This window comes from Myroides sp. WP-1 (assembly GCF_014145635.1).
Lineage (GTDB): Bacteria > Bacteroidota > Bacteroidia > Flavobacteriales > Flavobacteriaceae > Flavobacterium.
The window spans coordinates 1-57,671 of record NZ_JACHTC010000019.1; the positions used below are offsets into that span (position 1 = coordinate 1).

A 57,671-nucleotide genomic window follows, 5' to 3' on the forward strand; every position below is an offset into this window, starting at 1 on the left:
AAAATTGACTGTTTTTTGTTGTTTGTGAGATTGGATGGTTGTTTTTTTGGTGAGACGGTGAGGTGATGAGGTGATGAGATGATGAGATGATGAGATGGTGAGATGGTGAGGTGATGAGATGGTGAGGTGATGAGATGGTGAGGTGATGAGATGGTGAGGTGATGAGATGGTGAGATGGTGAGATGGTGAGATGGTGAGATGGTAAGGTGATGAGATGATGAGATGGTGAGGCGGTGAGATGGTGAGGTGAGGTGAGGTGATGGTGAGATGGTGAGATGAGCAAACCTCACGCAAATACCTCCTTCAACACTTCCAACGATTTTGGTTTTTTAAAAGCGGTAAAGTGAACTTCATAGTACTTCATCAATAGGGTTAACAGCGTTTTTCTATCGCGAGAAGAAAACACTTTTTGATCCGAGTCAAAGCCCAGTTGCAATAAGCGCTTCAGTAAAAATGTTTCTTCTGCATCAAAACAATTGGCCACGTGAATATCAGTAAAAACTCCTTCATACCAATCAAAATAATGGCAAGTTACTTCTGATACATCAGGATAAAAGCCGAGATATTTCGTCAATTCGACTAACAACAACAAATGAAAGTTAGCTGTTTCTTCATGGGTATCTAACCACAGCAAGGCAGTCTCTACAAAGGCATAAAACTGTTTGTCTCGCTCTTGTTCACTAACTATCATACTCAAGATTTCACTGACAAAAAGTGCAATGCTATTTTTGGAAAAATCATAGTAAATCGTCTGATAGACTTGATCTACTTTTATCTCCTTAAAATACTCCATTCCCCCTTTATTCTTAAAAGCAAACGTAACATCTAACAACATTAAAGGTTGAAAATACGCTATTTTCGGTGCATTTTTCCCTTTGGAAAAAGCGTTGCGAACAAAAAAAGTTTGAATCCCAACTTCTTCTGTCAAGCATTTGACAATTAAACTTTTATCTTGGTATTTGATCGCTTGTAACACGATCGCTTTGGTTTGTATAATCATTAGCGAATGATCATTAATTTTTTCACTTTTGTATTGCTGTGATCATCGGAAGATACCATAATCAAATACACTCCTGATCCAACTCTCTTCCCATTAAAGGCATGCGTATCCCAAATAACTGTACCGCCATTGGACGTGGTCTCAAAAACTAAATTACCTTCAATATCCGTAATCTTAACTACAGAGCGATCCATTAATCCAACGATGCGTACTTCACCTAAATATTCTGGTCGAACGGGATTTGGGTAAGCATAAAACGAACTATTGGTATCTTGTCCTTCAGAAGTATCTGCCATAAAAGAAACAACACCGAGATCAGTAGCGAAGAAGATTTCTCCAGCTATCGGATCAGCTGCAATATCATTGATGGTATTACTGGGTAAAGGTGAATTGTCTTTTGTAAAATGGTAGATTATTTCTTTCCCTGTTGCAGACACTAAGAATACTCCTGCATCAGCAATAGCCACCCATTTTCGATTAGCTCCATCTACTTCAATCTTCGTAATATACTGTTGATAGAACAATTCTTCTCCAATTCCATTTTCTTCAATTACAATATTTACTGGTTTGAGAGCAGAAGTCTGTAAAAACTGATTGACATTCTGAATGACGCGCAATCCTTTGTTTGTTCCAATCCATAATTGGTTATTTTTATCTAGGGCAATCGCACTTACGTTATCTGAGGGTAGTGTACCCGAATCGGTTCCTAAAGAGGTCAATCGATTGTTTTTCGTTTCGTTGAAAACAAGCAACCCATCTTCTAGTGAGGGTATCCATTTGGTGTTGTTTTTATCGACAACTAATCGCCCATAATTTCCTCTTTTATAATCAAACATAACGGCAGACGTATTGTAGGATTCCCATTTATTATTGGCGTCTTTACTCTTTAAGGCACTACGCACAAAGTTATTAGTCACCCACAGCTTTCCTTGCTTATCGAAAACCACTCCATTGACGCGAACACTGGCATAACCCGCTGGTAAATTGGAATTGTTAGGATCAATTTCTAAATTTTCTAATCCTGTTGTCCCAGTATTTTCATGGTTCCACAAGGTTACTTCGCTATCTTGAAGAGCTTGACTTTTCAATTTAATTTGCAACAATCCTGAATGATAGGACCCAACGTATAATTCATTTTCATTTTTGGGATTCAGCGTGGCATAGGTTAGTGCACGTGCTTCTTTCAATTGACTAAACGAAATAAACTCCCATCCTTTTTTCTTGTTAAAATAACTTAGTCCCCTCGCTGTCAAAGTGGGAACATAAGGGTTGTAGGTGTTTTTATCGTACCCACCACTGATAAACCAAGTTCCAGCACGTGTAGCAAGTAACGAGAAAACGCGATTGGATTCGGGGCCATCAGGTGAAAGTGACTCACGAGAGCCGTTTTTGTTCCATTGAATCAAGCCTTGGTAGTTACTCCCTAAGTAATAGCTACCATTTACCGCAACCGCATCAATAAGATCAGATTGGCTAAGCAGTTCTACTAGTTGGTTTTCGGCATATAATTCAAATAACTTAGACGAAGTAAGCACTATTAATTTTCCCTCTTCATTGACATTAAATTTTACTATCGGTTGATCCACCTGTGCTACTGCAGTGATTTGTTGTGATTGAATCAATCGATACAAAGTAGCATCTTCTTTTGCACTTAAATAAATCTTGCGACCCAAGACGTAGCCTCGTTCCCACGTTTTAGTGTTTTCCCAAGTGTCCCACTGTCTGTAGTCTACCTTATTAGTGTTCTGTAATGTAATTTGTTTCACTCCCTCAACTGTAATAGCGAATAAGTCTACATCAGTAGCTATGATATCCTTTACCGCAATATTCTTGCCATTTTGACCAATATAGTAACTATCGCCAAAAGTGTTATTGTTGAGATTAAAAAGGCTGATACCATAATTAGTGGCAATATATATTTCTCCTTTTACCTCTAAAAAAGCATTAATTCTACGCTCAATTTGTTGTAAGCTAGGTTTGTTCTTGATATCTAAAATCGTTCGAATACGATCGCTTTTCAAGTCGTAAACAAGCAAACTTCCATCTTCATTTCCAATCAATACTTTTTGATGAACTTCACTAAAATAAAGAGCCGTGATGGTATTGGTTTTTAACCCACTAATCGAATTGTAAACTTCAACACTATTGCTATTTACATTATAGCGCAACAAAGCAGATGGAGTTGCTCCAAAAACAACATCCTTCCCTTTTGTAAGTGCAACTAATTCTTTATAAGAAAAATAGCTATTCCACTTTTGATTTTCTTGTGCACAAAGACTTGTAACCACAAAAAATAACAACCCTATTAAACCTCTGATTTTCATACAGCTTATTTACAATCAAACAAATATACTATTATCGTCCAAAATAAAGTAAAAATGAGCCAATTTTGGTTCAACGCCTGCGCTAAAATCCCTTTTCTGCACCATATTGCAGATTCTTGTTGTTTTTTAATTCTTCTGTTGAAAAACAACCACCCCTTCTATTCTTCTTGTTTTTTATCAAAAAATCACAGTATATGACAAAAAAACACAAAATAAAACACATTTTTAAAACCAAAATAGTAGTATATTTCCTACTGCAAATAACAAAACGACTGCCCTTGGCAAGGTAGTTGTGAAATTAAATCGCATATTAAATAAACCCCCGCTATGAAGAACAGCGTTTTCCTCTTTTTGATAGGATTTGGCCTAGCGTGTACTAGTTGTATCAAAGACGAAGAACTAGATACAAATGCAGATATATTGGAAGCTTATATTCCGACAGAATATTTGAAGATGGATCCCATTATCACGAATACCTCTGTTGAATTTCGCGTAAAGTCTAATATTAACTTAGAAAAGCAAACTCCTTTTTTCATCATTTCTCCCAACGCGACCATGGATCCACCCAATGGGGTAACTCGTGATTTCACGACCGCACAAGAAGTAGTCGTTACTGCACAAGATAAACGTTGGAAGAAAACGTATCTAGTCAGCTTTACGAGCGATGAATTAAGTACGTTTTACAATTTCAACAACGCAGAATTGACGGATAGAGATCGCTATTATCGCTTTTATGAGATAGGTTCTAATGGAGAAAAAATTTACGATTGGGACAGTGGAAATCAAGGTTATGCTACAATTGCGGGTTCTACTCCACCAGAGGACTATCCTACCGCGGCTGTTCCGGGACGACAAGGAGGATTAGCCGTTAAAATGCAAACGGTATACACTTCAAGTTTCGCTGCAGGTACGGGAAACCCTATAGCTGCAGGAAATTTATTTTTAGGACAGTTTAAACTCAATCCTTTTAACACACTAAAATCAACGCGATTCGGATTGCCTTACACAGAAGCATTACCCTCTAAGGTAAGAGGTGTTTACAAATATACTGCTGGCGAAGTTGTTACTGATGAACACTTCAAAGAAGTCGTAGGCGCGAAGGATTCCTTTGATATTTACGCCATCATCTTTGAATTACAGAAAAAAGATAATTTTTTAACTGGAGATCACAATTTTGAGGACCCGAGAAACGTAGCCATAGCAAGAATTCCACAACAAGATCGCCTAGAAACGAACACGTGGAGTACTTTTAATTTTCCATTTGAAATGGTTGCTGGCAAGTCTTATGATCCAAACAAAAACTATATGATTGCCCTTGTTATGACTTCTAGTATTGATGGCGCGGCATTTAAAGGCGCTATTGGAAGTACCTTGTTAGTTGATGAAATAGAATTAGTTTATGAAAAAGAATAATCGCATCCTCTCTCTTACTTTACTGTTGGTTTGTCTTCTTGCACAACCAAACAGCCTTTGGGCACAATCAACTCCAATAACCGTCCAACAAGAGGAAAAGACAGCCAATTTTGTTGCCTTTTTCACGAAAAACACAACCTATCAAGCCCGTGCACAATTTAGTATTGGAGGCAGTACACCATTGGGTATACCTGCACAAATACGCGAAATAAATAGCTACAATCCAACTTTACAGTTAGGATTAGAAGTTAACGCAACCAAATGGCTTTCTGATGACCAAATCTGGGGAATACGAACGGGATTGCGCTTTGAAGGCCGAGGAATGCGAACCGATGCACGGGTAAAAAATTACTACACGCAAATCGATGGAGAAGCCGGAAAACAAACCAAAGGTTACTTTACTGGAAATGTAAAGACTAAAATGAAAAACTCCTATATAACATTTCCTGTTCTTGCGGTCTATCAAGCAAATGAGAAATGGAATGTCTACGGCGGTTTTTACTTTTCTGGTTTAATTGACAAAGACTTCACAGGCTATGTATATGAAGGTGTTTTAAGAGAAGGCAATCCTATAGGTACCCCTGTTGAGTTTAATAATGGCGGTAAAGGAGAATATGATTTTTCTGCTGATCTCAATCGCTTTCAATGGGGAACAGAAATAGGTTTTGAATACAAAATGGATGAGCACTTTCGCCTGTTTTCAGATCTGAATTGGGGACTTAATAACCTATTTAAAAAAGATTTCGAAGCTATTACGTTCAATATGTACAGTATATATGTAAACATTGGTTTTGGATATCAATTTTAAATGCCCTATCGACGAATAGTACACAAAGAAGAACTAAAACTACTGAGTAATTGCAATTATTCAATTTGTTTTAAATGATTTTGCTATAAAAACACAGTTTTATCTTAATAGGATGAAATTTATATAACAATTTCATTCATTTTAAGCACTAAAAATCACAATATAAACAACTAAAAAGCAAAAAACGATAATTCTCAACAATATAAAGTAAATTTGTAATATAGGGTTACGCTAAGAATAATAAAACGTTACCCAAACATTATAAAAACTACTTTCAATGATGAGAAACAACTATTTTTTCTTATCCCTATCGCTGTCGATAGGGCTACTTTTTTCATCTTGTATCAAAGATGAAGCCTTAAATGCAGAAGCAGATATTGAAACGGCTACTATCAATCAAGAATTTTTACTAACAGCTCCGATCGTTAGTAATGACAAAGTAACCTTTCGTGTTTCAAAATCGCTTGACTTAACTCAAATTGCTCCTGAATTTACCCTTACCCCAGGAGCTACAATTATCCCTCCAAGTGGAACTGTAAGAGATTTCAGTAATGGACCTTTAATTTATAGAGTTACTTCAGAAAGCAAAACATGGAGTAAAATTTATACGATTGACTTTACCAATGCTGAAATTTCGACAATTTACAACTTTGAACTATTCAAAGAAATAGCGGGTGGTTTCTACGGAAACGACTACTATCATGTTCTTTATGATATTCTTCTAGATGATAAGGGGGTAGAGAAAGAAGAGTTTATATGGGCAAACGGAAATCAAGGATTTGCCATGACTGATGGTAATCCCGATAATCCTAAAAAACCAAGCGATTTCCCTACTTCCGTAATTCCAGACGGTTTTGTGGGTCACGGTATGAAATTAACAACCTTATCTACAGAGCCACTAGGTCCAATGATGGGAAGTCCATTAGCCGCTGGAAATTTATTTTTGGGCGAATTTGATTTAGCAACCGCTGTTTCAAAACCTTTAAAAGGAACCAAATTTGGTCTTGATTTCAACTATGAACCAACAGTATTCAGAGGATTCTTTAAGTACACAAGAGGAAAAGATTTCCAAGTAAACAATCCAGATAAAAACAAACTAACAGAAGATCGCTGGGATGCGTACGCTATTCTATTTGAAGCAAATACAAATGAATTTCTATATGGTGATCACGACTTTGTTGATGAAAAGATTGTTTCCATTGCTCGTGTTCCTGACACATTAAAAAAAGAAACAAATACATGGACTTTGTTTGAAATTCCGTTTACCTATGTTGAAGGGAAACACTATGATCCACACAAAAAATACAAATTAGCCATTGTTTTCTCCTCAAGTGAAGAAGGCAGTCTTTTTAATGGAGCCATTGGAAGCACACTTTACATTGATGAAGTTGAGATTTTAAAAAACTAATTTAATTACACAGCAATGAACTTTAAATATCTATATACGATCTTGTTATTTCCTTTAGCATTATCGACCTATGCTCAAGAAGAAGAGGCAAAATCATCGCATTTTTTTAACGAGAACGTCACCTATCAAGTTCGTTCTCAATTTAGTATTGGAGGAGCAGCTCCTTTGGGATTACCTCGTGAGATCCGCAAAGTAAAAAGCTATAACCCCACTATGCAATTAGGGATGGAAGCCAATGTGACCAAATGGTTTTCGGATGAACAAAAATGGGGTGTTCGCCTTGGAATTCGAGTGGAAGGAAAAGGAATGAAAACAGATGCTAGAGTGAAAGATTACATCACGGAGATCAACTATAATGGTGCACATGTAAAAGGTCATTTCACAGGGGATGTTAAAACGGAAATTCGCAATACTTATTTAACTTTTCCTGTCCTTGCAACCTATAACATCAACAAGCAATGGAATGTCTATGGAGGATTATACTTCTCCACGGCAATTGATCAGTCTTTTGATGGGTATGTATACGATGGTTATCTAAGACAAACGAATCCCACAGGACAAAAATTAATCTTTGAAGATGGTAAGAAAGCTGATTATGATTTTTCCAATAATGTGAATAAATTCCAATGGGGAACTCAAATTGGAGCTGAGTGGAAGCTCAATCAAAACTTCTTTCTCTTTGGCGATGTTACCTACGGGTTCAACGGCCTTTTAGATAAAGATTTTGATGCTATTTCATTTAGTATGCACAACATCTATTTGAACTTAGGTTTTGGATACCAATTTTAAACCATAAAAAAACTCGATCTTCATCAGATCGAGTTTTTTTTTATGGATAAGCTTTATCTTATTTTACAACTTCTTTTATAACTCTTTTATCTCCATCAATTTTTTCATAATCGACCTTCAAGTCAAGAATTTTTGCAATAATTGGATAAACCAATACATTTTCGAATGAATCTACTTTATTATTTTCACGAATATTTGGTCCTGCAGCCACAAAAATAGCATGCATTTCATTTACTACATTTGGATCAAAACCATGACTACCTGCTAATGGTTTATTCGTAAAATAATAAGGAGGATTTGCAGTTAACACAATGTCACCTACTCTATCAAATCGATCATCTTTGCCAGAGAAATGGAATTCTTTTGGCAATTCACCCTTTAGATATACCTGCATCAGTTTCGGATCCATTGTCTTTTTGATCTCATCATAATACTTCTTAATATCCTTTTGTTGATGAACGAAAAGACTTACATAAGTTCCATTTGATGCTACTGAAACTTCTTTTTCTTCAATCTTGATTGGCAACTGTAATAATGTCTCTTGATCAAGCTCTAACATTCCATGATCCGAAACAACTATTAGATTAATTGGCAATGGTGTGTTTTCAACGATCATTAATAATTTTTTCATTGCTTGATCCACCTCAAAAACTGCTTTTTCCGTTTCTGGAGCATCAGGTCCGTATTGGTGACCCGCATGATCAACATCAGGCATATAGAACGTAATAAAGTGAGGGCGCTCCTCTTCTGGTAAGTTTAACCATTTTTCAACTTGGTTTAAACGACTATCGATACTACTTTTCTCAGAATACTTATAGTAATACGTTGGCAATGTTTCTTGGATAGCGGCTTCCGATCCTGGCCAATAGTAACAAGCACTTAGCATTCCTTGTTGTTCTGCTAATACCCATAGTGGAGTTCCACCATACCACTTCGCATTGGTAACTGCTTTTTCATTTCCTAATGAATATCGATCTCCTGTTGATCGATCATACATGTTATTCCCAACTAACCCGTGATGTCCAGGGTATAATCCGGTAACAATAGAGTAATGGTTTGGGAAAGTAACCGAAGGATAAGAAGGAACTAACGATTTTGCTCGTGTTCCCTTAAATCCGATTTTACCTAGTGTTTCCGCTTGATACTTATCAATATAATCATGGCGAAAACCATCTAAAGAAACGAGGATCACATAAGGTTTCTTCTGTTGTTCCAGACTATTTTTTCTGTCTTTTATAACAATTTGCTTTTCTACTTCTTGTGCTTGAGTATTAAAACTCCCGCCTATAAGAAGTAAAGTCATCATAGACAATACGAATTTTTTCATGGCTACTGAAATTTATAAATTCAAATATCAACAGATTAATCTACACACCCAAAAGAAATGTTTAATTTTAGCTTTTGATAGTAAAAAAATACAACAAATGAAAACAATTGGAATACTCGGTTGTGGTTGGTTGGGGTTACACCTGAGTCAACACCTCCTCCAAACGAACTATATCGTCAAAGGATCTACAACAAGTCCAAGTAAATTAGACGAACTAAAAGCACAGGGTATTGATCCTTATCTTGTGGATTTACAACATCCAAATGACGATGAAATCAACGCTTTCCTTTCAAATATTGAAGTTTTAGTTATTACAATTCCTCCAATTAGAGGTGAAGAGAGCACGTTGTATCAAACAAGTTTTAAGCGTCTTATTCCTTACCTAATTCAAAATAAAGTAAAGAAAGTAATGATGATGAGTTCGGTTTCTGTATATGAGCCTAGCGAAACGGTTATCACGGAATCTAGCACTGCATACAGCCAAGATCCAACAAGCAAACAGATTGTAGAAGCAGAAGAAGTATTGCAGTCTACTCGTGAATTGACTAGTTATATCTTGCGTTTAGGTGGGTTATTTGGTCCTGATCGAAAACCTGTTCGCTACATTGTAAATCGCGGTATACTTGACAATCCTGCTATGCCAATTAACATGATACACCTCAACGATATTATCCAATTTACAACCGCTCTTTTAGGAGGCAGCTTTACGACAAACGAGGTCTACAATTTAGTTTCGCCTCATTATAAAGATCGTTTCGATTATTATAGTAGAGAAGCGGAAGAACTAGGCTTAACTTTACCTCCATTGGGGGCAAATGACGATAAAACACATCGAAAAATTGAGGGCACTAAAATAGCTTTACAAACGGGAATTGCATACCAGAAAATATAAAAAAAGGAGGTTTAAAAAACCTCCTTTTTTTAATCTAAAATCATTTCAGGGATATTCCCTTCAATAATCAATTCAACTTCCGTTGCTTTGACAATATCTTCAACAGATACACCTGGTGCTCTTTCTAATAGTTTAATTCCATTAGCCGTAACTTCCATTACAGCAAGTTCGGTAACGATTTTCTTCACACAACCTACCCCTGTTAAAGGCAAGCTACATTTTTTTAAAATTTTAGATTCTCCCGCTTTGTTAACGTGCATCATGGCAACAATGATATTTTCTGCAGAAGCAACTAAATCCATTGCTCCACCCATACCTTTAACCATTTTTCCAGGGATTTTCCAATTGGCAATATCTCCACTTTCAGAAACTTCCATTGCCCCTAAAATTGTCAAGTCTACGTGTTTTCCTCTGATCATTCCAAAACTCGTTGACGAATCAAAGAACGACGCCCCTGGTAAGGTTGTTATCGTTTGTTTTCCTGCATTAATTAGGTCTGGATCTTCTTCTCCTTCGTAAGGGAAAGGTCCCATCCCTAAAACGCCGTTTTCACTTTGAAAATCAACATTCATTCCTTCTGGTACATAATTAGCAACAAGTGTTGGAATACCAATACCCAAGTTTACAAAAAATCCATCTTGTAACTCTTTTGCTATGCGTTTTGCAATACCTACTTTATCTAACATAATATTTCTTTAAACGATTGGTTGGTTGTTATCTTTGACGAACAGTACGTTGCTCAATTCTCTTCTCGTATTTTTCTCCTTGAAAGATACGTTTAACAAAAATACCGGGTACGTGGATTTCATTTGGATCTAACGTTCCAATTGGCACAAGCTCTTCTACCTCAGCCACTGTGATTTTACCAGCACCTGCCATACATTCATTAAAGTTTCTTGCAGTTCCTTTGAAAATTAAATTTCCTGCTTCATCACCTTTCCACGCTTTTACAATGGCAAAATCAGCATCAAAAGCTTCTTCTAAAATATGAGGTTTACCATTGAAAACACGCACTTCTTTTCCTTCTGCTACTTCCGTACCATATCCTGCTGGTGTAAAAAACGCAGGAATTCCCATCTTAGCAGCTCTACATTTTTCTGCTAAAGTACCTTGTGGAGTCAACTCAACATTAAGTTCTCCAGACAACATTTGACGTTCAAATTCAGCATTTTCTCCCACATAAGAAGAAATCATTTTGTCAATTTGATGTTTTTGCAACAACAAACCTAGACCAAAATCATCTACTCCTGCATTGTTAGAAATACACGTTAAGCCTTTAATATTCTTGCGAACAAGCTCTGCGATTGAGTTTTCAGGTATTCCACACAATCCAAAACCACCAAGCATTATCGTCATATTATCTTGAACATCAGCCAATGCTTCTTGAACATTAGCTACTTTTTTGTTTATCATAATCTCTGGTTTAATTAACTGCTCTAAAATATAAAAAAAACGCCTTTAAAAAAAGGCGTTTTTTACTATTAAAAATCAAATTCATTTGTGTCAAGTTCTTCATCAGAATTTTCTGCTTCTTGTACAATTCTGCTGCAATCTACCCGAATAGACAATCCTTCTGGCACTTCAAATGCGGCCTTGGAAACATGCAATGACTTATCGGCATAACATTTATTCATAAACAAGCCCCAAATTGGCAAAGCCATTGTTGCTCCTTGTCCATATAACATCGTATCGAAGTGAGCTGCACGATCGTCATTTCCAACCCAAACTCCAGTAGCTAAGTTAGGAACCATTCCAATAAACCATCCATCACTTTGATTTTGTGTTGTACCCGTTTTACCGGCAATAGGATTGGTAAATTTGTATGGGTGTCCTGTTACGCGTTTATATCCTGGTCCTTGCCATGTTGTACGCAAGCGAACCCCAGATCCACTTTCTGTAACTCCTTCTAATAATTTCACTACTGTATAAGCTACATCTTTGCTCAATACATCTTTTGTTTCTGGAATTGCATTAAATAAAACAACTCCATTTTTATCTTCAATTCTCGTAACGAAAATTGGTTTAACGTAAATTCCTTGATTGGCAAATGTACTATAAGCCGCAACCATATCGCTTACGGTAATATCTACTGCACCTAAGGCAATAGCTGGACTTTGTGGGATATCTGCAGTTATTCCTAAATCACGTGTCATATTTACAACTGCTTTCGGTCCAACTTTATCCATTAATTTAGCTGTTACTGTATTCACAGATCCCGCTAATGCTTGTTTCAAAGTCATGATGCCTTTGTAACTTCTATTCGAGTTTTGTGGAGACCAGTCTTGACCAATTCCGTAACGTCCTTTCGGCATCGTAAATGGAGAGTCAATAATAGAATCACAAGGTGAATAATGCAATTGTTCAATTGCTGTTGCATAAACAAACGGTTTAAATACCGATCCAACTTGTCTTGCTCCTTGTCCTACGTGATCATACTGGAAGTGCTTGTAATTAATACCTCCAACCCAAGCCTTAATATGCCCTGTTTGAGGTTCCATCGCCATCATTCCGGTTTGCAAGAAATGCTTGTAATACAAAATTGAATCTCGCGGAGTCATCACTGTATCAATCTCACCTTTCCATGAGAAGATGCGCATTTCTGTTTTAACTTTAAAAGATTTTAGGATTTCGTCTTCTGACTTTCCTAAATCTTTCATTTGACGCCAACGTTCAGATGCTTTCATTGCACGCATAATAATTGCTTCCGTATCTGCGTCTGAAATCTTATAAAAAGGTGCGTTTTTATTGTTTTTTTGTCGAATAAAGAACTCCTCTTGCAAGTTGCTGATATGTTCTTGAACCGCTTGTTCTGCATATTTCTGCATACGAGAATCAATAGAAACGTAAATTTTTAATCCATCTCTATAGATGTCATATGTAGTTCCGTCTTTTTTCGGGTTTTCCTTTACCCAACGACGCATATAGTCACGTAAATATTCTCTAAAATAAGTAGCGATTCCTTCTCTATGGCTTTCTGGAGTAAAATGCAATGACAAAGGAGCTTCTTGTAAACGCAGGCTCTCTTCTTTGGTAATAAACTCGTTTTTAGCCATTTGGTGTAAAACTACATTACGTCTTTTTTGCACCAATTCTGGTCTTCGCACAGGATTAAAATACGCCGGATTTTGAAGCATACCCACTAACATAGCTGCTTCATCAATAGTTAGATCTTTGGGTTCTTTTCCCAAGTATACTTTAGCAGCCGATCGGATTCCTACCGCATTATTAACAAAATCAGCTTTGTTTAAATACATGGTTAAGATCTCCTCTTTGGTATATTGGCGTTCTAATTTAACCGCAATAACCCATTCTTTTGCTTTCTGTGTAATACGTTTAGCCAAGTTACGCGACCCTTCACCGTGGAATAACAATTTAGCCAACTGCTGCGTAATTGTACTAGCTCCTCCGCTACTTCCTACAGAAGTAACAGCGCGTAATGTTCCTCTTGCATCAATTCCCGAGTGTCCATAAAAACGCTCATCCTCAGTAGCGATTAACGCTTGAACCAAATGAGAAGGCAAATCTTCGTACTTTGCAGGTACGCGATTTTCTAAATAAAATTTTCCAATTGTTTTTCCATCTTCTGAAATAATTTCAGTCGCAACATTACTCGATGGATTTTCCAATTCATCAAAAGTAGGCATTGCGCCAAAAACACCCCAAGAAGCACATAGGAAGAACAATACTAAGGCTACACCTAAGCCTAAAAATCCGAACCAAAAGATAGTTAAATATCTTTTGAAATTAGCTGTTGATTGATTCGTTTGTTTTTTATTTTTCATACAATTTTAAAAAACTTATTCTGCTTTTTCGATTCTAAGTCCTACCTCACTAATACCATTTAAAGCCGGTACTCCTTCTACATCTCCTAATGCTCGAACGGCTTGTTCAAGTGTCATTTTGTATTTCCCAGCTTGATCGAAAATGTAATTTTCTTTCAGCCATAATTTACTTTCTTTGACATCTGAAAACCCATTACCGAGTAAAGCTCCGTTGGGATCAGCCATCTGGAACTGAATTGTATCAATGACAATTTCTGCATTGGGTTTATACAGTTTAAAAATGACAAACATATTGCTGTAAGGATACTCGTTATTTACGCGTACATTCATAAACAAATTATTTGCGGTCAAGGTATCTTGTACATCGCAAACAAAGGTTTTTATGTCATTTCTTTCCCAGACTCCTTTGGTTGGCTGAAATTCATCAAAAACTACTTTGTTGTCCTGTTGACAGCTGATCAACAGGCCGAACAAAAGACTCAAAGTTAAATAAAGCTTATTTATTTTCACCGTCTTGTTTATTTGTTGGGTTATTTGAATTCGTTGGACGCGGTTTTCTTTGTTTTGGTTTATTGGAACGAGGCTTTTGGTTTTTTACTTTATCCTCACCACCAGTATCTTCAGTTCCTTTAGGCTCGCGATTCACGCGTTTCTTTTCGGGTCTGCCTTCTCCTTTATCCTCAGATTTGCGTTCAGCTCTTCCTTCTGTTTTTCGTTCTGGTTTCCCTTCCGCTCTTCCTTCCGCTTTGCGCTCTGGTCTGCCTTCTGTTTTTCTTTCAGGTCTGCCTTCTGCTCTACGATCCCCTTCTTTCGCTACAGGTTTCTCTCTTCCCTCAGCGTTTTTAGTTCTATTTTTAGGTTTGCGTTTTCTATCTTCAGCAGTCTGACTAGATTCCTTCCCTTCATTTCCTTTTCCTGGAGTTGAAACACCTTCACGATCTGCCGATTTACCTTTTGATTTGGTGTTTTTTCTTCTTCGTTTTGGTTGATCAAAACGCGTAACACTATCTTGTTCAACTGCACTTTGGAAGTGATCTTTGTCTGATGGAATATCTTCGCTGTAGCTTTCTAATTCATTTCCTTTTTCGTTTTGTGCATTTAAGTCCAAGATTTCTTTAACTTGTTCTGCAGTCAACACATACCAATTGGCAGAATTATTTGCATAAGCGAACCACATTTGTCCTTTGAAAATATCGATCTTCTGACAAAAAGCAATTCCTTTTACTGTCATTAATTTCGTATCAGAATCGGGCATATCTTTCAACGCCTCCAAATACGTATCTAATTCGAAGTTTAAGCAACATTTAAGTTTACCACATTGTCCGGCCAACTTTTGTGGATTTAATGACAATTGTTGATATCGTGCTGCTGCAGTATTTACACTTCGAAAATCAGTTAACCAAGTGGAACAACAAAGCTCCCTTCCGCAAGATCCCACTCCGCCTAAACGCGCAGCTTCCTGACGAAATCCCACTTGTTTCATCTCAATGCGAATACTAAATTCTCTCGCAAATTCTTTAATTAACTGTCTAAAATCTACACGCTCACTTGCTGTATAATAAAACGTTGCTTTTGATCCGTCTCCTTGAAATTCAACATCAGATATTTTCATTTCAAGATTTAAGTTGATGGCAATTTCCCTTGCACGCATGCGCACAGGTTCTTCTTTTTCGCGAACTTCTTGCCAGATATCAATGTCCTTTTGTGTAGCTTTTCGATAGATCTTTAAGATTTCTCCTTCTGGATCTACTTTCTTTTTCTTCATCTGAACTTTCACAAGTTCCCCTACTAAAGAAACAATTCCGACGTCGTGTCCTGGAGAAGTCTCCGTTGCAACGATATCTCCCATTGCAATAGTCATCCCACTAGGATAGCGATAAAAATCTTTTCTTCCGTTCTTGAATCGAACCTCAACTATATCAAAAATGCTGTCTGAATTTGGATAAACCATATTCGACAACCAATCAAAAACTGCTAATTTATTACAGCTGTCTGTTCCGCATGTTCCGTTACTCTGACACCCTCTAGGTACGCCATTACTATCTGTCTTCGTTGAACAATTTGTACAAGCCATTTATATATTTATGTATTTATATGATTGATCCTCCAAAATTAGGAGGAATAATATTCTCACTTTTCGTTGTAAAGATACTATTTTTTTATAGGCCACTTCAAGATTTTTTTAGTTGTAATAATTCGCGCTTTTACGCTAAAAAAACCAAATACAACTCGTATCCATATTTTATTCGCCAAAAAAAGCAAGTATTACTAACACATTGAAGAGAACGCCGTTGATCATTCAGTCCTGACAGTTGAGACGCGGTCTGTATATTAAACAATTATTTCTACTTTTGGTCTACTAACATACGAGTTAAAATGGAGGAACAAATTATTGGTATCATGGGGGCAATTCCCCAAGAAGTAGACGGAATCATCGCAATTTTAGAAAACAAAACAGCCACTACAATTGGTAATCGCACGTATTATGAAGGTCAATTGGGCAAGCAAAAAGTTGTTGTTGTTTTTTCGCGTATTGGAAAAGTAGCGGCCTCAGCAACAGCTTCAGCTTTATTATTGCGCTTCAACGTGAGTGAAATTATCTTTATTGGTGTTGCAGGCGGAATTGCACCGCACATTGAGGTAGGAGATGTTGTAGTTGCAAAAGATTTGATTCAGTACGATATGGATGTTTCTCCTTTGCGACCAAAATACGAAATACCTTTACTTCAAAAGACCTATTTTGAAACAGATTCAACGCGATCAAATCAAGTGATGAAACACATTGAAAATTTTATTGCACCCGCAATACTGACCACTAAAATCGCGCCAGAAGAATTGAAAAAATTTGCCATTAATCAACCCAAAGTATACTTCGGTACAATTGCTAGTGGAGATCAATTTTTTTCTACAGATCACCAAAAAGAGCAATTACAACAAGCCTTACCTGAAGTACTTTGCGTAGAAATGGAAGGAGCTGCAGTTGCACAGATTTGTTACGAATACAACATTCCTTGCAGTGTAATTCGCACTATTTCGGACAAGGCTAATCAAGAAGCTAGTTTTAGCTTTGAGTCGTTTGTTCAGAAAATCTCCCAAGTGTATGGACAAGAAATCATAGAACAACTTTTTCAATAATAGAAAGGTAGTACGTTGTACTACCTTTTTTTTACCAAGTTCGAATGACATACAAAAAGACGGGGAAGTGATCACTAAATCCTGGTTCATTGGTTGTATTGCGCAAGGGATAACCTCGATATTGCCCTGAAGATTGTACCATAAAGGGTTTTTGAAAAATTTGAGCTTTCCAATAGCGCCAAGATGCATAATCATTCCCTAAAAAAGCTTCTGTTAAAATAAGTTGATCAAAAATATCCCACTGGTCTTGATAGGCTAAAGTTCCATATCCCTGTTTAGCCATTTTGTCCATCGGATTAAACAGCCCCAGTGGTTGTACTTTACTTTGATCTCCTTCCGTTTGCATGATGCTCTTTACACTCGTATTGAACGGTCCGTCATTCAAATCTCCCATCGTGATAATTTTAGCCTGTGGATTAATCTTTTGCAAAGAATCTATGATCTTTCTATTTAATGCCGCTGCCGCTTCTCTATTAACACTACTTAATTTTTCACCTCCTACTCTTGAAGGCCAGTGATTGACAATAAAATGCATCTCTTCTCCCTCCAATAAACCGGATACTAATAGCTGATCTCGGGTATAAATTCTCCTTTTAGACGTCTTGTTTTTTGACTTTTGCCGTTGATCGTAAATGTAAAGGGTATGTTTAGAGCTTTGGAGGAGGACAAAATGTTTTTTTGCATACAATAATCCAACATCAATTCCCCTTCTATCCGGAGAGTCGAAGTGAACAATACCGTAGTTGCCGCGTTGTAAGCTAGGCTGTTGGACTAAATCTTCTAATACCTGGCGATTTTCAACTTCAGCCACACCTATAATTGATGGCATCAGGGGATTCTCTTCCCTACCTACCTGCGACAAAACACGAGCTAAATTACGTAGTTTTTGTTGGTATTTCTTTTGCGTCCAAACTCTTGCCCCTTGTGGCGTCCATTCTTCATCTCTATTCTTGGGGTCTTTAAGCGTATCAAACAAATTTTCGCAATTGTAAAAGGCTATCGTCCGCACTTGATATTGTTTATCCTGTGCAAAAACAGTTCCTTTCCCTACCAACCCTACAAGTAAAATTAATAATTTCAAACAATAATTTATCATTTCATTCATTTTTATAATTTTTCTTCATCAAATACAATTAAAAATAAATAATAATTCAATAAAAAATTAACTTTATAAGAAATAAATCATTTTTAACATCCATTTAATAATCTATTTTGTTTATGAAGAATTTTTTACTTGTCTTATTTGTAACCTTTCCGTTTTCCTGGATCTATTCACAGGAGGAAGAAAAAATTACGGGGAAGGTACTCGACGCCAAAACGCGTCAGCCGCTACAGGCCGTAGTAGCCCGTATAACGGGCACTCATCAATTCACCACAACAGACCAAGAAGGGGTCTTTACTCTACAATTTTCAGCACCAGGATCTTGGGAGATTGAATTGTCTTCTCCCGCCCATACAACCAAGCGATTCGCTGTTGAAATTGCCTTTCAAGAATCGTTGGATTTCGGCCATTTATTTCTCGAAGAAGATTGGGTTTCTACCGAACAATTGGGGTTAATTACTTTAGCAGAGGATGATTTAGACCATGACGCCTCTTCTACAATGGGCAGCGCTCAGTTACTACAGGCAACGAAAGACCCTTTTCAGCAAGCGGCTGCATACGCATGGGGGCAAAGTTTTTTTCGCATTCGAGGGTTAGACAATGCATATGGAAAACTACTAATCAACGGATTAGTTATGAACAAAATGCAAAATCTTCGTCCTCAATGGAGCAATTGGGGCGGGTTAAATGAGGCGACGAGAAATCAGGTGTTTTATACGGGATCTTCTGTAGCTCCAGAATCCTTTGGCGGTATTGTAGGCACTCAGTCAATCAATACGCAAGCCTCAAACTTGAGAAAAGGAACGCGCCTTGGCTTTGCCGGTTCAACTACTACTTACCAATGGAAGCCTTTTTTTAGCTATGCATCTGGTTTAACTCCTAGCAATTGGGCTTATTCGCTTTCAGGTTCTTATCGCGGAGCTAAAGAGGGCTACTGGCGAGGTACAAACTACGATACTTTATCCTTTTTTGTGGGCATTGAAAAAAAAATCACCGATAAACACAACCTAAGTTTTTCGGGTATTTACGCCAAAAATAAACGCGCTAAAAACAATGCTAATACGTTAGAGCAAATGCAGCTTAAAGGAGTGAACTACAATTCGTATTGGGGTTGGCAAAATGGAAAAAAGCGAAATGCCCGTTATCAAATCACTGAGGAACCGTTAGTTACACTTACACATACGTGGACATTAAATGAACAAACAAAGCTAACTACAACTCTGGGGTATCAATGGGGGTATCAAGGACAAAGCCGATTGGACTACCAAGACAATTTAAATCCAGATCCTGCCTACTACAAAAACTTGCCTAGTTATTATTTTACTCAAATTGACGATGCTTACTGGCAAATGTCATCAGAAGAGTTTGCTTCTCTTTCGGAAGATGACACCTTTAAACAGGCAACTTTAGCCAATTTACAACAAGCGGAACAAGTTGGATCGGCATTTCAACAAAAGGGACAGCTCAATTGGCAAGAACTATACAGAGTCAATAGCCTTTTTAATGGACAGAGTAAAATTGTATTATATGAAGATCGACAACAAGATCAAACACGCTCATTTAACACCAACTTTCAAACTGTTTTTTCAGATAACATAACCTTTTATGCAGGATTAAATTATCGCCATTTACAGTCTTCAAACTTTAAAAAGCTCGTTGACTTATTAGGGGGGACACACTATATGGATATTGATTCTTTTCAAGCAAAAGAATTACAAGACAGCGATGTAAACCATCCCAATCGCACTCTTGTTACTGGAGATCACTACGGATATAACTACAAAATTTTCGCAACAACTGCCGATGTTTTTAGTCAATTTGTCTTTCGCTATCGTCGATTGGAGTTTTATTTGGCGGAAAATATTTCCTTTAGCACTTATCAACGAGAAGGACAATACAAAAATCCGCACTACCCTACTCAATCCTACGGAACTAGTGAACAAGTGCATTTCAATACATTGGGGATTAAAGGAGGTTTAACGTATTACTTATCAGGTAAACACCTGTTTCAAGTCCAAGCAATTTACAACAATCAAGCGCCATCTATTCAAACTTCATTTGCTAACATTCGAATTAGCAACGAGTTAACGCCTCAGTTAAAAGCGGCAAATATTTTTAGTGTAGAGGGTAGCTATCGCTTTCGATCACCTACTTTTCAAGCCAGATTAACAGGTTATCTAACAGAAGTACACAATGATACACAGCTCAACTTTTTTTATACAGAGGGTATTGCTATTTCGGAGGGCAAGGGAGATTTAGTTTCTGAACGCATCACCAACAGCAACAGACGTCATATTGGTATGGAACTAGGTGCTTCCTATGCGTTAACTTCTACAATTAACCTCTCTGCCGCTGCAGCGTTGGGCCAGTCTTATTACACAAACAATCCCAATTTACATTACAATGCAACCAATGCATCTCAACCGGTAGATTTAGGTCAAACTCGTTTAGTAAACTACAATGTTGCCAATGGCCCACAAACAGCACTATCCCTGAGCATAACTTATCGCGCTCCTACTTTTTGGTTTATTGGAACAACAGTCAATTACCTTGCTGATGCTTTTGTTCACGTTGCTCCTCTTAGGAGAACCCAACACTTTATTCGCGATCCAGAACAAATGGGTCTTCCTTTTGAAGGGTTAACCTCCGCACACTTACGTCAACTTCTTAAACAAGAGCGACTACCCACATATAGTTTAGTCTCTCTTACTGCAGGCAAATCTTGGCGACTATTTAATCGCTCGACACTTGGTTTTTTCGCCACCGTACAAAATCTATTCAATACTACCTATCGCACGGGTGGATTTGAACAAGCAAGAAATGCCACTTATGCACAAGAGCTAAAACGCACCAAAGGAGGACATGCTGTATTTGGCACCAAATATTGGTCTGGTTATGGCCGAAACTTCTTCATTCAAATTTACTATAACATTTAACTCCCCCATCCAATGAAAACAAGATATACACCCTTAATCCATTTTTTTATACTTCTCCTTTTTGCCAACTGTGCTAAAAACGACAATTTTTCTGTTCCCTCACTTACATGTGCCGACCCCGTCCTGCAAGTCAACACAACGTTAGAGGAGGTATCTAAACGCATAGACGATAAAATTAGACCCTATCCTGGCTCAAAAACTGACATCTTAACGGCACTTGTCATTTCAAGTGACCAAGGCGGAAATTTTTACAACAAACTCTACATAGTAGATGAACAAACACAAACCCCAGCCATTATCAATTTAGAAATGACAGCATCATTTACAACTTTTCCTCCAGGCACCAAAATTCAACTCCACTTAGCCAATCTATATTGCATCAATAGTTATGGAAAGTTAAACTTTGGCGGCGGTATATACACTGCCACTAGTGGTAAACAATACATTGGAAGTATTGCGAAGAACGCTATTGTTCAATGCATCAAATCGTATTGTGATCCAGTACCTGATCTAACGATATACAACCATCATCTAACGATAGAAAAGCTCAAACAAAACACGGAACAATACGTTGGTAAATTACTTACTCTAGAAAAGGTTCAATTTGATCCAAGTCACATAGGAAAAAAACTATACGATCCTCTCGATGTAGATACACAAGGTTATACGTTGAGAAAGGTAAAAGATGCCAAGGGAAATACTTGCTATATCCGAACAGGAAAAATGAGCAAAGACTTTGTTGATTATGTCATTACAGCCAACAGTGGTACAATTACGGGAATTGCAGATGTATTCGGTAAACAAATTCAATTTTATCCCCGTGTCTTAGAAGACCTACAACTCGACCAACCGTCTTTGGATGAGCTTTCTTCAGAAACAGAAGGTGAAACAGATCCGGATCAAGGAGAAATTGAACAAGAAACAATTCCTGTTCAACCTGGCACTCTATTGGCTTTTCCTGGTTCTGACTTTGAACAATGGGATGATTTTACCGCTTCCATTGGTACAACTGGATTAAAATTTGCCACTCAGGCTGTAGGATTAGGATGGGAGCAGTCTACAGGATTGGCTTTTCAAGGTTCGCCTACTAAAACGGATTACGCCTTTATCGTTTCATCCGTGCAAGTTCCCCCAACTGCCACTTCCCTTTCTTTCCTTCTAAAAGGAACAGCAAGTAAGCGATCGCTCTCCGTCAATGTGTATAATGCAATGGGGTATTTTATTGCCTATAATCTTGAAGATGTTCAACAGAGTAAAATCATACTTCCCTCTTCTCATACCAATGAACAGGGCAACGTTAATCAATACAAAGGCACAATCAACACCCAAGGTGAATGGATTAAAATTATCCTTCCTTTAGGCGATTTTGCCTACAATCAGTCGGGACAAGGCCCTTTACTTTCTATTCGATTTAGAGGTAAAACCGCCACAATAGCCAGTGATTACGATTTGATACTCGATGAGATTCGGTTTGAAGAGGAACAAGTGGATTAAAAAAATCGTATACAAGTTTATAATTTCAAAAAAGAGTGCACTTGCACTCTTTTTTTATCGTTGTTCGCGAATCAGATAAATGTAAACGGGAAAGTGATCACTAAAACCAGGTTCACTATTACTATTTCGCAGAGGATATCCTTTATACTGTCCTGTAGCTTGTATCATAAATGGTTTTTTAAATATTCTTGCCTTCCAATATTTCCAAGAGTCATACCCTTCTTGTAGGTATGCCTCTGTCAATATCATTTGATCAAAAATATCCCAAGCATCGCGATACGCTAACGTTCCTAAACCATCTTTCGCCATCTTTTCCATAGGATTAAACAATCCTTGTGGTTTTACATCCTCCTTTTTGCTTTTGGCATTTAATACTTTCTTGATACTTTTATTATATGGACCATCATTCATATCTCCCATGGTGATGATTTTCGCTTGTGGATTAATTCCTTGAAGAGAATCGATGATTTTCATATTTAGCGCAGCTGCAGCTTCTCTGTTTGGGCTACTTGCCTTTTCTCCACCTACTCTTGACGGCCAGTGATTGACAATAAAGTGAACTTCTTCTCCGTCCAACAACCCTGTAACTAGCAGTTGATCTCGTGTATAAATGCGCTTATTATTTTTGAGTTGATCATAGATGTAAAGTGTATGTTTAGATGTATGTGTTGGTGAAAAATGTTTTTTACTATAGAGTAATCCCACATCAATACCTCGACGATCTGGTGAATCATAATGTACAATTCCATAATCGCCCGATTTCATGCTTGCTGCTTGAATCAAATCTTCTAATACACCTCTATTCTCCACTTCGGCAACTCCGATAACAACCGGCATATTGGGATTTTCATCAGTGCCAATTTGCGACATTACGCGTGTGAGATTTTCTATTTTTTTCTCGTATTTCTTTTTTGTCCACGCTTGTGCTCCATCAGGTGTCCATTCTTCATCATAAATCTTGGGATCGCGAATCGTGTCGAACAAATTTTCACAATTGTAAAATGCGATTGTGTGAATTTGATACTTTTTTTCTTGGGCGTGAAGAGTTATACCTAGTCCTACTAGAATTAACCCTAAAGTCAATATTTTTACTATTTTCTTCATAAGTTAACGTAATTTAGAAAAATACTTATGACAAAAATAGCAGTTTTTATCTTAAAAACTTAACTTTACTAGGAAAAGTATACTACTTTTCAGGTTAGCACTTTAATATTAAATAGCACTATGAGGAAACTTTTATTTGTTTTGTTGTGTGCAACATCGACATTTTCGTTTGCACAAGACTATCACGAAATTAGAGGAAAAGTACTCGATGCCAAATCTCGAATCCCGATTAATGCGGTACATGCGAGAATCGTTGGCACTAATATTTCGACTCTAACAAACGGTGAGGGAATCTTTGTTTTAGAACTCATTTCATCTGAGGAACAAACGGTAGAATTATCTTATCCTGGGTACGTCAATTTACAGTTGTATGTAACTAGAGAAGATAATAGCACCTTAGATTTAGGTGAAATTATTCTGGAAGAAGATTTAATGGCTCAAGCTCAAATTGGCTTTATTACTTTAACTGAAAATGATCTCAGCGATGACAATTCTGGTTCGGATACTTCGTCGGGATTATTACAGGCAACTAAAGACCCTTTTCAACAAGTAGCAGCCTTCAACTGGGGGCAATCTTTTTTTAAGGTTCGTGGACTAAACAACGAATACGGAAAAACACTTATCAATGGAGTTGTGATGAATCGCATTTTAGATGGTCGTCCGCAATTTAGCAACTGGGGAGGCTTAAACGATGTGATGCGCAATCAGGAGTTTTCATCTGGTTCTAAACCCTCCGATTATACATACGGAAGTATTTTGGGAACGCAAGCCATTTCAACGCGAGCCTCTCATATTCGAAAAGGATCACGAGCTGTTTTTTCAGGTTCTAACACCAATTATAACTGGAGACCAACCTTCATGCATTCCTCTGGTTTGAATAAAAAAGGATGGGCCTATGTAGTAGCAGGATCTTATAGAGGAGCTAAAGAAGGTTACTGGGAAGGTACAAATTACGATGCTTTATCTTTTTTTACTGCAGTTGAGAAAAAATTTAATGAGGAACACAGCTTAAATTTTTCTGCCATCTATGCCAAAAATAAAAGAGGGAAAAATGCTCCCTTAACCCAGGAACAAGCGGATCTAAAAGGTTTTAAATACAATTCCTATTGGGGATGGCAAGAGGGAGATAAACGAAATTCTCGTTATCGCGACATTGAACAGCCCATTTTCATGCTGACTCATTATTGGAATATGAATGAAAAAACATCCTTAACTACTACCGCCTCTTACCAATTTGGGTATATTGCAGATAGTCGATTTAGTTATCAAAATAATCTTAATCCAGACCCTGCCTACTATAAATACTTACCTAGTTACTATACCACGCAAATTGACCCTTCCTTTTGGACGATGACGCCCGAACAGTTCAATAGCCTTTCTCCTAACAACCCGATGAAAGTCAATACCATCTCTGCTCTAAAAAATGCAGAAGAAAACAGAATCTCTTTCATTGAAGGAGGACAAGTGGATTGGAATAACATCTATGCGACTAATAACAGTTTTGATGGAAGAAGTAAAATTGTATTATACGAAGATCGCCAACAAGAAAAAATCTTCGCGCTGAATTCTTCTTTAAAACGAAAAATAGATGACAATATCACTTTTGATGCAGGGATAAATTACAGAAAATTAACGTCAAACAACTACCAAAAACTAACGGATTTATTAGGTGGTTGGTATTATTTAGACATCGATACTTATCAAAAACCCGAACTACAAGATAAAGACAACAACAACCCTAATCGACAAGTCAAAGAAGGTGATAAATTTGGTTATAACTATAAACTTTATGCAGATGTTGTTGATGTATTTGCTCAGCTTGTTTTTGATTACGGGCCACTTGATTTTTATTTTGCATCAAATCTCGGATATACCAATTACCAACGAGAGGGATTGTATAAAAACCCCGTATATATGGATAATTCCTATGGAAAAAGTGGTCACACAGACTTTACAACCGTTGGTTTAAAAGGAGGAGCTACATATCAAATAACGGGCAAACACGCCTTGGATGTCAATATTTCTTATCATGAACAAGCACCTACGATTAAAAATACCTTTGCGAATGTACGTGTAAACAATGCTTTAGTTCCCTCGCCCAAAAATGAAGACATTTTTAGTGTAGATGGTAGCTACATCTTGCGTACACCAAAGCTAAAAGCAAGAGTAACCGGTTACTTTTCTGAAATTCACAACAGTACTAAAATTAATTTTTACTTCGCTGATGGTGCAGGTCTAAGAGATGAGAATGGAGAACTATACAACAATGGCAATAGCTTTGTATCTGAAGTATTAACAGGTATTAATAAAAGGCATCTTGGTTTAGAAATTGGGGCAGAATATCAACTTACTCCAACCGTAAAGGCTACTGCTGCAGCTGCACTTGGACAAGCTTTTTACACGAGTAATCCCAATGTGTATTTATCATCAGATAACCTATCGCGTACCTTTGACTATGGAGAAGCAGCTCTCAAGAAATACAAGCTCTCAAATGGTCCTCAAACGGCTTTATCCCTTGGTTTGGAATATAGAGATCCAGCCTTTTGGTTTGTGGGTGCAAACGTAAACTATATGGCTGATGCTTATACTGATGTATCGGCTCTAAGAAGGACGCGAAACTTCGTTTTAGACCCTACAACTCCAGGTCAACCATTCACTGATATTACAGACGGAAAATTGCGTCAAATTTTAAAACAGGAGAAACTAAACGACTTTACTATCGTCAATATTACTGGTGGTAAATCGTGGCGATTACCCAACAGAACAATTGTAGGCTTCTTCGCTTCAATCAACAATGTATTCAACAAAGTTTATAAAACAGGTGGATTCGAACAAGCGAGAAATGCAAACTACAAGCAAGAGATAGAGCGCAACAGTGGTCCTTATAATCGATTTGGCAACAAATACTTTTATGGATATGGCCGTAATTTCTTTGTAAATGTTTACTACAACTTCTAATTTCTTAACTATGAAAACGATATTTAAATCTATATTTTTTGTCGCACTAGCCGGAATTTTATTTTCTAGTTGTGCTAAGAACGATGACTTTTCCGTTCCTTCCATAAATTGTGAGGAACCGAACGTAGCCATCAACAAAACCATCGACGATCTATATTCCTTAGCCGAAATAACGGTAAAACCCTATAGTGGAGATCCACAAGACATTCTGAAGGGAGTGGTTGTTTCTAGTGATAAAGGCGGAAACTTTCACAACAAAATTCACCTCGTTGATGAAAGAACACAAAAACCATTAATTGTAAATTTAGAAAACGGCACTTCTTTTGTACAATATCCTCCGGGAACAATTATTTATATTCGTCTTGGTGGTTTGTATTTCAATACCAATTACGGTGTAGTCAATGTTGGTGGAGGTACTAATGGCAAGTATACGACACCGATTCCCAAAGGATCCATTGACAAATACATTGGCAAATATTGCAAACCTGTTTCAAACTTTAACGACTATAACCCAGTCATTACACTAGCGGAACTCAATGAGAAGAAAGAGGAATACAAAGGAAGGTTGGTAACAATAAAAGACGTACAATTCAACCGAAAAGTAGTTGGAAAAACGCTGTATGACAAAACAGATGTTGACAGTCAAGGGCAGACCTTGAGAGAAATGGTAGACAAAGACAACCGCACATTCTTCGTGAGAACAAGCCAATACTCTACTGATTTTACAACATATGAAATTCCAAAATACAGCGGATCAATTACAGGTATCGTTGATATATTCAATAATATAGTTCAATTCTACCCCCGAGTATTAGATGATATTAACTTAAAAGATCAACCTTTTGGTGATGACGAAGGCCCAATAGATCCGGGAGATAACGTTGAATTAGGTAAGTTCTTGGCTTTTCCAGGAGCAGATTTTGAAAACTGGGATGCGTTTTTAGGTGTAATTTTTAAAAATCAATTGAGTGATGCTACAGCACAAAAAGCAGAAGGTCAAGGATGGGAGAATTCAACAGGATTAGCCGTAAAAGGCACTCGTGTGAAGAATGGTTATCTATTTTCAGTAGAGAAAGTAAAAATGCCAACAGACGCTACCAAGTTATCATTTGTTATGAAAGGGAAAGCAGCTAAATCCCTATCAATCAACGTACACAAAGCCAATGGAGTAAACTACTATGCTTACAACCTCGAAAGTGTAACGACAAGCAAAGTACTCCAACCCAATATGACAGAAACAGAGTACAATGGAGTTCCATCAGGCAACACAACAAATATTTATGGAGGTACCATAGATACCAACGACAAATGGGTGAAGATAACACTTGATTTAAGCGCTTTAAACGGCGATTACCACAAAACTGGAACAGGAACATTCATTAGCTTTAGAAATGGAAATGAGGCCGAATATGACCTTGTAATAGACGAGATTCGATTTGAAGACGGAACACCAGTAGAAGATGATGGCGGACCAGTTGACCCAGAACCAGGAGATCCATTCGTCGTGGCTGATTTCAATGCATGGGATGGATTTGTAAGTACTTTAAACAATTTTGGACTAAAACCCTATGCAACACATGCACCCGGTCAAGGAAGAAATGGAAAAGATGCTATGAAACTCTCAGGAACTACAACAGGGAACGACTACGTATTTACCATTACAAACAAAGAAGTAATTGCAGGCAAAACAAAACTTGTAGTTTGGATCAAAGGAACATCAACATCCAAATCTCTTTCATTCAATGTCAACAAATCAGCTGGAGGATATGATCCGTTTAACGCGGGTACTGTCGCTACAGAGAATCTCGAACTTTCGAAATTTACAACAAACCAATATAATGGGTCAATTGACACTAACAATCAATGGGTCAAACTAACATTGGATTTAACCGATACAGCATACAATACAACTGGAGGTGGAGATGTTTTCTCCTTAAAAACAGGTAGCGGATCTACCTATGAGTTACTTATTGATAGTATATACTTTGAATAAACGAATAGTAATAAAACAAAAAAGGCTGTCTCTAAGAGACAGCCTTTTTTTAAAAGTATAATCTATTTTCGATTAGTTGTTTAATGCTTCTGCACCACCAACAATCTCTAAAATTTCATTTGTAATTGCAGCCTGACGAGCTTTGTTGTAACTCAACTTCAACTCGTTTCTCAATTCTTGTGCGTTATCTGTCGCTTTGTGCATCGCTGTCATACGCGCTCCGTGTTCTGAAGCTACAGAGTCTGCGATTGCTTTAAACAATTGCGTTTTTAACGACAACGGAATTAAAGTTTCAATGATCTCTTCTTTTGAAGGTTCATAGATATAATCAGATGCTGCTGCACTTGCTTCTGTTTCTATTGGCAATAATGGCAAAAATTGCTCTGTAACTACAATTTGAGTAGCGGCATTTTTAAACTGGTTATATACAATTTGGATTGAGTCGTATTTCTCATTCACAAATGCTTCCATTACATGCTCAGCAATAACAGCAGTATGATCGAAATCGAAATGATCGTATAGTGAACTTTGATTATCAACAACTGTAAATGATTTTTTAAGGATATCAAATCCTTTTTTTCCAATTGTCAATAAATCGATGTTAGCACCTTTAAATTCAGAATTCGCTAATACATTGATCTGTTTAATGATGTTGGCATTGAAACCACCACATAACCCTCTATTAGAAGTTACTGTAATGAACAATACATTTTTTACCTCTCTAACTTGCGAATATACACCTGAATTCTCTCCTTCTAAAGTAGAACTAACATTTTGGATAATCTCAGTTAGCTTCTCAGAATAAGGACGCATAGCTGTAATCGTATCAGTTGCTTTTTTCAATTTAGCTGCTGATACCATTTTCATCGCAGATGTAATCTGCATTGTAGATCCAATAGAAGAAATCCTATTGCGTATTTCTTTAAGATTTGCCATTTGAAAACGTATATAATTCAGAAAGAGAATAAGCTTTTAGCAAGCTTAAACTCTTTCAAAAAATTCTTAATATTTTGAAGCTAATTCTTTAGCTACTTTCTCTAAAACACTAGTTTGCTCGTCTCCGAATTTACCAGCTTTTAATTGATCTAAAACATCTCTGTGACGTGTGTTAAGAGCTTCTAAGAAATCTTTTTCAAACTCTTTCACTTTGTTTACAGGCACATTTCTCAATAAGTTTTTAGAACCAGCATAGATGATAGCAACTTGATCTTCTACTGTATAAGGATCGTTCACTGCTTGTTTCAAGATTTCAACGTTGCGTTGACCTTTTGAAATAACGTTCATAGTAGCTGCATCTAAATCAGAACCAAATTTCGCGAAAGCTTCTAATTCACGGAATTGCGCTTGGTCTAATTTTAAAGTACCTGCTACTTTCTTCATTGATTTAATTTGAGCTGAACCTCCAACACGAGATACAGAGATACCTACGTTAATTGCAGGACGTACCCCTGAGTTGAATAAGTCAGACTCTAAGAAGATCTGTCCATCCGTAATAGAAATTACGTTTGTTGGAATATAAGCAGAAACGTCACCCGCTTGAGTTTCAATAATAGGTAAAGCTGTTAAAGATCCACCACCTTTTACGAAAGGTTTGATTGACTCAGGTAAGTCGTTCATGTTTTTAGCGATTTCATCATCACCAATAACACGAGCAGCTCTTTCTAATAATCTTGAGTGAAGATAGAAAACGTCTCCAGGGTAAGCCTCACGTCCCGGTGGTCTTCTTAAGATCAAAGACATCTCACGGTAAGCAACAGCTTGTTTAGATAAATCATCATAAATAATCAAAGCTGGACGACCAGTATCACGGAAATACTCTCCGATAGCAGCACCTGCCATAGCAGAATAAACTTGCATTGGAGCAGGATCCGAAGCGTTAGCCGCAACGATGATTGTATAATCCATTGCACCTTTTTCTTCTAATGTTTTAGCGATAGCTGCAACAGTTGAAGCTTTTTGTCCAATAGCAACATAGATACAGTAAACAGGTTGACCTGCATCAAAAAATTCTTTTTGGTTTAGAATTGTATCGATACAAACTGTAGTTTTTCCTGTTTGACGGTCACCAATAACCAACTCACGTTGTCCACGTCCAACTGGGATCATCGCGTCAATCGCTTTAATACCTGTTTGTAATGGTTCAGTTACTGGTTGACGGTAGATAACACCTGGTGCTTTACGCTCCAATGGCATTTCATATAAATCACCTTCGATAGGACCTTTACCATCGATTGGTTGTCCTAACGTATTAACAACACGTCCTACCATTTTCTCTCCTACGCGTAGAGAAGCGATACGACCTGTTCTTTTTACTGTAGCACCTTCGCTTACACCAACAGAAGAACCTAACAATACAATACCTACGTTATCTTCTTCTAAGTTTTGTACCATTGCCTCTAAACCGTTGTCAAATACAACAAGCTCTCCGTACTCTGCATTAGTTAACCCGTAAACACGAGCAACTCCATCTCCTACTTCTAGTACTGTACCTACTTCTTCTAAAGAAGCCTCAGAGCTAAATCCAGATAATTGTTTCTTTAAAATCGCTGAAATCTCAGCTGGTTTAATGTCCGCCATTTTTATCTATGTTTATACACGAAAAATTCGTGCGGTGATTTTTTACTTAATTAATTCTCTTTTTAATACTTGTAATTGATTTGCTAAAGAAGCATTGTATTGTAAATCTCCAATTTTCAAGATAAAACCTCCTAAAATTGATTCATCTACAACGTTTGTAATAACAGCTTCTTTACCTGGAGCTAAAGTCTTGATTTTTGCTAATACTTTAGCTTCAAGGTTAGCATCGATTGGCATTGCTGTAGTAACAGTTACTTTCTCAATACCTTTATACAAATCGTATTGTTTTTGAAACTCTAAAGCAGTTGCTTCTAAAATTCCGAATCTACTATTTGCTTTTAATAGTTTGAAGAGTTCTTTTACTCCATCGTTTACTGTTGCGAATACTTCTAATAAAGCATTTAACTTCAACTGATCTTTAACGATAGGGTTTGCTAAAAACGCCTTCAACTCACTGCTTTGAGCTATTGATTGAGAAATAAGGATCATATCCCCATTGATAGCATCAACATTTCCTTTTTCCAAAGAAACCTCAAGCATTGCTTTTGCATAACGTGCCGCAGCTCTTGTGCTTACCATAGTGATATTAGTTTAATTTTACATCATCTAACATTTTCTCAACCAATTGTGTTTGAGCTTCTTTGTTAGATAATTGATCTTTCAATAATTTTTCAGCGATTTCAATTGAAATTGATGAAACTTGAGTTTTTAAATCAAGAATAGCCGCAGCTTTCTCGCTTTCAATTGTAGCTTTTGCTTGAGCGATTAATTTTTCACCCTGAGCTTCAGCTTCTGTCTTAGCATCAGCGATCAATTTTTCTTTGATCTCACGAGCTTCTTTTAGTAAAGTATCGCGCTCAGCACGAGCTTCAGCTAATAACTTTTCGTTATCTGCTTTTAAATTAGCCATTTCTCTTTTTGCGTTTTCCGCAGCTGCTAATGCATCAGTGATTCCCTCTTCACGAGCTTCTAAAGCATTTACAATTGGTTTCCACGCGAATTTTCCTAAGATAACAACAATTACTATCATAATAATTAGTTGCCAGAAAAATAGTCCAAAACTGAAATCGTTAATTAACTTATCCATTATCTAAAATTATACTTTTTAATACCTGATTTTGTTTAATTAAAATAAGAAGTTTACCTGTAACCAACCGTTACAGATAAACTCTTTGTACTGACTTGGATTATTTACCTAAGATTAAAGCACCGAATGCTAAACCTTCCAATAAAGCTCCAATGATGATCATTGCAGTTTGGATTTTTCCAGCAGCTTCTGGTTGACGAGCAATAGCGTCCATTGCAGAAGAACCAATTTTACCTAAACCGTAACCAGCTCCGATTACGATTAAACCTGCACCAATGATAGTTGGAATTGTCATAGTATTGAATTTAATATTAATTAAACAAATTTATTTATACTCTAATTTTTATTTCTCTTTTATTAATGTGCTTCTTCGTGATCGTGATCTGCTACAGCCATTCCAATAAATAATGACGATAACATTGTAAAGATAAACGCCTGTAAGAAAGCAACTAAAATTTCTAATACAACTAAGAACGTAGATAAGAAGAATCCGATTCCGATTGCTCCACCTGTTCCTAACGCTTCTTTCATTACGAAGATGATTGCGATTAATCCGAATACTACCGAGTGACCTGCTGTAATATTAGCGAACAAACGCACCATTAAAGAGAATGGTTTAATAATTGCACCTAAAATCTCAATTGGCATTAACATAAGTTTCATTGGCACAGGCACACCTGGCATCCAAAACATGTGTTTCCAGTAGTCTTTATTTGCTGAAAAATGCACAATAATAAATGTACAGATTGCCAAACAAACCGTTACTGAAATATTTCCGGTTACGTTAAATCCTAGTGGAGTTAATCCCAAGATATTCAAAATGAAAATCAAGAAGAACACAGACAACAAGTACGGCATAAATTTTTTGTACTTTGCTTTACCGATGTTTGGCACAGCCATTTCATCGCGCACATAAAGCACCAAAGGTTCTAAACCTCTAGCAATACCTTTTGGTAAGTTGTTTGGTCCGTTTTTGTATGTTTTTGCTAATCCTAAGAAAAGGATAAACATTAAAATTGTAGTGAAGATTAAAGAAGCTACGTTCTTTGTGATAGAGAAATCAAGTGGTTTCTCATTGATTGGGTGATGCGCCTCATCGTACTCAATTGTACCTTCTGCATCCGTTTTGTATATCTTACTGTGATATAACTTGTAGAATTGTCCGTCTTTCTCTACTACGTTCTTCCCGTAGTCAAATTCCGAAGACATAAAGATTTTAAGACCGTTATCGATCAAGATAACTGGTAATGGAAAACCGTAGTTTTTACCTGTTTCTTCATCAGAAAAGAAAACAAATGAATAATCATCTGCTAAGTGATGGGTAATATGAGCTTGAACTTTCTCAGCTTGAGTCATTTCAGCAGGGTTTTCTACTTTTTCCCCCTCAACTACTTCAAGGGTTTCTTCAACAGATTGCTCAGCTTCTTGAATTGAGTTTTCAAGCTTTTGAGTAGTAGTTTGCGCGTACGAAAATACCGACGAGGCTGTAAATAAAACAGCTGCTAATAAATTCAGTGATTTCTTGAGAGTCACCATATCTTAACTTCTTGAATATTTTGGTTCCTAAAATTTTGTGCAAAAGTACAATAATTCTTGTATTATCATATCTTTATATCAAACTTTTTTTACTTAGTTTCGTCTGACGTAGTATTCTTATTTAAAATGCTATAGGCTACAAATGCATCCCCGCCGAGGAAAACCAATACAATTACTAAGAAATTGTATTTAAATCCTTCATCAGCCATTTCGTGATCTAATCCATTTTTTGCGAATAAATAACTCGCAATTAATCGCACAGTAATGAAACCTAGAAAAACAAATCCCAAATTATTGGGTAAGCTATTTTTGATTCCAAACATCGCAAAAAAGATGATAATAGAGAAGATGAATTCAAATCCATAAAATTGTTCTAAACTATATCCGAGCTCAATTAAAGAGTTTCCGGCATTGGTAAATGCCACAACGGCATAATGTAGGGCAAAAACTACGACTAAACCAATAAAAAGTTTCAATCCGATTTGTAGTGTTTCTTTGTCCATTCTTTTATTTATTTAACTGATTGACTTGTTTAATTACTTGGTACAAAGCTAAACCTACTCCCATTAACGTACAAATTTTATTTGCAATTGCGTTTTCAAATCCGTATCTATCGTCCAACCAAGTACCTAACAAGTGTGATAAATAAATAATTATCCCCATCTGAATGGGGATATTAATTAAAGACAACCACTTATTGGGTGATTTCTTTTCTGTCATTAAGATACTTGTTCATTGCCAACCATTTGACACTTAACATCAATCTTTGCACCTGGTTCAACCGCTAAGCGTCCTACCTTGATATCGCCTCTAATTCGGGCAGCAGATTTTACAGTAAGTAGGTCATTCACTAGGATATTCCCTACTATTTCACCTTCAATCTCACTGTTTTCACAACTGATATTCCCTACAATTCTCGCTATAGGTCCCAGCACTAGTCGTCCCTTCACTACGACATTCCCCTCAATAACCCCGTCAATTCGGATGTCTGCTATCGCTTCAATATCCCCTTTGATCGTTGTTCCTTCTACAATACGATTTGTTTGTCCCAACAAATCTAATCCTGTTCCTTTTGCTTTCTTCTTCGATTTATCAAACATTGTCAACACAATTTAATTAGGGCCCCACTTGTGCTGGGGCTTTATATTCCTGTAAATTCTTTTTAATTTGGATTACGGTATAATCTTCGTGCATAATGGAGATATAAGCTGGATCATCACCTAAACGACCTATCATTTGCTCCGCTTCTACTTTAGATTTGAAACCGTGTAATACATACATCTTCGTCGATTTAGTATAATAATCTTCGGTAAATTTCAATCCTGTTCCTGCCTCTACCCCTGCTAATCGTTGCATATTGGTTTTTATTGTTGCAAAATCAGCCATTTGATCTATAGGTACTGCTACTATAATTTTCCAATTATTGGCATCTGTTCGAGCGAAACTTTTTGCTTCTAGTGCAGGAATTACATTTTCCAACAACTGTGCAGCTTCTCTTCCTTCTGCTGTAGAACTATAGGTCAAGGCCAAATAGTTCAATGCCTCTTTATAAGGTTTTAAACCTTCTGTGCGTGCAATCATCATTGCATTGAGTAGCTCAAACTTACTAACATATTCATCATCAATACTTTCAAGTGCATTTTTCATCATCGCTTGTGCTTCTTCGAAGTTTTCTGCTTTAAATACTTGATAAATACCTGCATAAATTTGCTCTGGCGATAAGTCACCATCATTTTCAACACTTAAATTCTGCATTAATTTAGCATAACGAGATTCTGGATGCTCCGCAATAATGCGCGCTTTCATTTGAGCTGCTTTTGTAGGATCTATTTCTTGATACAACTTGTACAACTTATACATAGTAGGAAGAATCAATCGCTCTTTCGGATCAAACAGCAACAATTGTTCTAAACGGTTAATCCCTTCTGCAATTTTTCCGAAACGCTCGCTATAGATTGCTCCCAATTCGAAATAAGCCAAATCTCTATCGTCTTTCAATTTGGCAATCTGCGTACTATCTGCTGGTATTTTACTTACATATGTAGCTAGTTCATAACGCGGATCAACAAAGTCATCTGATTTTGGTCCTTTAGCTTCATTATTTCCTTCGTTACCAACTAATTGATCCTCCTCTTCGCTTCCTAGAGCAGCCGAAGATTGCATTGCACTCCATCTCCAGTTATCTGTCAACGTACGATTTCCCCAACGACGTTTAAAATCTTGACGACCACGTGTTATTGCTTGATTAGAGTAGAAATAAAACGTTGTTTTTCCACCCATACTTCCAAAATTGGTTTCTCCGAACGATTTTTCAATAGCCTCTCCAAAATTAGCTACATTAAAAAAGTCAGCTCCTGTATTGGATCCTTTGGCTAAGTTACTTTGCATTTTTCGATAATCCTCTTTGCGCAAGGCATCGATATAGGTCTGGAAATAGGCATTTCGCCCTTCTTCTGACAGGGACACCAAGTGAAGAATACTATCATTAGTACTAGCGATCACCTCCAAATCAACTACTTCACGCAACGATTCTCTGCGCTTCGTTATTCTAAATGTTTCTTTCGCTTTAGGAGGCAGCAAAGCAATTGCACTATCGTAATATTGTCCTGCAACAGCATAACCTGCGGCATTAAAATAAATATCAGCAATACTCAAGAAGTTTTTAGCTTTCAATTGTTTGTCTTGTCTTCCTTCTTTCACTGCTACTTTCAAATAGTCCAACGCTTGCTCTTGTTTTCCTATATCGCGATAAAAAAGACCAACCTGCCGGTTTAACACGTCCAAAAAGGGTCTGTTATCTCTATCTTTCAACAAACTAGCATATTGCTTAAGGAAAGCGACAGAGTCGAGTTTTGCCGCACCTTGTAGTTCAAATAACTCTGCGTATGCATGTATGGTATAAGTTCTTGGCGATTTTCGGTTCATCTCCAAGATGGCGTCAAAATTATTTTTTGCTTCCTCTTTATTTCCGATGCGTCCGTTTAATTGTCCTAAGATAAAATTATATCGTGCTTTTTCTTCCGAAGAGGACACCAAAGCCACTGCCGACTTTAAAGCCGTACTTGCACTGTCTAATTGTTCTAGATTGATATATCCTTGTGCCAACATGGCATAAGCATCTGATTCCACCTGCTTATTCAAGCGTCCTTTACGCTCTCTCAATAGTTCTTTCAAATTCTTAATAGCCAAATCATCATAGCGCAAACGCAAGTTTGTTTTTTCACGCCAAACTTTTGCTTCACCTATTAAATCACTATCTGGATATTTGTATAAAATATAATTAAATGCCTCTAAGGCTGGGACAAATCGCCCATCGTAATATCTCGATTTACCAAGTAATAGATAAGCATCAGCCATTTGGCTATTGCGCTCTCTTCCCTTAATGTACATCGAGTGCTTTTGAATGGCTTTTGCAGCCTTGTTTTCTGCACGTGTAAACCCTTGTCCATCCGTACTCTCAGGCCCACCTAGATTCGTGCCTGCTACGGATAAATTATCCAAAACATTGCCTTGTTTGGACTCTAGTGAAACCCCACGTTCAAATTCTCTTTCAGGATCTACTTCAATATCGATACGCTCAATGGGTAAAATTTCCCAATAGTCATCAAAGTAACCTTCCTTCAAAGCATCAAGTGCCTCTACATAGGACTCATTACCGTGAAAAAGGATATTGTATTTTGTTGTTAAAGCATGATAGCCTCTATTCAACATCTTATCCTTTTTTACAGAACACGCTATAAAAGACATAAAGAGCAGGATAATTCCTCCAAACCGAATGATAATCTTTGTTTTCAATATCTAGGCTAAACTTTATATAACAACTATTTTTTCTTTCTTTTAGTATCAACCAAACAGTAAAAATACATCACTTTTTAATACTTTTTGCAAAATTTCTTAAAAATAAGAAGGGGTTATCTATCAAAATCATCCATTTTTACTGCTCAAATTCGCTTCTTTCTACTTTGAATAGAAGAAAATTAATTTGTTGCAAAATACAAAAGAAACTTTTATTATAATTTAATGATCCTGATAAAATTACACGAGAAACGCACACAAAAAAAACAGCACTTGAAAACAAGTGCTGTTTTTTATAGAGATTATGAGTCTAACTTACTGAGCTGAAAAAACCTTCCAACTCTTGATAGGTAATTTCTGCGGTATTCACATCGTGTCGTAATCGTCCTTTTTCTAGTGCTATAATGCGATCAGACACCTCATAGGTATGTTGTAAATCGTGACTAGAAATAATCAATGTCATTTGTTTGGATTCCTTTTTCTTCTTGACTAATTCTTTTAAACGCATTTGCGTAGAGGGATCGAGATTGGCAAAAGGTTCGTCTAAGATTACGAGTTCAGGATTGCCGATAAACGCTGCTACAATACCAATTTTCTTTTGGTTTCCTTTAGAGAAATCTCGAATATATTTCTTTTGACCAAGCACCTCTCCGTTGAAAAAACTCAGATGTTCTTTTACGAATTCCTCTACTTCAGCCTTAGACCATCCTCGTAAATTACCGAGGAACACGAAGTACTCCTCTGCAGTCAAGTAACCGATAAGAAACGTTTCATCTAAAAATGAAGTGGTATAATTTTTCCATTGTTCTGAGGTAGCCACGTTGCTTCCTTTCGAAAAAACGGTTCCTGAAGTGGGTTGAATCAAATCTAACAGCAAGCTGAAAAAAGTTGTTTTTCCAGCACCATTGTTTCCAACCAAACCAATACTCTCTCCTTTGCCGATAGACAAAGTTTCCAATTCCAGAACGGTTGTTCCGTTATATATTTTGCGTAAATTATTAACTTGTATCATAGGATTTTTATTTTTTATAAGCGGCTAAAGCGGCGTATTTTTCTCGGATATAAACTTTTTCAATATACTTAAAGGCAAAGGGGTAAAGGAATAAACCTGCTATTCCAACTAAAATCAAGAGGGTAAAACCACCCCAAAACGGATAAATTAAAGATCCGATGTAGTAAAAGACAAGGGGAAGAATCATTTTTGGAAGGCTAATTAACATCACGCGCAGGTTAAATGCATTGACATCTCCAAAAACATTTTTTGCAGCAGTTAAATCCATTGGCATTTTTAAGTACGCTCCTCCCCATAATACAAAGTATCCATTAATTCCCATATTAAAAATACCCATAGCAATCACTAAATAAAACAGTTCTTTATCAATCAGGATATAAAAAAAGCACACCAAAGTCGATACTAATGTTCCCAACACGATGATCAACCACTTGGACATTAAGTAATCGCGGTACATCACGTTTTGCGTCATCAATAAAGGGTAATAAGAAGAATCCCAACTAGGTACATATTGTCCAAACAGCATTAAGAAGCCCCCTGTTGAGAAAAAAGCCAGAAACACAGAAAAGAAAGCAGGCATTGCCCCACGTTCAATTCCTTCTGTTGTATTAACCATAAACACACCATAGAACATAAAAATAACACTCATCAAAACCGTTACCCTTGCTCTTTTGTTTCGCACAATTAGTCGAATATCATTGCGCAAGAAATTGGCATAACGACCAAATCGATCTAGCCAACTCATTTCTAACGAAATACTCTCTTTGATACGCACTTTTTCAAGGTCATCTAGGTACATTCGCGTCAAAAAGAAGCGATATGTAGCCCAAACCAGGCCGGCTAATAGCACCAAATAAACGAATAAACTTATCGGATATAGATAAGGCAAAGCAAAGAGATATTGTGTATACAGCGTGGGATCAACAATGTGGTAGTATTCCAAACCGAAGCACAGTGCTACAATCCCGACAACAGCATAAAAAACAGGCGGATACGCACTCATCAAGATATTGACACAATGCATCATAAACACCATACTATACAGTGCAATCGTCCAAGCTAAAACTGCAATCACAGATTCACCTTCCACAATCGCTATAATAGTAAAAGGAATAACAAAAAAGAGTTGAATGATATTAAATGCACTTAAAAACGTCTTTCCTACATAAAAGGTAACGATTTTCGATCGCGGTATATTGAGTAATAAATACGGTTTAATGCTCGCAACAGGCCCTTTTTGCAAGAAAAAACGAAAGAGAAGTTCAATTGTAAAATAGTAGAGTAAATATCGACTAACCTCCATAATCGGCAATGCAGTAGCGTCATCTTCTACTATTCCGTGATAAATAGCGATTCCTGCGAGTAACATCATACAAGCTAAGTAAATTATACCCAACCACTTAAAAACACTGGCCACGATATCCATACTACTTTTATTTCCTCTCGCTAGGCGTTTCCGTTCTAGCGCAAAAAACCATTGATAAATCATTATACTTTTATTTAAGTGTACAAACCATTAGTATAGCGCCGTACAGAAACGTTACAAAAATTATAAACCTTTCTTAAAATAAAAAAATCTCCCAATAAAATTGGAAGATTTTCACTCAAACATAAAACCAAAAAAACTATCATTATCGTTTTAGGTATACCAAATTTTAGACCAAACTTTTCTCAATCAAAACAAAAAGTAGAATCGTTGAAATAATTTTATCTTTGCGCAAATTTTATTCCCATGAAAAAAGATATTGAAATACCAGAAGTAAAAAACGTTGAAATTGCAATTGTAAAAGAGTATAACGAAGATTTTTTACAAGATGCATGGTATGCTTATTTATTTAATAATTCTAAAGACCTCATCGAAGCAATCATGATTGTCTCAAAAGCAAGTGGTATAATTGATGGCGAACAAAGAGATTCAAGTATTTTCAGACATGCTTTTCCTTCTTTAGCAGCAGGTGAATCGATTAAAGTTGAGCTATTAGATGAGGCGATTTTCGATTTGGACAATACGTTTATGTTGACTTATTTTCAGGGTGCTAAACTTTATGATAAAAATTTCACCTTCCCAGCGAAGAGTATCACAGATGAAGCGTTAAAAACCCTTTCATTTGCAAATAAAAAAGGTATAACTCAAACAAAATAACTATATACCAAATAGTTGATCATAATTTATACTAATTCCAAAGTTTTGGTTTTGTATCTTGTCTGAAACAAAAATACACAACTTATGAAACTAAAAGACACGGGAATTGTATTGGCCTTCTTTGGCTTGATGATTAGTTTATTGTCTTTCAAAAACAATACAACGGTGACTGAGAGCACAGTAGCTCAATCACAATGGAAAAACCTAACCGTACTTCCACAAGATATTTCGAAAGACGATTTAGAAAAAGTTATGAAGGGTTACAACGCTGCATTAGGCGTTAAATGTAGCTATTGTCATGCAGCAGCACAAGACAAAGATGGACTGGATTTTGCTTCAGATGCAAAAAAAGAGAAAGACTTTGCTCGTCATATGATTGTTATGACGCAAAAGATTAACGCGGAGAATTTCAATTGGGAACAAGATCCAAATCCAGAAAACATTCAGGTTGTAACTTGTACGATGTGTCATCGTGGCAATACAAGTGCAACAGAATCGATGAAACTATAATTCCATCCAATACTGAAAAAGGCTGTCCAAGTTGGACAGCCTTTTGTTTATTATACAACTTCCTTCTTGGGAGGAAAGAGCAAGGATAAAACTACTGACATGGTCAATACACTTGCTATAACCGCTAAGGAAACTAAAGAATCAATATGTACAAAAGGAGAAATAATCATCTTAACTCCAATAAAGGAAAGAATAATCGCTAATCCATATTTGAGTTTTGAGAACTTATCCATGAAGTTCGCTAATAAAAAGTAAAGCGAACGCAACCCTAAAATAGCGAAGATATTTGAAGTATACAGGATAAAAGGATCATCAGGAGCAATTGCGAAAATAGCAGGAATACTATCTACAGCAAACACTAAATCTGTAAACTCAATAACCATCAAAGCAACAAATAGTGGAGTTACCATTTTCACTCCATTCTTTACTGTAAAGAATTTATCTCCATCATATTCATTGCTTACTTTGAAAAACTTATGCACCATACGCACAGCAAAATTTTTTGTCAAATCTTGTTCTTCACTGTGATCATCTTTAGCAAACCACGATTTTATTCCCGAAACAAGTAGAAAAATTCCAAAAATAGTCAAGACAACATTGATTTCGACTTGATGTCCGAACAATTCAAAAGCAGGTAAGTAGGTATGATTAATTAATTCGACTCCAGCAAAGATAAAAATAGCTCTAAACACTAAAGCACCTATAATTCCCCAAAACAATACTCTGTGGTGTAATTCTTTTGGTACCTTAAAGAAGGTAAAGACTAAAATAAAGACAAATAGGTTATCAATGGACAGGGCTTTTTCGATCCAATAAGCAGATTGAAAACGCGCAAAGTTTTCAAAGTCCATATAGTAGTAAATAACTCCACTAAAGACCATGGCTAAACCAATCCATACGACGGTCCAAATTAATGCTTCCTTGGTTGATACGACGTGGCTATTTCGATTAAAAACACCTAAGTCTAACAAGAGCATGACTAAAACTACAATTCCAAAAACAGCCAAAAGGCCAGGGTGATTAATTAAATGATCCATTCTATTTATTTTTTAACAGCACAAAACTACTTGATATATTTTCCCCCTAGGCGATTGATTACAAACAACTATAGATCAACAATTTACAACTAAAATTTCAAATACACCAAAAACAAAAATAGCAACACAACCAACTGTTAATCAGTTAATTATATTGCTATTTTTAGTTTAAAATCCCATAACGGGCTTTTTTATACTTTTTTAATCTAATTTTTCTGTCAGTTTTCTAAACGTCTTCTTCGGGTCTTTCCCATTGTACAAAATATCATACACAGCGTTGATAATCGGTGTTTTAGCACCATATTGTGCATTGAGTTCATAGGCGCTCTTCGTGGCGTAATAGCCTTCTGCAACCATATTCATCTCCATTTGAGCCGATTTTACAGTGTACCCTTTTCCAATCATATTACCAAACATACGGTTGCGCGAAAAGAGAGAATATCCCGTTACTAATAAATCGCCTAAATAAGCCGAGTTATTAATGTTTCGTTTCATATGGTGCACCTTCTTAATGAATTTTTTCATTTCTCGAATGGCGTTGCTCATCAAAAGTGCTTGAAAGTTATCACCATAACCAAGACCATGTGCCATACCACAAGCAATAGCATATATATTTTTTAATACAGCTGCATATTCTGTTCCTATGATATCATCTGTCAGTTTTACCTTGATGTAGTGGCTGCTAATACAGCTTTCGATCACTTGCGCGTGTTTTTCATTGCGACAAGCAATAGTCAAATAAGAAAGTCTCTCTAGAGCGACCTCTTCTGCGTGACAAGGACCTGTGATTACAGCGATATTATCATAAGAAACATCATACGTTTGATTGAAATGTTCTCCAACGATTAAGCTTGTTTCAGGGATAATTCCTTTGATGGCTGAAATAACCACCTTATTTTCAAGGCTAACGTATAAATGCTCCATTTCCTCACTTAAAAAAGCAGAAGGAATAGCAAAAATCACGTAATCTGCATAGGATACAGCTTTATTGATATCATTGGTCAATAACAATTGATCAATATCAAACTCAACTGAACTTAAATAATTCGGGTTATGATGGTTTACCTTAATTTCTTCTATCGCATTTTCATTTCTCATGTACCATGCTATTTGCTGTAGGTTTTCACTCAGCATTTTTACGATAGCCGTTGCCCAACTCCCTCCGCCAATTACTGCAAACTTTGGATAATCACTCATAATTTTAGCTTATAACTTCGTCAAAAGTAACTAAAAAACTTAATGCAAACAATTGAAAAACTGTAAAACAATTCGTTCTAGCTCCTTATCTTTTATTTCATTCTTGAGCACTCTATTGAAAAAACCACCTTGTTTACTAAGACATCACCAAGAAAACTGTTTCCTTATAATAGAGGCGCAAACAAAGAAAAAGAGCTGTAAAACAGCCCTTATATAGTTTGTTTATTTTTTATAAAAAAGATTGTGGTCAATGTATTTCCAAACCTCTTTATCTAATAATGGTTGTACATTTTTACCTTCTTTGATTGCCTCTCGAATGAACGTAGCTGAAATTTCCATAATGGGTGCATTTTCAACGAGAATAACGTTGGGATGTTGCATCAACGGACTAGGTTCTATTCTTTGTCGATCTACACGAGGATAGACGTGTATTTTGTATTGCTCCAACAACACGTCATAATTTTTCCACTTGTGCAGAGAATCCAGATTGTCTTCTCCCATAATTAGAGCGAATTCATATTTAGGGAAACGCTCTTGTAAATACGCCATAGTATTTACGGTATAATTGGGTTGAGGCAAATTAAACTCAATATCTGAAGGTCGAAGGTAATCGTAATCGGCTGTTGCAAGATGAACAAGGTGAATCCGATGAAAATCATCGAGTAATCCCTTTTTTTTCTTCAGAGGATTGTGAGGAGTAACCACCATCCAAACCTCATCTAGATCACTATATTGCACCAAATGATTAGCAATAACCACATGTCCAATATGTACAGGGTTAAAGGATCCGAAATACAAACCAACTTTCATTTATTCTTATTTTACAAAATTACGCACCAATTGACTCGCCTCTTCTTTAGCTGTTTCTAAGTCGTAATTCTTTATAATCGTATCAAATTGAGGCGCTGTGGCCAACTCAACCGAAGCTTTAGCAATACGCATATTGATTTTATCTTCGCTCTCTGTTGAACGTTTCTTTAAGCGAATCTTTAATTCATCAATACTGGGTGGTTTCACAAAAACAGCTAGTGTTTCATCAGGAAACTTGCGTTTTATGCGCAATCCACCAGCCACATCAATATCAAAAATAACATTTTTACCTAAAGCCCAAATACGCTCTACTTCTGCTTTTAACGTCCCGTAAAAATTATCGCGATACACTTCTTCCCATTCTAAAAAATCATCCTGCTTAATGTGTTTTTTAAAATCGTCTAGTGAGATAAAATAATAATCTTTACCATGCTCTTCACCTTCTCTAGGCTCACGCGAAGTACACGAGATAGAAAAATCTAAATTTAAATCTGTCTGTTCTAATAAATGTCGTACAATAGTCGTCTTTCCCGATCCTGAAGGAGCAGAAAACACGATTAATTTTCCTTTATTCATATTGTGCTTGTGTTGTTATAATACGTTTAATACTTGCTCCTTAATTTTTTCCAATTCATCTTTCATGCGCACAACAATTTGTTGCATTTCCGCGTGATTGGATTTCGAACCCATCGTATTAATTTCTCTTCCCATCTCTTGCGCGATAAAACCTAATTTTCTACCATTAGCTTCACTTCCACTTAGCGTTTCCAAGAAATAATCCAAGTGTTTGGCTAAACGCACTTTTTCTTCCGTAATATCTAATTTTTCAAGATAGTAGATCACCTCTTGTTCAAAACGGTTTTCATCAATGGTCAGTTGCAACTCTGTCAAATTTGCACGTAAGCGTTCTTTAACACTTACAATGCGTTCTTTGTCTAAAAGAGTAACTTGTTCCATGTAGTCAAAAATATTGGCTATACGCGCTCTGAAGTCTTCTTCTAACGATTTTCCTTCACTCAAGCGAAATGCCTTCATATGCTGAATTGCTTCGTGAACTACAACTTCAATTTGCTTCCACTCTGTCTCGTCAAAATCATTTCGCTCTACTTTCAATGCATCTGGCATACGAACCGCCATTTTCATCAATTCTGTTTCATCTGCATGAGGAATAATTGACTTCATTTGATCAATGTAAGCTAAAACTATAGGAGCATTTATCTTGCTTGATGTCTCTTCTGCAGTAATCTCACAAAAAAGAGAAAAATCTACTTTTCCACGTTCTAGTTCTTGAGCAATCTGATTGCGCAAAGCCAACTCTTTTTCTCTATAACTTAAGGGCAAACGCACGTTTAAATCAAGACTTTTACTGTTTAGTGACTTTACTTCGATCGTAATTTTTTTGGTTGGCAATTGCACGCATGCTTTACCAAATCCCGTCATTGAATGTATCATATACTATTAGATAATGACTGCAAAGGTAACAAAAACTCAAATATATAGTACCGAAGTAGTTGGGAAGTTGTTTTTTTGTAGTGACAGGAAAGAAAATGAGTATAAATACAAACAAAAAAAAGGAAGCCGAAGCTTCCTTTTCAAACCAACGTTGTACTTAACTGTAACTTTTAAAACAAACCAATCTTTTTTAACTACGTTAAGACTTAACCAACTTCACTCTATTATGAAATAAAAATGTTCTTTTTCAATAACAATTTTTCGTTTTTAATAGAAAACTATACTGGCTCTTCTTTCTGATTGAACCCCTTAATAAACAATTAAAAATCCAAACCAGTATAGTATAATTTTCTCTTTCTTATTAAAATCTGAAAAATTTCATAGCAATTATTCCCTTTTTCGATATTAAGACAAGCAGGAATATATTTGGTCACATTTTAAAAAAAAAAAATTTAAAACAAAAAGCTAACTCACTCGAAATCAACTTTATTTAAAACAAAAAAAGTCGAAGTAAAACTTCGACTTTTAATTATTGTTCAGCCTTTGCAAAAGCTTCTTCGAGTACTTTTTTGCTATTCCCAACAAAATAAGTGCCATCAATATACAAAACTGGTCTATTTAAGAAGGTGTAATGTTCTAAGATTAAATCTTTAAACGCTTCTTCTTCTAGATTTTGGTCTTTTAACCCTCTTGTTTTATACAGCTGCGCTCTTTTATTAAAAAGCTTTTCATAACTTCCCACAGCAGCGTACATGTCTTGTAATTGTTCTGCTGTTACGGGTTCTTTCTTAATATCTTGTAGTTCGAACTGATCTGCATTTGGCATTTCTTTTAAAATGCGTTTACACGTATCACAAGAACTCAAATAATACATTTTTCTTTTCATCTTATACTTCTTTTACGGTAATAATATGTACAGGACATACCTTTTCTGCCTGTTCACAGGCCTCTAATATCGTATAATCTGGTGACTTTAAGGTGTGAAATCCCTTATTATTTATTGCCTTTAACAATACTGTTTTACCGTCCTTTTTTGACATTTGAAACTGTTGAGGAGCAACTTCAACACAGTAATTGCATCCGATACACTTATCGCGTTGTAAAGTAACTACAATCATTCGGTTGTTACGATTTTATACATTTTGTCAGATAAGCGAATACGGAATGGTAATTTTAAGGTACAATCATCTCCTTTGGTTGCTTTTTCTGCCACTTGTTCATTGACGAATAATTCTTCAATGGTCAGTTCTTGTGCACCAGTACTAGGGCCAGTAATTAAAATACGATCACCAATTTTAATGTCATAGGCTTCGATTTTAAACTCCCCAATAGAAGCTTTTTGAAAATAGTGTGCAGCCTTTCCAACGTATACTTTTTTCTGTGTAGCAGCACTCCCTGGGTTATCGCTCCATTCTCCGAGTTTTTGCCCTAAGTAGTATCCACTCCAAAATCCGCGATTGTAAACTGTCTCTAAAGCCTTCATCCACATCGCTACTTTTTCTTTGTTATAGGTTCCCTCTGCAATTGCATCAATTGCCTCTCTATACGTGCGGATCACAGTCGCCACATATTCTGGAGCTCTTCCTCTCCCTTCTATCTTCAGTACCTTAGCTCCCGCCTCAATCACTTGATCGAGAAAATCAATTGTACACAGATCTTTAGGAGACATCATATATTCGTTGTCGATCTCAATTTCAAAACCACTTTCTTGATCGATAACGGTATATTTTTTTCGGCAATTTTGCTTACAAGCCCCGCGATTCGCAGAAGAATTATGTGCGTGTAAACTCAAATAACACTTTCCTGAAACCGCCATACACAAAGCGCCATGACCGAATATTTCAATTTCAACAAGGTTGCCAGAAGGTCCTTTGACCTGTTCACGTTCAATCGCTTCGGTAATTTTTTTGACTTGACGCAAACTCAATTCACGTGATAAAACAATCGTATCAGCAAATAAGCTATAAAACTTAACAGTTTCAATATTAGTTACGTTCAACTGTGTAGAGATATGTACTTCTAAACCGATCGCACGCGCAGAGGCAATTACCGCTTGATCTGATGCAATAACAGCAGTCAATTCAGCTTCTTTTGCTTTTGTAAGCAACGTTTTAACCACTGATAAATCGTGATCATAAATGATCGTGTTCAGCGTCAAATAGGTTCGTACATTTTTTTCTTTACAACGTCTGGCTATTTCGGGTAAATCATCAACTGAGAAATTAACCGTTGAACGCGCTCTCATATTCAATTGATCCACTCCAAAATACACTGAATCTGCTCCGTTGTCAATTGCAGCTTGCAACGACTCGAAGTTTCCAGCGGGAGCCATCAATTCAACTCTTCCTGAAACTGTCATAGCTTATATATTTAATCTAAAATTTTAAAGATTTGGTCGTTTTTGCGCACGCGGAACGCCAATTCCATCGTCATACGATCACCTGCTTGTGCTACTGTTACCTCTTGTCCATTCACCAACATTTTCTCCAAAGTCAAACGTTCTTCCCCTGTTGTTGGTCCAACAATAACAATCTTATCCCCAAGATTAATCTCTTTGTCCAATAAGAATTGCCCAACACCTGCTTTCGTAAAATAATGTTGTACACTACCTACTAGCTGTTTGCGTTCTGCTTGCTTTTTTCGGATTTGTGTAACTGCACTTACCTTTACAGGTTGAATTTCCGCTGATCTTTCAACATCTTTCTTAAACTTCAACGATTCTGAACGTCCTTTTTTGAAAACCAAGTTTCCTTTTTGAACACCTTTTCTCAATCGTTTTTGCTCTTCTACAGGAAGTTGAACTACTTCTAAACACTCATTCGAACAACAACCATGCATGTGTTCAGCGCATTCATCACATTGAATAAACAACAAGTGGCAAGCTTCATTAGCACAGTTTACGTGAACATCACAAGGTTTTCCACATTGGTGGCAATTGGCAATTACGTCATCTGTAATTCGCTCCCCTAAACGGTGATCAAATACAAAGTTCTTACCAATGAATTTACTCTCTAAACCTTCTTCTTTTACTTGACGAGTGTATTCAATAATTCCTCCTTCTAATTGATACACATTTTTGAATCCGTGGTGTTTGAAATAGGCAGAAGCTTTTTCACAGCGAATTCCACCGGTACAGTACATCAATAAGTTTTTCTCTTCTTTGATGTCTTCCAATTGTTCTTTGATGATTGGCAAAGACTCGCGAAATGTATCTACATCGGGTGTAATTGCACCAACGAAATGGCCGACTTCACTTTCATAGTGATTTCGGAAATCAACCACAATCGTATTCGGATCTTCTAGTAATTGGTTAAATTCATTGGCTTTTAAGTGAATCCCTTTATTCGTTACATCAAATGTATCGTCGTTTAAACCGTCGGCTACAATTTTGTTTCTAACTTTTACCGTTAGTTTTAAAAAGGACAAATCATCTTGTTCAACCGCAACATTTAAACGGATGCCTTTCATAAAATCATACGCTTCTAGTGTTGCTCTAAAAGCTTCAAATTTTGATGCAGGAACAGACATTTGAGCGTTGATTCCTTCATGGGCTACATAAGTACGTCCAAGGGCGTCTAATGCATTCCATGCTAAGAATAGATCATCTCTAAATTGTTGTGGGTTTTCGATTTTGGCGTACGCATAGAAAGACAAAGTCAAGCGATTTTCTCCAGCTTGCTCTATAAGTTCTGCTCTTTCTTCTGCGCTTAATGTGTTATACAGTTGCATGCTATATAAATTTAAGTGTAGAATAATAAAAAAAACGTGTTGAAATTCTAAATTGGAAGAATTTCAGGGTGCAAAGATACGCTATTGATTTTAAAATCAAAACACTAAAATGCAAAAGACTGATGTATATCACTAAACATCAGTCTTTTATAAAATTATACCTTTTTATTCTAAACGCTTAAGCGGAAGGTCTTCAATGGGGTTAATAATAAGAGGAAATCGTTCTACTTTCACGGCACTGCTGTCAAGTCCAAACGCTTTTTCTTCTGATAGAGAGATCTTCTTTAAGAAGTCATAAAGATCGAGAATAATCTTTTCTTTCATTGGCAAATCATTGTCATAGGACAGTTCCTTTTCGATAAGCACATACTCAAAATCGCCGATTGCATCAATTTTGTGAAGTGATTCATAACGCGTGGTGATATCGATTTCGCCTTGTAGCATTAATTCTGTTACCACTTGTTTCATCAAGACATTAATACGTTGTTCATTTCGGAAACCGAGGTAAAAATCAATGCGCAAGATATTCTGGTTCTTGCCGTATTTTACGACTTTATACTCTAATTTATAAGGTTCATCCACGACGTTTACATGAACAAACCAGTAGTTATCGGCTCTTTTTGGTCGGCGATTAATAATAGAGAACATCGCTTTATACTCTATTTTCGACGGGTTATATGCATTAGTCAAATACACCAAATTCGTCACATACTTAGGCATGGTCTGATCTTGGCTCAAATCAGTTAGAATATCTTGATAATCAACGATATTAACGAGATCCGTATAATTGCGTCGTATTTTTTTACCGAGGTAATTTACCGTCATAACAGCAGCTAAAATTCCAGCAATAATTACTGTTACGTATCCCCCATGAGAAAATTTTTGCACATTGGAGATAAAGAACGAAATTTCAATAGAGAGATAAACGATTTCTACTAGGATAATAATGACCATCGGCACGCGTTTTAGCACCATAAAATAGCCTAGCAAGATGGTGGTCATAATCATACATAAAGTAATTGCCAAACCATAGGCGGCCTCCATATTTCCAGATTCTTTAAAGTGTAATACAACGAAAACACAACCAATAAACAACAAGAAATTGATGGAAGGAATATAAAGTTGTCCGCGGATATTAGTTGGAAACTTCACGCGTATTTTGGGCCATAAGTTTAATCGAATGGCTTCGTTAATCAAAGTAAAAGATCCGCTGATCAGAGCTTGAGACGCAATAACAGCCGCTAGTGTAGCAATTCCTATTCCGAAAGGCAAAAACCACTCAGGCATCACTAAATAGAAAGGATTGGCTGGTTGGTCTGAATTCGGAGACAAGTCCATAAGTGTTTTCCCTGCATTTTCAATAAGCAATGCACCTTGCCCAAAGTAGCTCAATACCAACATTGATTTGACGAACGCCCAACTGATACGAATATTTTTAATACCACAGTGACCTAAATCACTGTAGAGAGCTTCCGCTCCCGTTGTACAAAGAAATACAAACCCGAGCACTAAATAACCTTCGGAGTGAATCGTCAACAAGTGAAAAGCATAATAAGGATTTAAAGCTTTGAGTACATGAATATTGCCAATAAGATGACTAAACCCTAACACCCCTAACATCAAGAACCACAACATCATCATCGGTCCAAAAAACTTACCTATGGTTCGAGTACCAAACTGTTGGATGAAAAAAATGCCGACCAAAATTCCAATAACAATGGGAATTGTCGCCAATTCAGGTTCGTAAATTTTCAACCCTTCAACAGCCGATGAAATAGAAATAGGCGGTGTGATAATACCATCGGCTAATAGTGCACTACCACCAATAATAGCAGGAACGATTAACCAGGGTTTTTTAAGTTTTTTCACCAATGTAAAAAGCGAAAAAATCCCACCTTCTCCATTATTATCAGCTTTTAAAGTCAAAAAGACATATTTGACCGTCGTTTGTAGCGTTAAGGTCCAAAACACACAAGAAATTGCCCCTAAGACAACATCCTCTTGAATAATTGCTTTTCCCATAATTGCTTTCATCACATAAAGGGGAGATGTTCCAATATCACCATAGATAATTCCAAGCGTGACTAATAACGTGCCTAAGGTTACGCGGTCTAAATGCGTTGTTTTTGATTGTGACATCACAAAATAAGATTTAGTACTAATTAAATTCCGTGAACTTGACTAATTAATTTCTACAAAGGTATAAACTAAGCACGTACAAAAATAGATTTGAATACGAAATTTACAATTAAAGCCCTAGTTGACAAAGAAATCCTAAAATATACTTTCATATTTTTACTATTATCCTATCTCCACCATCAAATCAGCATTAAAATAACAGCGTAAAAACCGAAAAATGCAGTAAAAAAGAACAACACAAAGGCCGTTAACGCTCTAAAAACGCATTGTTGTTGTAAAAGCTTGAGGATTAGAGGGAGAAAAACAAGAAAAAACGAGCAACAAAATTTCGGTTTATTGCTACAATTTGTAGCATAATTAAGTATGTTGGAAAATCTCTGCTTTTTTTATCTTATTTTTACACTGTTAAGAAACAATAATTTCAAAAAAGATGAGTGCAGATAAAGAAGCTAAATTGAAAGCTTTACAGCTAACGTTAGACAAATTAGACAAAACCTACGGAAAAGGAACGGTAATGAAATTGGGAGATACAGCTGTAGAAGAAGTTGAAGTCATCTCTTCGGGTTCTCTAGGTGTTGACTTAGCTTTAGGAGTAAGTGGATATCCAAAAGGAAGAATTATTGAAATCTATGGACCTGAATCTTCAGGTAAAACAACCTTAACATTACATGCCATTGCAGAGGCGCAAAAAGCAGGTGGTATTGCAGCTTTTATTGATGCGGAGCATGCTTTTGATCGTTTTTATGCACAGAAATTGGGTGTTGACATTGACAATTTGATCATTTCTCAACCAGACAACGGAGAACAAGCGTTGGAAATTGCAGAGAATCTAATTCGTTCTGGTGCAATTGACATTGTTGTTATTGACTCGGTAGCGGCTTTAACACCAAAAGGAGAAATTGAGGGAGATATGGGAGATTCTAAAATGGGTCTTCACGCTCGTTTAATGTCACAAGCCTTGAGAAAATTGACCTCTACAATTAGCAAAACGAATTGTACTGTATTTTTCATCAACCAGTTGAGAGATAAGATTGGAGTAATGTTCGGAAGTCCAGAAACAACAACGGGAGGTAATGCATTAAAATTCTATGCTTCTGTCCGTATCGACATTCGTCGTTCTACTCAGATTAAAGATGGAGAAAATGTAATTGGTAACCGCACAAAAGTAAAAATTGTTAAAAATAAAGTAGCACCTCCATTCCGTACAGCAGAATTTGATATTATGTATGGAGAAGGAATCTCGAAAGTAGGTGAAGTTTTAGACTTAGCTGTAGACTATGAAATCGTGAAAAAGAGCGGTTCTTGGTTCAGCTATGGAGATACAAAACTAGGACAAGGAAGAGATGCTGTTAAGTCTTTAATCAAAGACAATCCAGAATTAATGGATGAACTAGAACAAAAGATCAAAGAAGAAATCAAAAATAGAGAAGCACAATAAACGCACTTCTTCAACAGAAAGCCTCAATGTACATTGAGGCTTTCTGCTTTAATATATCTTTAGTAGTATTAACAAGGATATATAGGCATTCCCACACAAGAAAATGAAAGCAATCCAATCTTTCCAACCTATTTTTTCACTATCATTCGCAAGTAGTTTATAGGCAAAAAAACACAAACACAGCACAAGATAGACTAGCACAAAATAATAGCTGTACACAATTAAAAAAGCATTTCTCGATGCATCTTCAACAAAAAAGAAAAGCATCCATAAAAGTAAAATTGGTAAACTAAGTAGCAGAATACGCAGCGAAAGTGATTGAATAAAATTTTTAATTGCCATAAAAACAAAGTTGATTCAACTTCATCTTTACAAAAAAAGTACCAAAATTTTAATTGCACCTAAATCTATACGTCGTTTTTTTAATGAGACTAGATTTTCGTTTAGTAACAGACATCCCTATTTAGTGCTACTCAACCAAAAACTATTTTATTTTCTCTTCCCAATCTGCAACAACTTCCCAGATCATTTGAAAAGCACGACTCTTAATCTCTTTCTTGTCCTCTTGCGTTGCGTTTGCAGTAGAAATTGGTTGCAAAATCGCCACAGGCACCTTACCTGGTTTACCTATCCCCCATTGAAATGGAAAATAGTACTTTAAATACCCCATTGCCAAAGGTACGATAGGAATTTGATGATCAATTGCTAACCGAAAAGCCCCATCTTTAAATGTATCTAAGATAATATTGCGATCATCTGGAACACCCCCTTCTGGAAAGATACAAATACTCATTCCTTTGTTCAATTTCGCTTGTGCACTTTCAAAGACCTGATACCTACTTTTAGCATCTTTCCGATCGACCAAGATGCATGTTTTTTTGTAAAAGAATCCGAAAATAGGCAGTTTTGCCAATTCCTTTTTCCCCACGAAAACAAAAGGATTGTCCTTTATTAGTAACAACATCATCATAATGTCCATCATAGAGGTATGATTGGCAATGAACATGTAGCTTTTTCCTCTTTCTAAAGGATGGGATTGTTCAATTTTATAAGACATCCCCATACCATAAAAGGTAAGACGAGCCCACAATCTCGCAACTTTATAGAAAGCAGGATAGGTAGAATCTGACCAGATTGTAGCAAGAAGAAAAGGCGATAAAAGCAGTATAACAATCAACATCCAGAGGTAAAACCAAGCACGCCACAGAATACTAAAAAATGCGCGAATATATTGCATTAAGTAATGAATTTAAGGATTGGCAAGAAGCCACTCAAAAATAAAAAATAAAGCAATGGTAAACCAAGGAAAAAGAAAAAAAGAAAAACAATCCCTGCAAAAAACGCTATCTTTGTTATCATTAAAAATACAAACACGCAATGGCTAAAATTCTAACGGGAGTTCAGAGTACAGGAACTCCGCATTTAGGGAATCTCTTAGGTGCAATTCTACCTGCAGTAGAAATGGCAAACAACAAAGAGAATGAGTCTTTTATTTTTATTGCGAATTTACATTCAGCAACGCAAATTAAAGATGCAAAAACATTACAGGAAAACACCTATAGTGTTGCGGCTGCTTGGCTTGCTTGTGGTTTAGACGTTAATCATGTAACTTTTTACCGCCAGTCCGATGTACCGCAAACGACGGAGTTAACGTGGTACTTAAGTTGCTTTTTCCCATATCAACGCTTAACATTAGCGCACTCTTTTAAAGATAAATCAGAAGTGCTTGCCGATGTTAATACAGGGTTATTTACATACCCAATGTTAATGGCAGCAGACATTTTATTGTATGATGCTAATTTTGTACCTGTTGGAAAAGATCAATTGCAACATTTAGAGATCACTCGTGACGTTGCAGCTCGTTTCAACCATCAAATGGGAGAAACTTTTGTTCTTCCTGACGCCAAAATCTCAGAAGATGTTATGATTGTTCCAGGACTTGATGGAAATAAAATGAGTAAATCAAGAAACAACATCATCAACATTTTCGAAAATGACAAGGCCCTGAGAAAACAAGTCATGAGTATTGAAACTGACAGTACTCCATTAGAAGACCCAAAAAATCCGGATACTTGTAACGTATTTACCCTTTATAAACTTTTGGCTACGCCAGAACAAATTGCACAAATGCGCGCTAAATATGAAGGAGGAAACTACGGATATGGTCATGCTAAACAAGAACTATACGAATTAATTGTTGACAAGTTTAAGGATACTCGTGAAAAATACGAGTACTACATCAACAACTTAGAAGAAGTAGATCGCTTGTTACAAGTTGGTGCAGCAAAAGCTTCGACAATAGCAACAGCGACATTAAATCGCGTTCGCGAAAAACTAGGATATCAAACATTGAAATAAATCAAAAGCGGGCATTTAAATCAAAATGCCCGCTTTTTTTATTATCCCATACATTCATAATATTTTCCTGGCAAAGGTTTCACTAATCCTTGTAATTCCAGTTGTAGCAATAGCGTACTCACCTTGTAAATTGGCAAGTTACACTCCATGGCAATTAAATCCAGAACTGCTCGCCCTACTAAATTTAAGTAATCATAAATGCGTTGTTCCTCTTCTGACAAATTCAAAAATAATTCAGGTTGGATTAGACGAACTTTGGTTTTTACTTTATTCCAATTCAGAACATCGATGATCTCCCTAGGATCTTGCAGCAGTTGTGCTCGATGGGTACGAATCAATTCATTACACCCTTGACTCATTAAATCATCTACCCGTCCTGGTACAGCAAATACATCGCGATTATACTCATTTGCAAAAGTAACTGAACTCATGGATCCTCCCTTCATAGCACTTTCAACAACAACGGTGGCTTGACTCATTCCTGCAACAATGCGATTGCGTTGGATAAAATTCTCTCTTTCTATCTTCCTCTGTGTGGCAAACTCCGTTAAGACTCCTCCTTGTTCCATCATTTCATTAGCAAGTTTTCGATGATTCGCTGGATAAATCCGTTGCAACCCATGTCCCAAAATTCCGTACGTTTCTAAACCAAAAGCCAAGGCTTCTCTGTGTATACATGCATCAATTCCATAAGCTAATCCACTAATTACAATAGGATTAAAAGGTTGAACCACTTCCATAAATTGCTTACAAAAAGCAAGCCCTCTAGTAGTAGGTGTACGCGTACCAACTAAACTGACTATAGGACGACTTTTCCAATCTGGCAAACCTATCCCTTTGTAAAATAATATAATAGGAGCATCATCACACTGATGCAAATAGTAAGGATACTTTTCTTCTTGATAAAACAACGGCTGAATATGACTTTTTTGCATTTGTTTGAGTTCTTTTTCTGCCCAAATCAAATTGTCTTTTTCTTGTAACTGTTTTGTTACTTGACCCGATACTCGCTTTATCAATAATTCTTGTGTACTTGCTTTGAACACCTTCTTTGCTGTCCCAAAATTTTCAATCAACCGCTTGCCAATTATAGGTCCTACTCCATTTACTTTGGTTAGGGCTAACGTATAGAACAAATCTTCTTCTTTCATCAAAACAATGTTAATTAATTAAATTTTCTTATCTTAGTAACTCTAGTATCAAAAACCTAACCATTCATTACCAAACACTTAACAACCATACCTTGTTATACTAAATTGTTAATAAAAAAAAGCCGCTTATTATTTGCTAACCGATTGGTTTAGACTAATTTTGTAATATGAAGATGACTCAATACATATCAGCCCTATTATATCGCTATCCATGCGTTATTGTTCCTGGATTTGGTGCTTTTATCACCGAAATTCAATCGTCTTTTTACGATGAGGAAAAACACATGTTCTTCCCTCCACAAAAGCGAATCTCTTTTAATAGAAATATTGTGAACAACGATGGATTACTAGCGAATCACATTGCTATACAGGAACGTATTTCTTATGAGGAAGCCGTGATGCGTATTCAGGCTATGGTTGCTGATTGGAATAATACATTAACTTCTTTCGATTCTTTGAATTTAGAATCTATTGGGGTATTTAGTTATAACGAGGAAAAAAGCTTGCAATTTGATCCAATTCAACATCAAAATTACTTGGCAACTTCTTTTGGTTTATCTTCAGTTGGTGTTCAAGCTATTACACGTGGAAAAGAGTCAGCTCCACAAGTTATTGCTTTGGAACCAACACCTATAAGAACAAGACGTACAGCAAATTTCTTTAAATATGCTTCTGTACTAGTGCTCGTTGCTGGTATTGGAAGTGTTTTAGTACAAAATGGTTATACAGCTTACGTTAATGATCAAACTCTTTCTATTGAAAATAACGTTCAGTCGAAAGTTCAGAATAGATTACAACAAGCCACTTTCCTTATTGAACCAACAACGGAGACCATTGCTTTACCGGTGAAAGATGAAACTGTTGTTATTGCAAAACCGTATCATCTCGTTGCAGCGGCTTTTCGAAGTGAGGAAAATGCAGCTATAGAGGTTGAACTATTAAAAGCAAAAGGATTTGATCAAGCATCTTTCTTAGGTCGAACGAAATACGGAATGTATCCTGTTTTGTATGCAAGTTATGCGACACAAGAAGAGGCGAAAGAAGCTTTAAAAGAAATTCATCGCAAAATGAATAAAGAGGCTTGGATTTTTATTAAATAATACGTTAAATATACGAACCGAACGCTAAACGTTCGGTTTTTTTTTGCTTTGTGGCTATCTTTGTCAAAAATATACTCTTTATGAAGGCAAAATTAGTATCTGAATCAGCTACTATCATGAGCGATTTAGTTCTCC

General features: G+C 36.5%; 50 protein-coding genes (1 of these 50 running past the window's edge). 16 read left to right on the forward strand and 34 right to left on the reverse strand.

Annotation, left to right across the window (positions count from 1 at the left end):
- Positions 1 to 286: 286 nt before the first annotated feature.
- Together recO and H4K33_RS13925 are read right to left on the reverse strand one after the other, a co-directional pair.
- Positions 287 to 1,000 (reverse strand): DNA repair protein RecO, encoded by a 714-nt coding sequence (gene recO, locus H4K33_RS13920; RefSeq protein ID WP_182650024.1) that lies wholly within the window; start codon positions 998 to 1,000, stop codon positions 287 to 289.
- Positions 1,000 to 3,324 (reverse strand): two-component regulator propeller domain-containing protein, encoded by a 2,325-nt coding sequence (locus tag H4K33_RS13925; RefSeq protein WP_182650026.1) that lies wholly within the window; start codon positions 3,322 to 3,324, stop codon positions 1,000 to 1,002. The genes recO and H4K33_RS13925 overlap by 1 nt, the downstream gene beginning before the upstream one ends.
- Positions 3,325 to 3,651: 327 nt before the next feature.
- On the opposite strand from H4K33_RS13925, the gene H4K33_RS13930 reads away from it, so the two are divergent.
- From H4K33_RS13930 to H4K33_RS13945, 4 genes are all read left to right on the forward strand, one after another.
- Positions 3,652 to 4,737 carry a PCMD domain-containing protein gene (locus H4K33_RS13930; protein ID WP_182650028.1) on the forward strand — a complete coding sequence of 362 codons (1,086 nt, stop codon included), beginning with the start codon at positions 3,652 to 3,654 and terminating at the stop codon, positions 4,735 to 4,737.
- A complete protein-coding gene (locus tag H4K33_RS13935) occupies positions 4,724 to 5,545 on the forward strand; it encodes a porin family protein (protein ID WP_182650030.1) in 822 nt (273 codons plus the stop codon). The genes H4K33_RS13930 and H4K33_RS13935 overlap by 14 nt, the downstream gene beginning before the upstream one ends.
- A 277-nt stretch (positions 5,546 to 5,822) precedes the next feature.
- Positions 5,823 to 6,953 carry a PCMD domain-containing protein gene (locus tag H4K33_RS13940; RefSeq protein WP_182650032.1) on the forward strand — a complete coding sequence of 377 codons (1,131 nt, stop codon included), beginning with the start codon at positions 5,823 to 5,825 and terminating at the stop codon, positions 6,951 to 6,953.
- A gap of 15 nt (positions 6,954 to 6,968) precedes the next feature.
- Complete coding sequence (locus H4K33_RS13945) at positions 6,969 to 7,742, forward strand: porin family protein (RefSeq protein WP_182650034.1); 774 nt, start codon at positions 6,969 to 6,971, stop codon at positions 7,740 to 7,742.
- 58 nt (positions 7,743 to 7,800) lie between these two features.
- Here the strand turns inward: H4K33_RS13945 and H4K33_RS13950 are convergent, their stop codons facing one another.
- Positions 7,801 to 9,069: an ectonucleotide pyrophosphatase/phosphodiesterase gene (locus H4K33_RS13950; protein ID WP_182650036.1), complete on the reverse strand. Its 1,269-nt coding sequence runs from the start codon at positions 9,067 to 9,069 to the stop codon at positions 7,801 to 7,803.
- 97 nt (positions 9,070 to 9,166) lie between these two features.
- Between H4K33_RS13950 and H4K33_RS13955 the strand changes: the two genes are divergently transcribed.
- Positions 9,167 to 9,961, forward strand: a complete 795-nt coding sequence (locus H4K33_RS13955) for an NAD(P)H-binding protein (protein WP_182650038.1) — start codon at positions 9,167 to 9,169, stop codon at positions 9,959 to 9,961.
- Between the two features lie 29 nt (positions 9,962 to 9,990).
- Here the strand turns inward: H4K33_RS13955 and H4K33_RS13960 are convergent, their stop codons facing one another.
- The 5 genes from H4K33_RS13960 to ricT form a co-directional block, all read right to left on the reverse strand.
- Positions 9,991 to 10,647, reverse strand: coding sequence for a CoA transferase subunit B (locus tag H4K33_RS13960; protein WP_182650040.1), 657 nt, complete (start codon positions 10,645 to 10,647; stop codon positions 9,991 to 9,993).
- A gap of 28 nt (positions 10,648 to 10,675) precedes the next feature.
- Complete coding sequence (locus tag H4K33_RS13965) at positions 10,676 to 11,374, reverse strand: CoA transferase subunit A (protein WP_060874623.1); 699 nt, start codon at positions 11,372 to 11,374, stop codon at positions 10,676 to 10,678.
- Positions 11,375 to 11,442: 68 nt separating this feature from the next.
- On the reverse strand, positions 11,443 to 13,743 hold the full coding sequence (locus H4K33_RS13970; protein ID WP_182650042.1) for a penicillin-binding protein 1A: 2,301 nt from the start codon (positions 13,741 to 13,743) through the stop codon (positions 11,443 to 11,445).
- 15 nt (positions 13,744 to 13,758) lie between these two features.
- Entirely contained in the window at positions 13,759 to 14,253 is a 495-nt protein-coding gene (locus H4K33_RS13975; protein WP_182650044.1) for a gliding motility lipoprotein GldH, read from the reverse strand.
- The gene (gene ricT, locus H4K33_RS13980) at positions 14,240 to 15,817 is read right to left on the reverse strand and encodes a regulatory iron-sulfur-containing complex subunit RicT (protein ID WP_182650046.1); all 1,578 of its coding nucleotides are present in this window, start codon (positions 15,815 to 15,817) and stop codon (positions 14,240 to 14,242) included. Before ricT ends, H4K33_RS13975 begins: the two co-directional genes overlap by 14 nt.
- A gap of 302 nt (positions 15,818 to 16,119) precedes the next feature.
- Here ricT and H4K33_RS13985 point away from each other — a divergent pair, with 302 nt between their 5' ends.
- Entirely contained in the window at positions 16,120 to 16,878 is a 759-nt protein-coding gene (locus H4K33_RS13985; protein ID WP_182650048.1) for a 5'-methylthioadenosine/adenosylhomocysteine nucleosidase, read from the forward strand.
- Between the two features lie 31 nt (positions 16,879 to 16,909).
- Here H4K33_RS13985 and H4K33_RS13990 read toward each other — a convergent pair whose 3' ends face one another.
- Entirely contained in the window at positions 16,910 to 17,983 is a 1,074-nt protein-coding gene (locus tag H4K33_RS13990; protein WP_182650050.1) for an endonuclease/exonuclease/phosphatase family protein, read from the reverse strand.
- A 113-nt stretch (positions 17,984 to 18,096) separates the two neighbouring features.
- Here H4K33_RS13990 and H4K33_RS13995 point away from each other — a divergent pair, with 113 nt between their 5' ends.
- Positions 18,097 to 20,916, forward strand: a complete 2,820-nt coding sequence (locus tag H4K33_RS13995; protein WP_182650053.1) for a carboxypeptidase-like regulatory domain-containing protein — start codon at positions 18,097 to 18,099, stop codon at positions 20,914 to 20,916.
- 12 nt (positions 20,917 to 20,928) lie between these two features.
- A complete protein-coding gene (locus H4K33_RS14000) occupies positions 20,929 to 22,410 on the forward strand; it encodes a DUF5689 domain-containing protein (RefSeq protein ID WP_182650055.1) in 1,482 nt (493 codons plus the stop codon).
- A gap of 54 nt (positions 22,411 to 22,464) precedes the next feature.
- Here the strand turns inward: H4K33_RS14000 and H4K33_RS14005 are convergent, their stop codons facing one another.
- Entirely contained in the window at positions 22,465 to 23,514 is a 1,050-nt protein-coding gene (locus H4K33_RS14005) for an endonuclease/exonuclease/phosphatase family protein (RefSeq protein ID WP_182650057.1), read from the reverse strand.
- 120 nt (positions 23,515 to 23,634) lie between these two features.
- On the opposite strand from H4K33_RS14005, the gene H4K33_RS14010 reads away from it, so the two are divergent.
- Both H4K33_RS14010 and H4K33_RS14015 read left to right on the forward strand, forming a co-directional pair.
- A complete protein-coding gene (locus tag H4K33_RS14010) occupies positions 23,635 to 26,472 on the forward strand; it encodes a carboxypeptidase-like regulatory domain-containing protein (RefSeq protein WP_182650059.1) in 2,838 nt (945 codons plus the stop codon).
- 10 nt (positions 26,473 to 26,482) lie between these two features.
- On the forward strand, positions 26,483 to 28,465 hold the full coding sequence (locus H4K33_RS14015; RefSeq protein ID WP_182650061.1) for a DUF5689 domain-containing protein: 1,983 nt from the start codon (positions 26,483 to 26,485) through the stop codon (positions 28,463 to 28,465).
- 72 nt (positions 28,466 to 28,537) lie between these two features.
- Here the strand turns inward: H4K33_RS14015 and atpG are convergent, their stop codons facing one another.
- The 12 genes from atpG to H4K33_RS14075 all read right to left on the reverse strand — a co-directional run bounded on the left by atpG (position 28,538) and on the right by H4K33_RS14075 (position 39,961).
- A complete protein-coding gene (atpG, locus tag H4K33_RS14020) occupies positions 28,538 to 29,401 on the reverse strand; it encodes an ATP synthase F1 subunit gamma (RefSeq protein WP_182650063.1) in 864 nt (287 codons plus the stop codon).
- Positions 29,402 to 29,467: 66 nt separating this feature from the next.
- Entirely contained in the window at positions 29,468 to 31,042 is a 1,575-nt protein-coding gene (gene atpA / locus H4K33_RS14025; protein WP_182650065.1) for a F0F1 ATP synthase subunit alpha, read from the reverse strand.
- 42 nt (positions 31,043 to 31,084) lie between these two features.
- Entirely contained in the window at positions 31,085 to 31,621 is a 537-nt protein-coding gene (gene atpH, locus H4K33_RS14030) for an ATP synthase F1 subunit delta (protein WP_182650068.1), read from the reverse strand.
- Positions 31,622 to 31,628: 7 nt separating this feature from the next.
- Positions 31,629 to 32,129 carry a F0F1 ATP synthase subunit B gene (locus tag H4K33_RS14035; protein ID WP_182625951.1) on the reverse strand — a complete coding sequence of 167 codons (501 nt, stop codon included), beginning with the start codon at positions 32,127 to 32,129 and terminating at the stop codon, positions 31,629 to 31,631.
- A gap of 100 nt (positions 32,130 to 32,229) precedes the next feature.
- Positions 32,230 to 32,424 (reverse strand): ATP synthase F0 subunit C, encoded by a 195-nt coding sequence (locus H4K33_RS14040; protein WP_060874638.1) that lies wholly within the window; start codon positions 32,422 to 32,424, stop codon positions 32,230 to 32,232.
- Between the two features lie 62 nt (positions 32,425 to 32,486).
- Positions 32,487 to 33,665 carry a F0F1 ATP synthase subunit A gene (gene atpB / locus H4K33_RS14045; protein WP_182650070.1) on the reverse strand — a complete coding sequence of 393 codons (1,179 nt, stop codon included), beginning with the start codon at positions 33,663 to 33,665 and terminating at the stop codon, positions 32,487 to 32,489.
- 89 nt (positions 33,666 to 33,754) lie between these two features.
- Positions 33,755 to 34,168 carry a DUF6168 family protein gene (locus H4K33_RS14050; RefSeq protein ID WP_182650072.1) on the reverse strand — a complete coding sequence of 138 codons (414 nt, stop codon included), beginning with the start codon at positions 34,166 to 34,168 and terminating at the stop codon, positions 33,755 to 33,757.
- A 4-nt stretch (positions 34,169 to 34,172) separates the two neighbouring features.
- Positions 34,173 to 34,385 (reverse strand): AtpZ/AtpI family protein, encoded by a 213-nt coding sequence (locus H4K33_RS14055; protein WP_182650074.1) that lies wholly within the window; start codon positions 34,383 to 34,385, stop codon positions 34,173 to 34,175.
- Positions 34,385 to 34,765: a polymer-forming cytoskeletal protein gene (locus tag H4K33_RS14060; RefSeq protein WP_182650076.1), complete on the reverse strand. Its 381-nt coding sequence runs from the start codon at positions 34,763 to 34,765 to the stop codon at positions 34,385 to 34,387. Before H4K33_RS14060 ends, H4K33_RS14055 begins: the two co-directional genes overlap by 1 nt.
- Before the next feature lie 16 nt (positions 34,766 to 34,781).
- Positions 34,782 to 37,376 carry a sporulation protein gene (locus H4K33_RS14065; protein WP_255493753.1) on the reverse strand — a complete coding sequence of 865 codons (2,595 nt, stop codon included), beginning with the start codon at positions 37,374 to 37,376 and terminating at the stop codon, positions 34,782 to 34,784.
- A gap of 394 nt (positions 37,377 to 37,770) precedes the next feature.
- On the reverse strand, positions 37,771 to 38,472 hold the full coding sequence (locus tag H4K33_RS14070) for an ATP-binding cassette domain-containing protein (protein ID WP_182650078.1): 702 nt from the start codon (positions 38,470 to 38,472) through the stop codon (positions 37,771 to 37,773).
- 7 nt (positions 38,473 to 38,479) lie between these two features.
- Positions 38,480 to 39,961: a DUF5687 family protein gene (locus H4K33_RS14075; RefSeq protein ID WP_182650080.1), complete on the reverse strand. Its 1,482-nt coding sequence runs from the start codon at positions 39,959 to 39,961 to the stop codon at positions 38,480 to 38,482.
- Positions 39,962 to 40,204: 243 nt separating this feature from the next.
- On the opposite strand from H4K33_RS14075, the gene H4K33_RS14080 reads away from it, so the two are divergent.
- Positions 40,205 to 40,615, forward strand: a complete 411-nt coding sequence (locus H4K33_RS14080; RefSeq protein WP_182650083.1) for a hypothetical protein — start codon at positions 40,205 to 40,207, stop codon at positions 40,613 to 40,615.
- Positions 40,616 to 40,699: 84 nt separating this feature from the next.
- Positions 40,700 to 41,125, forward strand: coding sequence for a c-type cytochrome (locus H4K33_RS14085; protein WP_182650084.1), 426 nt, complete (start codon positions 40,700 to 40,702; stop codon positions 41,123 to 41,125).
- A 50-nt stretch (positions 41,126 to 41,175) separates the two neighbouring features.
- Here the strand turns inward: H4K33_RS14085 and H4K33_RS14090 are convergent, their stop codons facing one another.
- The 10 genes from H4K33_RS14090 to H4K33_RS14135 all read right to left on the reverse strand — a co-directional run bounded on the left by H4K33_RS14090 (position 41,176) and on the right by H4K33_RS14135 (position 51,489).
- The gene (locus H4K33_RS14090; protein ID WP_182650087.1) at positions 41,176 to 42,162 is read right to left on the reverse strand and encodes a TerC/Alx family metal homeostasis membrane protein; all 987 of its coding nucleotides are present in this window, start codon (positions 42,160 to 42,162) and stop codon (positions 41,176 to 41,178) included.
- Positions 42,163 to 42,363: 201 nt separating this feature from the next.
- On the reverse strand, positions 42,364 to 43,359 hold the full coding sequence (locus H4K33_RS14095; RefSeq protein ID WP_182650089.1) for an NAD(P)H-dependent glycerol-3-phosphate dehydrogenase: 996 nt from the start codon (positions 43,357 to 43,359) through the stop codon (positions 42,364 to 42,366).
- 222 nt (positions 43,360 to 43,581) lie between these two features.
- Entirely contained in the window at positions 43,582 to 44,169 is a 588-nt protein-coding gene (gene nadD, locus H4K33_RS14100) for a nicotinate (nicotinamide) nucleotide adenylyltransferase (RefSeq protein ID WP_182650091.1), read from the reverse strand.
- A gap of 6 nt (positions 44,170 to 44,175) precedes the next feature.
- Positions 44,176 to 44,745 (reverse strand): guanylate kinase, encoded by a 570-nt coding sequence (gmk, locus tag H4K33_RS14105; RefSeq protein ID WP_182650093.1) that lies wholly within the window; start codon positions 44,743 to 44,745, stop codon positions 44,176 to 44,178.
- Between the two features lie 15 nt (positions 44,746 to 44,760).
- The gene (locus tag H4K33_RS14110; RefSeq protein WP_182650124.1) at positions 44,761 to 45,609 is read right to left on the reverse strand and encodes a YicC/YloC family endoribonuclease; all 849 of its coding nucleotides are present in this window, start codon (positions 45,607 to 45,609) and stop codon (positions 44,761 to 44,763) included.
- Positions 45,610 to 46,150: 541 nt separating this feature from the next.
- Positions 46,151 to 46,507, reverse strand: a complete 357-nt coding sequence (locus H4K33_RS14115; protein ID WP_182650094.1) for an arsenate reductase family protein — start codon at positions 46,505 to 46,507, stop codon at positions 46,151 to 46,153.
- 1 nt (position 46,508) lies between these two features.
- Positions 46,509 to 46,739 (reverse strand): ferredoxin, encoded by a 231-nt coding sequence (locus tag H4K33_RS14120; protein WP_182650096.1) that lies wholly within the window; start codon positions 46,737 to 46,739, stop codon positions 46,509 to 46,511.
- On the reverse strand, positions 46,736 to 47,980 hold the full coding sequence (locus H4K33_RS14125; RefSeq protein ID WP_182650098.1) for a peptidase U32 family protein: 1,245 nt from the start codon (positions 47,978 to 47,980) through the stop codon (positions 46,736 to 46,738). The genes H4K33_RS14120 and H4K33_RS14125 overlap by 4 nt, the downstream gene beginning before the upstream one ends.
- 11 nt (positions 47,981 to 47,991) lie before the next feature.
- Complete coding sequence (locus H4K33_RS14130; RefSeq protein WP_182650100.1) at positions 47,992 to 49,350, reverse strand: rhodanese-related sulfurtransferase; 1,359 nt, start codon at positions 49,348 to 49,350, stop codon at positions 47,992 to 47,994.
- A gap of 165 nt (positions 49,351 to 49,515) precedes the next feature.
- Complete coding sequence (locus H4K33_RS14135; RefSeq protein WP_182650102.1) at positions 49,516 to 51,489, reverse strand: KUP/HAK/KT family potassium transporter; 1,974 nt, start codon at positions 51,487 to 51,489, stop codon at positions 49,516 to 49,518.
- Between the two features lie 430 nt (positions 51,490 to 51,919).
- On the opposite strand from H4K33_RS14135, the gene recA reads away from it, so the two are divergent.
- Positions 51,920 to 52,927 (forward strand): recombinase RecA, encoded by a 1,008-nt coding sequence (gene recA, locus H4K33_RS14140; RefSeq protein WP_182625969.1) that lies wholly within the window; start codon positions 51,920 to 51,922, stop codon positions 52,925 to 52,927.
- Between the two features lie 484 nt (positions 52,928 to 53,411).
- Here the strand turns inward: recA and H4K33_RS14150 are convergent, their stop codons facing one another.
- On the reverse strand, positions 53,412 to 54,164 hold the full coding sequence (locus H4K33_RS14150) for a 1-acyl-sn-glycerol-3-phosphate acyltransferase (RefSeq protein ID WP_182650107.1): 753 nt from the start codon (positions 54,162 to 54,164) through the stop codon (positions 53,412 to 53,414).
- A 140-nt stretch (positions 54,165 to 54,304) separates the two neighbouring features.
- Here H4K33_RS14150 and trpS point away from each other — a divergent pair, with 140 nt between their 5' ends.
- Positions 54,305 to 55,285 (forward strand): tryptophan--tRNA ligase, encoded by a 981-nt coding sequence (trpS, locus tag H4K33_RS14155; RefSeq protein WP_182650109.1) that lies wholly within the window; start codon positions 54,305 to 54,307, stop codon positions 55,283 to 55,285.
- Positions 55,286 to 55,326: 41 nt separating this feature from the next.
- On the opposite strand, the gene dprA is transcribed toward trpS, so the two are convergent.
- The gene (gene dprA, locus H4K33_RS14160) at positions 55,327 to 56,436 is read right to left on the reverse strand and encodes a DNA-processing protein DprA (protein WP_182650112.1); all 1,110 of its coding nucleotides are present in this window, start codon (positions 56,434 to 56,436) and stop codon (positions 55,327 to 55,329) included.
- Between the two features lie 167 nt (positions 56,437 to 56,603).
- On the opposite strand from dprA, the gene H4K33_RS14165 reads away from it, so the two are divergent.
- Complete coding sequence (locus H4K33_RS14165) at positions 56,604 to 57,536, forward strand: SPOR domain-containing protein (protein WP_255493755.1); 933 nt, start codon at positions 56,604 to 56,606, stop codon at positions 57,534 to 57,536.
- Positions 57,537 to 57,616: 80 nt separating this feature from the next.
- On the forward strand, positions 57,617 to 57,671 hold the 5' end (the start) of the coding sequence (locus tag H4K33_RS14170; protein WP_182650114.1) for an acyl-CoA thioesterase. It continues 455 nt past the right edge of the window; 55 of the gene's 510 nt are visible here — the first part of the coding sequence; the start codon lies at positions 57,617 to 57,619; the stop codon falls past the right edge of the window.

Coding starts and splice junctions, on each gene's coding strand:
- recO (WP_182650024.1), bottom strand. CDS start 1,000: ATGATTATACAAACCAAAGCGATCGTGTTACAAGCGATCAAATACCAA.
- H4K33_RS13925 (WP_182650026.1), bottom strand. CDS start 3,324: ATGAAAATCAGAGGTTTAATAGGGTTGTTATTTTTTGTGGTTACAAGT.
- H4K33_RS13930 (WP_182650028.1), top strand. CDS start 3,652: ATGAAGAACAGCGTTTTCCTCTTTTTGATAGGATTTGGCCTAGCGTGT.
- H4K33_RS13935 (WP_182650030.1), top strand. CDS start 4,724: ATGAAAAAGAATAATCGCATCCTCTCTCTTACTTTACTGTTGGTTTGT.
- H4K33_RS13940 (WP_182650032.1), top strand. CDS start 5,823: ATGATGAGAAACAACTATTTTTTCTTATCCCTATCGCTGTCGATAGGG.
- H4K33_RS13945 (WP_182650034.1), top strand. CDS start 6,969: ATGAACTTTAAATATCTATATACGATCTTGTTATTTCCTTTAGCATTA.
- H4K33_RS13950 (WP_182650036.1), bottom strand. CDS start 9,069: ATGAAAAAATTCGTATTGTCTATGATGACTTTACTTCTTATAGGCGGG.
- H4K33_RS13955 (WP_182650038.1), top strand. CDS start 9,167: ATGAAAACAATTGGAATACTCGGTTGTGGTTGGTTGGGGTTACACCTG.
- H4K33_RS13960 (WP_182650040.1), bottom strand. CDS start 10,647: ATGTTAGATAAAGTAGGTATTGCAAAACGCATAGCAAAAGAGTTACAA.
- H4K33_RS13965 (WP_060874623.1), bottom strand. CDS start 11,374: ATGATAAACAAAAAAGTAGCTAATGTTCAAGAAGCATTGGCTGATGTT.
- H4K33_RS13970 (WP_182650042.1), bottom strand. CDS start 13,743: ATGAAAAATAAAAAACAAACGAATCAATCAACAGCTAATTTCAAAAGA.
- ricT (WP_182650046.1), bottom strand. CDS start 15,817: ATGGCTTGTACAAATTGTTCAACGAAGACAGATAGTAATGGCGTACCT.
- H4K33_RS13985 (WP_182650048.1), top strand. CDS start 16,120: ATGGAGGAACAAATTATTGGTATCATGGGGGCAATTCCCCAAGAAGTA.
- H4K33_RS13990 (WP_182650050.1), bottom strand. CDS start 17,983: ATGAATGAAATGATAAATTATTGTTTGAAATTATTAATTTTACTTGTA.
- H4K33_RS13995 (WP_182650053.1), top strand. CDS start 18,097: ATGAAGAATTTTTTACTTGTCTTATTTGTAACCTTTCCGTTTTCCTGG.
- H4K33_RS14000 (WP_182650055.1), top strand. CDS start 20,929: ATGAAAACAAGATATACACCCTTAATCCATTTTTTTATACTTCTCCTT.
- H4K33_RS14005 (WP_182650057.1), bottom strand. CDS start 23,514: ATGAAGAAAATAGTAAAAATATTGACTTTAGGGTTAATTCTAGTAGGA.
- H4K33_RS14010 (WP_182650059.1), top strand. CDS start 23,635: ATGAGGAAACTTTTATTTGTTTTGTTGTGTGCAACATCGACATTTTCG.
- H4K33_RS14015 (WP_182650061.1), top strand. CDS start 26,483: ATGAAAACGATATTTAAATCTATATTTTTTGTCGCACTAGCCGGAATT.
- atpG (WP_182650063.1), bottom strand. CDS start 29,401: ATGGCAAATCTTAAAGAAATACGCAATAGGATTTCTTCTATTGGATCT.
- atpA (WP_182650065.1), bottom strand. CDS start 31,042: ATGGCGGACATTAAACCAGCTGAGATTTCAGCGATTTTAAAGAAACAA.
- atpH (WP_182650068.1), bottom strand. CDS start 31,621: ATGGTAAGCACAAGAGCTGCGGCACGTTATGCAAAAGCAATGCTTGAG.
- H4K33_RS14035 (WP_182625951.1), bottom strand. CDS start 32,129: ATGGATAAGTTAATTAACGATTTCAGTTTTGGACTATTTTTCTGGCAA.
- H4K33_RS14040 (WP_060874638.1), bottom strand. CDS start 32,424: ATGACAATTCCAACTATCATTGGTGCAGGTTTAATCGTAATCGGAGCT.
- atpB (WP_182650070.1), bottom strand. CDS start 33,665: ATGGTGACTCTCAAGAAATCACTGAATTTATTAGCAGCTGTTTTATTT.
- H4K33_RS14050 (WP_182650072.1), bottom strand. CDS start 34,168: ATGGACAAAGAAACACTACAAATCGGATTGAAACTTTTTATTGGTTTA.
- H4K33_RS14055 (WP_182650074.1), bottom strand. CDS start 34,385: ATGACAGAAAAGAAATCACCCAATAAGTGGTTGTCTTTAATTAATATC.
- H4K33_RS14060 (WP_182650076.1), bottom strand. CDS start 34,765: ATGTTTGATAAATCGAAGAAGAAAGCAAAAGGAACAGGATTAGATTTG.
- H4K33_RS14065 (WP_255493753.1), bottom strand. CDS start 37,376: ATGTTGAATAGAGGCTATCATGCTTTAACAACAAAATACAATATCCTT.
- H4K33_RS14070 (WP_182650078.1), bottom strand. CDS start 38,472: ATGATACAAGTTAATAATTTACGCAAAATATATAACGGAACAACCGTT.
- H4K33_RS14075 (WP_182650080.1), bottom strand. CDS start 39,961: ATGATTTATCAATGGTTTTTTGCGCTAGAACGGAAACGCCTAGCGAGA.
- H4K33_RS14080 (WP_182650083.1), top strand. CDS start 40,205: ATGAAAAAAGATATTGAAATACCAGAAGTAAAAAACGTTGAAATTGCA.
- H4K33_RS14085 (WP_182650084.1), top strand. CDS start 40,700: ATGAAACTAAAAGACACGGGAATTGTATTGGCCTTCTTTGGCTTGATG.
- H4K33_RS14090 (WP_182650087.1), bottom strand. CDS start 42,162: ATGGATCATTTAATTAATCACCCTGGCCTTTTGGCTGTTTTTGGAATT.
- H4K33_RS14095 (WP_182650089.1), bottom strand. CDS start 43,359: ATGAGTGATTATCCAAAGTTTGCAGTAATTGGCGGAGGGAGTTGGGCA.
- nadD (WP_182650091.1), bottom strand. CDS start 44,169: ATGAAAGTTGGTTTGTATTTCGGATCCTTTAACCCTGTACATATTGGA.
- gmk (WP_182650093.1), bottom strand. CDS start 44,745: ATGAATAAAGGAAAATTAATCGTGTTTTCTGCTCCTTCAGGATCGGGA.
- H4K33_RS14110 (WP_182650124.1), bottom strand. CDS start 45,609: ATGACGGGATTTGGTAAAGCATGCGTGCAATTGCCAACCAAAAAAATT.
- H4K33_RS14115 (WP_182650094.1), bottom strand. CDS start 46,507: ATGAAAAGAAAAATGTATTATTTGAGTTCTTGTGATACGTGTAAACGC.
- H4K33_RS14120 (WP_182650096.1), bottom strand. CDS start 46,739: ATGATTGTAGTTACTTTACAACGCGATAAGTGTATCGGATGCAATTAC.
- H4K33_RS14125 (WP_182650098.1), bottom strand. CDS start 47,980: ATGACAGTTTCAGGAAGAGTTGAATTGATGGCTCCCGCTGGAAACTTC.
- H4K33_RS14130 (WP_182650100.1), bottom strand. CDS start 49,350: ATGCAACTGTATAACACATTAAGCGCAGAAGAAAGAGCAGAACTTATA.
- H4K33_RS14135 (WP_182650102.1), bottom strand. CDS start 51,489: ATGTCACAATCAAAAACAACGCATTTAGACCGCGTAACCTTAGGCACG.
- recA (WP_182625969.1), top strand. CDS start 51,920: ATGAGTGCAGATAAAGAAGCTAAATTGAAAGCTTTACAGCTAACGTTA.
- H4K33_RS14150 (WP_182650107.1), bottom strand. CDS start 54,164: ATGCAATATATTCGCGCATTTTTTAGTATTCTGTGGCGTGCTTGGTTT.
- trpS (WP_182650109.1), top strand. CDS start 54,305: ATGGCTAAAATTCTAACGGGAGTTCAGAGTACAGGAACTCCGCATTTA.
- dprA (WP_182650112.1), bottom strand. CDS start 56,436: ATGAAAGAAGAAGATTTGTTCTATACGTTAGCCCTAACCAAAGTAAAT.
- H4K33_RS14165 (WP_255493755.1), top strand. CDS start 56,604: ATGAAGATGACTCAATACATATCAGCCCTATTATATCGCTATCCATGC.